The organism is Arthrobacter sp. 05T423, from assembly GCF_056396245.1.
Window position 1 is genome coordinate 115343 of sequence record NZ_JBFTLC010000002.1, and the last position, 54961, is coordinate 170303.

Annotated in this window: 58 protein-coding genes and 1 riboswitch (2 of these 59 cut by a window edge); of the genes, 37 read left to right on the forward strand and 21 right to left on the reverse strand. The window is 67.3% G+C overall.

Features of this window, described 5'->3' with window-relative positions; all coding sequences use genetic code 11:
• Together rplI and AC1DFE_RS03185 are read left to right on the forward strand one after the other, a co-directional pair.
• On the forward strand, positions 1-44 hold the end of the coding sequence (gene rplI, locus AC1DFE_RS03180; protein ID WP_377960305.1) for a 50S ribosomal protein L9. It extends 409 nt beyond the left edge of the window; the window shows 44 of its 453 coding nt (coding positions 410-453); its start codon lies off the left edge, out of view; the stop codon is at positions 42-44.
• A 182-nt stretch (positions 45-226) separates the two neighbouring features.
• Positions 227-853, forward strand: a complete 627-nt coding sequence (locus AC1DFE_RS03185) for an FMN reductase (RefSeq protein WP_476904459.1) — start codon at positions 227-229, stop codon at positions 851-853.
• 133 nt (positions 854-986) lie between these two features.
• On the opposite strand, the gene AC1DFE_RS03190 is transcribed toward AC1DFE_RS03185, so the two are convergent.
• Both AC1DFE_RS03190 and AC1DFE_RS03195 read right to left on the reverse strand, forming a co-directional pair.
• Positions 987-1553 carry a hypothetical protein gene (locus AC1DFE_RS03190; protein ID WP_476904460.1) on the reverse strand — a complete coding sequence of 189 codons (567 nt, stop codon included), beginning with the start codon at positions 1551-1553 and terminating at the stop codon, positions 987-989.
• A 2-nt stretch (positions 1554-1555) separates the two neighbouring features.
• Positions 1556-2023, reverse strand: a complete 468-nt coding sequence (locus AC1DFE_RS03195; protein ID WP_476904461.1) for a hypothetical protein — start codon at positions 2021-2023, stop codon at positions 1556-1558.
• 717 nt (positions 2024-2740) lie between these two features.
• Between AC1DFE_RS03195 and dnaB the strand changes: the two genes are divergently transcribed.
• Positions 2741-4126, forward strand: a complete 1386-nt coding sequence (gene dnaB, locus AC1DFE_RS03200; RefSeq protein ID WP_476904462.1) for a replicative DNA helicase — start codon at positions 2741-2743, stop codon at positions 4124-4126.
• Here dnaB and AC1DFE_RS03205 read toward each other — a convergent pair.
• Positions 4123-5097, reverse strand: coding sequence for an acyl-CoA thioesterase (locus AC1DFE_RS03205; RefSeq protein ID WP_476904463.1), 975 nt, complete (start codon positions 5095-5097; stop codon positions 4123-4125). The genes dnaB and AC1DFE_RS03205 overlap by 4 nt on opposite strands.
• A gap of 385 nt (positions 5098-5482) precedes the next feature.
• Here AC1DFE_RS03205 and aztD point away from each other — a divergent pair, with 385 nt between their 5' ends.
• Complete coding sequence (gene aztD, locus AC1DFE_RS03210) at positions 5483-6613, forward strand: zinc metallochaperone AztD (protein WP_476904464.1); 1131 nt, start codon at positions 5483-5485, stop codon at positions 6611-6613.
• 124 nt (positions 6614-6737) lie between these two features.
• Here the strand turns inward: aztD and AC1DFE_RS03215 are convergent, their stop codons facing one another.
• The gene (locus tag AC1DFE_RS03215; RefSeq protein WP_476904465.1) at positions 6738-7172 is read right to left on the reverse strand and encodes a DoxX family protein; all 435 of its coding nucleotides are present in this window, start codon (positions 7170-7172) and stop codon (positions 6738-6740) included.
• A 157-nt stretch (positions 7173-7329) separates the two neighbouring features.
• Between AC1DFE_RS03215 and AC1DFE_RS03220 the strand changes: the two genes are divergently transcribed.
• The 3 genes from AC1DFE_RS03220 (at position 7330) to AC1DFE_RS03230 (ending at position 9812) form a co-directional block, all read left to right on the forward strand.
• Positions 7330-8682 (forward strand): MATE family efflux transporter, encoded by a 1353-nt coding sequence (locus AC1DFE_RS03220; RefSeq protein WP_476904466.1) that lies wholly within the window; start codon positions 7330-7332, stop codon positions 8680-8682.
• Between the two features lie 48 nt (positions 8683-8730).
• A complete protein-coding gene (locus tag AC1DFE_RS03225; protein WP_476904467.1) occupies positions 8731-9324 on the forward strand; it encodes a hypothetical protein in 594 nt (197 codons plus the stop codon).
• A gap of 110 nt (positions 9325-9434) precedes the next feature.
• Positions 9435-9812, forward strand: coding sequence for a hypothetical protein (locus AC1DFE_RS03230; protein WP_476904468.1), 378 nt, complete (start codon positions 9435-9437; stop codon positions 9810-9812).
• 75 nt (positions 9813-9887) lie between these two features.
• Here AC1DFE_RS03230 and AC1DFE_RS03235 read toward each other — a convergent pair whose 3' ends face one another.
• Complete coding sequence (locus AC1DFE_RS03235; RefSeq protein WP_476904469.1) at positions 9888-10433, reverse strand: CGNR zinc finger domain-containing protein; 546 nt, start codon at positions 10431-10433, stop codon at positions 9888-9890.
• 131 nt (positions 10434-10564) lie between these two features.
• On the opposite strand from AC1DFE_RS03235, the gene AC1DFE_RS03240 reads away from it, so the two are divergent.
• Positions 10565-11563, forward strand: a complete 999-nt coding sequence (locus AC1DFE_RS03240; RefSeq protein WP_476904576.1) for an EamA family transporter — start codon at positions 10565-10567, stop codon at positions 11561-11563.
• A 91-nt stretch (positions 11564-11654) separates the two neighbouring features.
• Here AC1DFE_RS03240 and AC1DFE_RS03245 read toward each other — a convergent pair whose 3' ends face one another.
• Positions 11655-11918, reverse strand: coding sequence for a hypothetical protein (locus tag AC1DFE_RS03245; protein ID WP_476904470.1), 264 nt, complete (start codon positions 11916-11918; stop codon positions 11655-11657).
• Positions 11919-12131: 213 nt separating this feature from the next.
• On the opposite strand from AC1DFE_RS03245, the gene AC1DFE_RS03250 reads away from it, so the two are divergent.
• Complete coding sequence (locus AC1DFE_RS03250) at positions 12132-12404, forward strand: DUF2277 domain-containing protein (protein WP_476904471.1); 273 nt, start codon at positions 12132-12134, stop codon at positions 12402-12404.
• Between the two features lie 10 nt (positions 12405-12414).
• On the opposite strand, the gene AC1DFE_RS03255 is transcribed toward AC1DFE_RS03250, so the two are convergent.
• The 4 genes from AC1DFE_RS03255 to AC1DFE_RS03270 form a co-directional block, all read right to left on the reverse strand.
• A complete protein-coding gene (locus AC1DFE_RS03255; protein WP_476904472.1) occupies positions 12415-14793 on the reverse strand; it encodes a heavy metal translocating P-type ATPase in 2379 nt (792 codons plus the stop codon).
• 108 nt (positions 14794-14901) lie between these two features.
• Positions 14902-15132 carry a heavy-metal-associated domain-containing protein gene (locus AC1DFE_RS03260; protein ID WP_476904473.1) on the reverse strand — a complete coding sequence of 77 codons (231 nt, stop codon included), beginning with the start codon at positions 15130-15132 and terminating at the stop codon, positions 14902-14904.
• Positions 15133-15193: 61 nt separating this feature from the next.
• On the reverse strand, positions 15194-15550 hold the full coding sequence (locus AC1DFE_RS03265) for a metal-sensitive transcriptional regulator (protein ID WP_476904474.1): 357 nt from the start codon (positions 15548-15550) through the stop codon (positions 15194-15196).
• 295 nt (positions 15551-15845) lie between these two features.
• A complete protein-coding gene (locus AC1DFE_RS03270) occupies positions 15846-16352 on the reverse strand; it encodes a universal stress protein (RefSeq protein ID WP_476904577.1) in 507 nt (168 codons plus the stop codon).
• A gap of 177 nt (positions 16353-16529) precedes the next feature.
• Between AC1DFE_RS03270 and AC1DFE_RS03275 the strand changes: the two genes are divergently transcribed.
• Entirely contained in the window at positions 16530-16730 is a 201-nt protein-coding gene (locus AC1DFE_RS03275; protein WP_476904475.1) for a hypothetical protein, read from the forward strand.
• A 27-nt stretch (positions 16731-16757) separates the two neighbouring features.
• Here the strand turns inward: AC1DFE_RS03275 and AC1DFE_RS03280 are convergent, their stop codons facing one another.
• Both AC1DFE_RS03280 and AC1DFE_RS03285 read right to left on the reverse strand, forming a co-directional pair.
• Positions 16758-18041: a Y-family DNA polymerase gene (locus AC1DFE_RS03280; protein ID WP_476904476.1), complete on the reverse strand. Its 1284-nt coding sequence runs from the start codon at positions 18039-18041 to the stop codon at positions 16758-16760.
• Positions 18034-18465: a LexA family protein gene (locus AC1DFE_RS03285; protein WP_476904477.1), complete on the reverse strand. Its 432-nt coding sequence runs from the start codon at positions 18463-18465 to the stop codon at positions 18034-18036. Before AC1DFE_RS03285 ends, AC1DFE_RS03280 begins: the two co-directional genes overlap by 8 nt.
• Before the next feature lie 175 nt (positions 18466-18640).
• On the opposite strand from AC1DFE_RS03285, the gene AC1DFE_RS03290 reads away from it, so the two are divergent.
• The 3 genes from AC1DFE_RS03290 to AC1DFE_RS03300 all read left to right on the forward strand — a co-directional run bounded on the left by AC1DFE_RS03290 (position 18641) and on the right by AC1DFE_RS03300 (position 20460).
• Positions 18641-18943, forward strand: coding sequence for a hypothetical protein (locus AC1DFE_RS03290; RefSeq protein WP_476904478.1), 303 nt, complete (start codon positions 18641-18643; stop codon positions 18941-18943).
• Between the two features lie 89 nt (positions 18944-19032).
• A complete protein-coding gene (locus tag AC1DFE_RS03295) occupies positions 19033-20163 on the forward strand; it encodes a WD40/YVTN/BNR-like repeat-containing protein (protein ID WP_476904479.1) in 1131 nt (376 codons plus the stop codon).
• Positions 20164-20172: 9 nt separating this feature from the next.
• Positions 20173-20460, forward strand: a complete 288-nt coding sequence (locus tag AC1DFE_RS03300) for a MoaD/ThiS family protein (protein WP_476904480.1) — start codon at positions 20173-20175, stop codon at positions 20458-20460.
• A gap of 5 nt (positions 20461-20465) precedes the next feature.
• Here the strand turns inward: AC1DFE_RS03300 and AC1DFE_RS03305 are convergent, their stop codons facing one another.
• Entirely contained in the window at positions 20466-20702 is a 237-nt protein-coding gene (locus AC1DFE_RS03305; protein ID WP_476904481.1) for a hypothetical protein, read from the reverse strand.
• A 347-nt stretch (positions 20703-21049) separates the two neighbouring features.
• Here AC1DFE_RS03305 and AC1DFE_RS03310 point away from each other — a divergent pair, with 347 nt between their 5' ends.
• On the forward strand, positions 21050-22840 hold the full coding sequence (locus AC1DFE_RS03310; protein WP_476904482.1) for a glycoside hydrolase family 13 protein: 1791 nt from the start codon (positions 21050-21052) through the stop codon (positions 22838-22840).
• Positions 22841-23204: 364 nt separating this feature from the next.
• Positions 23205-24272, forward strand: coding sequence for an ATP-dependent DNA ligase (locus AC1DFE_RS03315; protein ID WP_476904483.1), 1068 nt, complete (start codon positions 23205-23207; stop codon positions 24270-24272).
• A gap of 159 nt (positions 24273-24431) precedes the next feature.
• Here the strand turns inward: AC1DFE_RS03315 and AC1DFE_RS03320 are convergent, their stop codons facing one another.
• On the reverse strand, positions 24432-25751 hold the full coding sequence (locus AC1DFE_RS03320; RefSeq protein ID WP_476904484.1) for an MFS transporter: 1320 nt from the start codon (positions 25749-25751) through the stop codon (positions 24432-24434).
• A gap of 225 nt (positions 25752-25976) precedes the next feature.
• Here AC1DFE_RS03320 and AC1DFE_RS03325 point away from each other — a divergent pair, with 225 nt between their 5' ends.
• The 18 genes from AC1DFE_RS03325 to AC1DFE_RS03410 all read left to right on the forward strand — a co-directional run bounded on the left by AC1DFE_RS03325 (position 25977) and on the right by AC1DFE_RS03410 (position 44391).
• Entirely contained in the window at positions 25977-26807 is an 831-nt protein-coding gene (locus tag AC1DFE_RS03325) for an IclR family transcriptional regulator (RefSeq protein WP_476904485.1), read from the forward strand.
• Between the two features lie 158 nt (positions 26808-26965).
• The gene (locus AC1DFE_RS03330; RefSeq protein ID WP_476904486.1) at positions 26966-27847 is read left to right on the forward strand and encodes a shikimate dehydrogenase; all 882 of its coding nucleotides are present in this window, start codon (positions 26966-26968) and stop codon (positions 27845-27847) included.
• On the forward strand, positions 27847-29742 hold the full coding sequence (locus tag AC1DFE_RS03335) for a bifunctional sugar phosphate isomerase/epimerase/4-hydroxyphenylpyruvate dioxygenase family protein (RefSeq protein ID WP_476904487.1): 1896 nt from the start codon (positions 27847-27849) through the stop codon (positions 29740-29742). Before AC1DFE_RS03330 ends, AC1DFE_RS03335 begins: the two co-directional genes overlap by 1 nt.
• A gap of 116 nt (positions 29743-29858) precedes the next feature.
• On the forward strand, positions 29859-30707 hold the full coding sequence (pcaH, locus tag AC1DFE_RS03340) for a protocatechuate 3,4-dioxygenase subunit beta (RefSeq protein ID WP_476904578.1): 849 nt from the start codon (positions 29859-29861) through the stop codon (positions 30705-30707).
• On the forward strand, positions 30700-31290 hold the full coding sequence (gene pcaG / locus AC1DFE_RS03345; RefSeq protein ID WP_476904488.1) for a protocatechuate 3,4-dioxygenase subunit alpha: 591 nt from the start codon (positions 30700-30702) through the stop codon (positions 31288-31290). Before pcaH ends, pcaG begins: the two co-directional genes overlap by 8 nt.
• Positions 31291-31337: 47 nt before the next feature.
• Positions 31338-32867, forward strand: a complete 1530-nt coding sequence (locus tag AC1DFE_RS03350) for a lyase family protein (protein ID WP_476904579.1) — start codon at positions 31338-31340, stop codon at positions 32865-32867.
• Positions 32860-33690, forward strand: coding sequence for an alpha/beta fold hydrolase (locus tag AC1DFE_RS03355; RefSeq protein ID WP_476904489.1), 831 nt, complete (start codon positions 32860-32862; stop codon positions 33688-33690). Before AC1DFE_RS03350 ends, AC1DFE_RS03355 begins: the two co-directional genes overlap by 8 nt.
• Positions 33687-34181: a 4-carboxymuconolactone decarboxylase gene (gene pcaC / locus AC1DFE_RS03360; RefSeq protein ID WP_476904490.1), complete on the forward strand. Its 495-nt coding sequence runs from the start codon at positions 33687-33689 to the stop codon at positions 34179-34181. The genes AC1DFE_RS03355 and pcaC overlap by 4 nt, the downstream gene beginning before the upstream one ends.
• 79 nt (positions 34182-34260) lie before the next feature.
• Positions 34261-35478 carry a thiolase family protein gene (locus AC1DFE_RS03365; RefSeq protein WP_476904491.1) on the forward strand — a complete coding sequence of 406 codons (1218 nt, stop codon included), beginning with the start codon at positions 34261-34263 and terminating at the stop codon, positions 35476-35478.
• A 3-nt stretch (positions 35479-35481) separates the two neighbouring features.
• On the forward strand, positions 35482-36183 hold the full coding sequence (locus tag AC1DFE_RS03370; protein WP_476904492.1) for a 3-oxoacid CoA-transferase subunit A: 702 nt from the start codon (positions 35482-35484) through the stop codon (positions 36181-36183).
• A gap of 1 nt (position 36184) precedes the next feature.
• On the forward strand, positions 36185-36901 hold the full coding sequence (locus tag AC1DFE_RS03375; RefSeq protein ID WP_476904493.1) for a 3-oxoacid CoA-transferase subunit B: 717 nt from the start codon (positions 36185-36187) through the stop codon (positions 36899-36901).
• Between the two features lie 11 nt (positions 36902-36912).
• Positions 36913-37752 carry an IclR family transcriptional regulator domain-containing protein gene (locus AC1DFE_RS03380; RefSeq protein WP_476904494.1) on the forward strand — a complete coding sequence of 280 codons (840 nt, stop codon included), beginning with the start codon at positions 36913-36915 and terminating at the stop codon, positions 37750-37752.
• Between the two features lie 179 nt (positions 37753-37931).
• Complete coding sequence (locus AC1DFE_RS03385) at positions 37932-39218, forward strand: Re/Si-specific NAD(P)(+) transhydrogenase subunit alpha (protein ID WP_476904495.1); 1287 nt, start codon at positions 37932-37934, stop codon at positions 39216-39218.
• On the forward strand, positions 39218-39556 hold the full coding sequence (locus AC1DFE_RS03390) for an NAD(P) transhydrogenase subunit alpha part 2 (protein WP_476904496.1): 339 nt from the start codon (positions 39218-39220) through the stop codon (positions 39554-39556). The genes AC1DFE_RS03385 and AC1DFE_RS03390 overlap by 1 nt, the downstream gene beginning before the upstream one ends.
• The gene (locus AC1DFE_RS03395; RefSeq protein ID WP_476904497.1) at positions 39553-40926 is read left to right on the forward strand and encodes an NAD(P)(+) transhydrogenase (Re/Si-specific) subunit beta; all 1374 of its coding nucleotides are present in this window, start codon (positions 39553-39555) and stop codon (positions 40924-40926) included. The genes AC1DFE_RS03390 and AC1DFE_RS03395 overlap by 4 nt, the downstream gene beginning before the upstream one ends.
• A 157-nt stretch (positions 40927-41083) precedes the next feature.
• Positions 41084-41249, forward strand: a riboswitch (cyclic di-AMP (ydaO/yuaA leader).
• A 4-nt stretch (positions 41250-41253) separates the two neighbouring features.
• Entirely contained in the window at positions 41254-42183 is a 930-nt protein-coding gene (locus AC1DFE_RS03400; protein WP_476904498.1) for a LysM peptidoglycan-binding domain-containing protein, read from the forward strand.
• Between the two features lie 250 nt (positions 42184-42433).
• Positions 42434-42847 carry a YybH family protein gene (locus tag AC1DFE_RS03405; protein WP_476904499.1) on the forward strand — a complete coding sequence of 138 codons (414 nt, stop codon included), beginning with the start codon at positions 42434-42436 and terminating at the stop codon, positions 42845-42847.
• Complete coding sequence (locus AC1DFE_RS03410; protein ID WP_476904500.1) at positions 42844-44391, forward strand: purine-cytosine permease family protein; 1548 nt, start codon at positions 42844-42846, stop codon at positions 44389-44391. Before AC1DFE_RS03405 ends, AC1DFE_RS03410 begins: the two co-directional genes overlap by 4 nt.
• Positions 44392-44402: 11 nt before the next feature.
• Here AC1DFE_RS03410 and AC1DFE_RS03415 read toward each other — a convergent pair whose 3' ends face one another.
• Entirely contained in the window at positions 44403-45317 is a 915-nt protein-coding gene (locus AC1DFE_RS03415; RefSeq protein ID WP_476904501.1) for an ArgP/LysG family DNA-binding transcriptional regulator, read from the reverse strand.
• Between the two features lie 69 nt (positions 45318-45386).
• Between AC1DFE_RS03415 and AC1DFE_RS03420 the strand changes: the two genes are divergently transcribed.
• Positions 45387-45992: a LysE/ArgO family amino acid transporter gene (locus AC1DFE_RS03420; protein WP_476904502.1), complete on the forward strand. Its 606-nt coding sequence runs from the start codon at positions 45387-45389 to the stop codon at positions 45990-45992.
• Between the two features lie 27 nt (positions 45993-46019).
• Here the strand turns inward: AC1DFE_RS03420 and pdxR are convergent, their stop codons facing one another.
• Positions 46020-47429 (reverse strand): MocR-like pyridoxine biosynthesis transcription factor PdxR, encoded by a 1410-nt coding sequence (gene pdxR / locus AC1DFE_RS03425; RefSeq protein WP_476904580.1) that lies wholly within the window; start codon positions 47427-47429, stop codon positions 46020-46022.
• A gap of 106 nt (positions 47430-47535) precedes the next feature.
• On the opposite strand from pdxR, the gene AC1DFE_RS03430 reads away from it, so the two are divergent.
• The 3 genes from AC1DFE_RS03430 to AC1DFE_RS03440 all read left to right on the forward strand — a co-directional run bounded on the left by AC1DFE_RS03430 (position 47536) and on the right by AC1DFE_RS03440 (position 50752).
• On the forward strand, positions 47536-48459 hold the full coding sequence (locus AC1DFE_RS03430; RefSeq protein WP_476904503.1) for a dihydrodipicolinate synthase family protein: 924 nt from the start codon (positions 47536-47538) through the stop codon (positions 48457-48459).
• An 11-nt stretch (positions 48460-48470) separates the two neighbouring features.
• A complete protein-coding gene (locus AC1DFE_RS03435; RefSeq protein ID WP_476904504.1) occupies positions 48471-49700 on the forward strand; it encodes an MFS transporter in 1230 nt (409 codons plus the stop codon).
• 134 nt (positions 49701-49834) lie between these two features.
• Complete coding sequence (locus AC1DFE_RS03440) at positions 49835-50752, forward strand: diacylglycerol/lipid kinase family protein (RefSeq protein WP_476904505.1); 918 nt, start codon at positions 49835-49837, stop codon at positions 50750-50752.
• A 22-nt stretch (positions 50753-50774) separates the two neighbouring features.
• Here AC1DFE_RS03440 and AC1DFE_RS03445 read toward each other — a convergent pair whose 3' ends face one another.
• From AC1DFE_RS03445 to AC1DFE_RS03465, 5 genes are all read right to left on the reverse strand, one after another.
• Entirely contained in the window at positions 50775-51521 is a 747-nt protein-coding gene (locus AC1DFE_RS03445; protein WP_476904506.1) for a maleate cis-trans isomerase family protein, read from the reverse strand.
• 8 nt (positions 51522-51529) lie between these two features.
• Positions 51530-52951 (reverse strand): amidohydrolase family protein, encoded by a 1422-nt coding sequence (locus AC1DFE_RS03450; RefSeq protein WP_476904507.1) that lies wholly within the window; start codon positions 52949-52951, stop codon positions 51530-51532.
• Positions 52952-52996: 45 nt separating this feature from the next.
• Entirely contained in the window at positions 52997-53812 is an 816-nt protein-coding gene (locus AC1DFE_RS03455; RefSeq protein WP_476904508.1) for an aspartate/glutamate racemase family protein, read from the reverse strand.
• Positions 53809-54492, reverse strand: coding sequence for a GntR family transcriptional regulator (locus AC1DFE_RS03460; RefSeq protein ID WP_214851996.1), 684 nt, complete (start codon positions 54490-54492; stop codon positions 53809-53811). Before AC1DFE_RS03460 ends, AC1DFE_RS03455 begins: the two co-directional genes overlap by 4 nt.
• 67 nt (positions 54493-54559) lie before the next feature.
• Positions 54560-54961, reverse strand: the final stretch of a protein-coding gene (locus AC1DFE_RS03465; protein WP_476904509.1) for an MFS transporter. 957 nt of this gene lie beyond the right edge of the window; the window shows 402 of its 1359 coding nt (coding positions 958-1359); its start codon lies beyond the right edge, outside the window; its stop codon occupies positions 54560-54562.

Genomic DNA, 54961 nt, shown 5'->3' on the forward strand with positions numbered 1-54961 from the left:
ACGTTGCCGCTGTGATCGAACTCGACGTAGTCGCAGGCAAGTAACAGATTCCGGCGTTTCGCCGGATCGCTCCGCAGTCCTGAACTGCTGACGGCCCCCGCCGTCGGGATTCCTCCGGGAAACCGACGGCGGGGGCTTCGTCGTTCCGGCGCGGAATAAAGACCGTGCCCGTCAGGTTGAGCGAATAGATGCAAATGCATATAGAACGCCAACAGAGGAGAGCGCCATGGAGACCCGCCGCATAACCGTACTGTCCGCCGGCCTGGGAGTGCCGTCGTCGAGCCGCCTACTTGCCGAGCAGCTTGCCGCCGCCACCACCCGGGAACTGACTGCCGCCGGGTACGAGGTCACCACCGACGTCGTGGAGCTCCGCGATCTGGCCGTGGACATCGCCAACAACTTCGTCACGGGATACGCCCCGCCCCGGCTGGCAGAGGTGATCGCCGGAGTGGAGGCCTCCGACGGCATCATTGCCGTCACTCCCGTCTTCAGCGCGTCCTACAGCGGGCTGTTCAAGTCCTTCATTGACGTCCTCGACCCCAAATCGCTGGACGGAAAAGCGGTCCTCCTGGGAGCCACCGGCGGAACGGACCGCCACCAGATGGTGCTGGACTACGCCATGCGGCCGCTGTTCAGTTACCTGCGCACGCGGACGGCCGCCACGGCCGTCTTCGCCGGCCCGCAGGACTGGGGAAACACCGACGACGGCGGAACTCCCCTGTCGCTGCGCATCGAACGGGCAACGGCAGAGTTCAGCAGCCTCCTGGACGGGGCACAGCCAAGCCGCATGCAGGCTCCGCTGGAGTCACTGCCCTTCGAGCAGCTGCTGGCCGGTATCTCGGGCGGACACTAGCGCGGGACACGAACATCGACCGGGTCAACGCCAGGGTGCCGGGCACCTCCGGCGCCTGTTCGCCCTGCTCCCGCGCCGCCCGCGCCCGGCATGCTCCCCCGCCGCTCTACCGAAGGTGGGGGCCCGTTGGTAGTCAGTCGTCCAGCAGGGCGATGAATTCGCGGGCCTGCTTCATGGTGATATCCGAGTGCCGGGTCAGCGCGGTGGCCGCTGCTTCGATGTTGCCGCTCTTGGCCAGTGTCCGGATACGGCCGTAGATCTCGTCGTTCAGCATATTGCTGCTGACCTCGCGGGTGACGTCGCCTTTGCTGGCAATGGCCCTGTACCGGTACGGGAACCGCTGCGGGGGCTCGTCATCGTCCTCGGGTTCGCTGGGCTCCGGCGCCCGTGAGCGGAAGGGCTGCGGGTGGGCTGCCAGCGCGGCCACCGCATCCTTCGCAGCGCGCAGGCCCTGCCCTGACACCTCGTAGTACAGCTTGATCGCCGCCATGGCCTGGCCCTGGGCGATGAGGGCATACAGGCGCCGGTGTTCCTCTTCGGACAGCTTGGCGGCGGCTTCCCTGGCCAACTCTGCGGACTCTGCCGGCGGCTTGGCCGGCTCCCCGACAGTGCGCCGGCGGCGGCTCCAAGCCCGTGCCGCGACGGCCACGGCGATGGCCACGGCCATGAGGATCAGGAGGGGGATCAGGAGCGATTCCATGGTTACAGCCGATCTACAAATTGCTTGGCGGTTCTAAGGTCGGAGTGGGTTGCCTGGCGCAGGAGCCTGATGGCCTGGAGCTTCTGCCCGTTGCGCACCAACGACTGCAGCTGCAGTGCCAGCTGCGGATTCAACGTTGCCACCGTCATGACTGCCGCCGGGTCTGAGCGGTGCGGATGAAGAGGATCGTGGCCGGGCTGGCCGACCGTCGGCGACCGGTAATGGTCAAGCTGTTGGATCTGCTGCTGCCGGTTCTGGCTCGGCAGGGAGGCCGCCTCCGTACGCGCCCGGGCCGCCATGGCCGCCTCGACCTGCGACGCGTAGTGGGCCTGGGAACGCCGCGCCAGATCTAGCTGATACCGGTCCGCGTCCGACATGCCGCCATCGCGCGGCTTCAGGGCCGTAGCGAAGGCCCAGAGAGCTGCCGCAAGGATAAGGGCAGGAACCAAGACTGTCAGAACGTCGCCCATACCTAGAGCTTAACGCCAGATGTGCGTTATCCACAGCATATGCACGGCAGCGCATGGTGCGGCCTGCCGGGAGCCATCAATGTCGCCGTTCGCCAAGAGATTCGACCAGATGGCATGCATGCCCGCACAGACGTGGACATATACCGGTGAGCCCCATCACAAATTGGGCATGTAGGTGCCGAAAAGGCGCGGTAACCGCGAAATTACTGGCCGGTATCCCCAGTGCAGCGTTGAGGCTGTGGATTAAGGTTGGTCCAAAAATTAAGCTTGTCCACAGCGTGATACCAGTGTTTTCGCAGGTCAGAGGCCATATATGCCGTAAAGAAAATTTCTATCCACAGCTTCGCCCACAGGCTGTGCACAAGCAGCAGTCGTTTGTGCACACGTTATCCACAGAGGTGCAGAATCCCCGGCTTTGTGAGTCGGCGGCAGGGCGCTAACGTAGCGGAGACACCCATTCGGGTGAGTTTTCCCTACCGGCATGATGGCCGGAGCCGGTGGACAGCCGCGCTCCGGTTGATTTGTGCTGCCTGTGGAAAACCTGTGGATGAGGCGTTCGCCGGGGTTGAATGGCCCGGACGGAAAAATGTCAGGGCCAGCTGGTCTAGTTGCATTAGCCCGGACAGCAGATTTTGCTCCCCGGCCCCACCCACGGCACACGGCACACGCGCCGCAGACCTCCTGCAAGGTCTGCGGACACTATGGAGGACGGCAGCTTTGTCAGTTACGCACCTGGACTCAATCGAAGGTACCCGCGAAACCGAAGGCAGCCGTAAGCCTCCCCAGGACATCCCCGCCGAACAGTCCGTCCTGGGCGGCATGATGCTCTCCAAGGACGCCATCGCAGACGTCGTGGAGATCCTGCGCGGGCAGGACTTCTACCGCCCCGCCCACGAGACCATTTATGAGGCCGTCATTGACCTCTACGGCCGCGGAGAACCCGCGGATGCCGTCACTGTCTCCGATGAGCTGACCAAGCGCGGCGAGATCAACCGGATCGGCGGTCCGGCCTACCTGCATGAGCTCATTCAGACCGTGCCCACTGCTGCCAACGCGGGCTACTACGCCGAGATCGTGGCCGAACGCGCCGTGCTCCGGCGGCTGGTCAACGCCGGCACCAAGATCGTGCAGCTGGGCTACGGCCAGGACGGCGAAGTGGAGGACCTGGTCAACCAAGCCCAGGCGGAGGTCTACGCCGTCGCCGAACGCCGCACGGCCGAGGACTACGTCGTCCTGAAAGACGTCATGGAATCCACGGTGGATGAGATCGAGGCCTCCGGTCACCGCGGCGAAGGCATGGTGGGCGTTCCCACCGGCTTCTACGAGCTGGACGAGCTGACTCACGGGCTGCACCCGGGCCAGATGATCGTCATCGCCGCCCGTCCTGCCGTCGGTAAGTCCACCTTCGCGCTGGACTTTGCCCGCTCCGCCGCCATCAAGAACAACCTCGCCACGGTGATGTTCTCCCTGGAAATGGGCCGGAACGAAATCGCCATGCGCCTCCTGTCCGCCGAGGCCACCATCGGCCTTCAGGACCTCCGCAAAGGCACCATCAAGGACGAGCAGTGGTCCAAAATCGCCACCACCATGGGCCGCATGAACGATGCCCCGCTGTTCATCGATGACAGCCCCAACATGTCGCTCATGGAAATCCGCGCCAAGTGCCGCCGCCTGAAGCAGCAGCATGACCTCAAACTGGTGATCCTCGACTACCTGCAGCTCATGAGCTCCGGCAAAAAGGTGGAGTCCCGCCAGCAGGAAGTCTCCGAGTTCTCGCGCGCGCTGAAGCTGCTGGCCAAGGAGCTCCAGGTGCCCGTGATCGCGCTGTCACAGCTGAACCGTGGCTCGGAGCAACGCCAGGACAAGCGGCCCATGGTCTCGGACCTCCGTGAATCAGGCTCCATCGAGCAGGATGCCGACATGGTCATCCTGCTCCACCGCGAAGACGTCTATGACAAGGAATCGCCGCGCGCCGGCGAGGCGGACATCCTCATCGCAAAGCACCGTAACGGCCCCACCAAGGACATCGTGGTGGCCTTCCAGGGCCATTACTCCCGCTTCGCAAACATGGCTGGAGATGCCGGCGGAGGCGGCGGGTTCTAGCTTGGCTGCGACTGCAGCAGGTGGTTGGGCAGCCTGTTTCCCGGGGCTGCTGCCCTGATTTCCAGCAGTTCCCGCGCGTGGGCGTGGAGCCGTTTGTCCTCCTCGGACACGGGGGTCCATGCCGGGATGGGAACAGAGGTGCCCTCGGCATCCCGGGCCACCATCACGGTAAGGCAGTAAGTCGTCAGGTTCAGTTCACGGCCCTTGGGGTCCCCGGAGCGGACATGTACGGCAATGTGCATGCCCTTCGTCCCCGTGTAGACCAGCCGCGCCTCTACCTCCACCACGTGGCCGATCAGCAGTGGCCGGTAGAAGCGCACGCCGCCGGAGAAGACCGCCACTGTGTCCCGGCCACAGTAGCGTGAGGCGCACACATATGCGGCCTCATCGATCCATTTCATGACGATTCCGCCATGGACCTTGCCGCCCCAGTTCACGTCCGTAGGTGCTGCCATGAACCGCAGAACCACGCGCTCCGCGGTGCCGGCGTCGGTATATTCCTGGGCGCTCATGGCTTCGACGATCTGCTCGCGGATCTTGATCCGCGCCAGGGCATGGTTCCTTTGTTCCAGTTCCTCCGGCGTTGCCGGCTCGAACTGCGGTACCGGGACGGGTCTGCCGTCCTCGCCGACGGCCACAAAGATCACCATGCACTGGCTGCGCATGGTGGCCGGCCCGCCTTTGGGGTCCCCTGAGGAAACCACCGTTCGGATATGCATGGAGGAGCGGCCTGTGTAGACGATGGTGGCCGTGACCTCCACCATGTCGCCGCTGTTCACCGGATCTGCGAAGTGGATGTTCCCCACGTACGCGGTGACGCAGTAGGACTTGGCCCAGCCGACGGCGGCGGCATAGGCGGCCTTGTCCACCCACTCCAGCACGGTGCCGGCGTCCACCGAGCCGCTGTGGCCCACGTCCATGGGGGCGGCAAGAAACCGGAGGGTCACTGAGTTAGCGGCAGTCTCGCTCATGCTCGCAGTTTACTGACCGGCGTCCCTCGGGCCGATCCGGGCCTTCACAAACGCGCACCCGGGCGCCATAAGGGCGGCCGCCTATGCAGCCGGAGTCATGAGAGGGGCAAAAGCGGATTCCGTACTAATACAAATGATTATCATTATTACCATGTTAGCGAGACGACACATTCTTCCTGCCCGAACTACGACCCGCTGGGGCGGCCACTCCGACGCGCTTTCCGCCAGGCCCTTCACGCAGCCCTTCAAAAGGCCGCACGCAGCCCCGGTGGTGGCGGCCTGCGGAGCTGCCCTCCTCCTCTGCGGCTGCGCCGGAAGCCCCGGGCAAGGGGCGGCCGCCCAAAGTTCTGCCAGCACTTCCCGGAACACCGAGACCACAGAACCCATGGAGCTTCGCGCTCCCAAACCGCGCCTCGCGTACAGCTACGCGGGTGGCATCGGAGTGCTGGACGCCGAGACCCTTGAGCCAGTGGCGGACATTAAACTGGACGGCTACAACCGCATCAGTGCTGCCGGGGATGGGCGCCACGTCCTGGTGGCAGCCGGTGACTCATTCCGCGTCCTCGACGCCGGCGTCTGGACCGAGCGCCACGGCGACCATGGCCATTCCTATGCCGGCCAACCCGCGCTGACAGATCACGCATTCGAGGCCAACAAGCCGGGCCACGTGGTGCGGCATGCCGGGAGGACGGTCCTGTTCAGCGACGGATCGGGCCGGGTGGAGTCCTTTAAGTCGGCCGACCTCGGAGCGCTGGCCGACGTTGGACTTCCGGAGACGAGGTCCTACACCGCACCCGCAGCCCACCATGGCGTGGCTGTGGAACTGCAGGACGGCAAGCTGCTGGTGACAGTGGGGGACGAGAATGCACGCAACGCTGTTGCGCTCCTGGCGCCGGCGGCGGGCCGGAGCCGCAAGGAGATCCTCCGGAGCCAGAATTGCCCCGGCGTCCACGGTGAGGCCGGGGCCGGCGAAAACACCGTGGTCTTCGGATGCGAGGACGGGATGCTGGTTTTCAAGGACGGCAGGTTCTCCAAGGTCTCCAGTCCTGATGCCTATGGCCGGATGGGCAACCAGGCCGGCTCGCCTGCGTCGCGCGTGGTGCTGGGGGACTACAAGGTGGACAAGGATGCGGTCCTGGAGCGGCCCACCCGGATTTCACTGGTGAACACTGACGCCAAAGCCTTGAAGCTGGTGGACATCGGGACCAGTTATTCGTTCCGGTCGCTGGGGCGCGGACCGGCCGGGGAGGCGCTGGTGCTCGGCACCGACGGCGCGCTGCACGTGCTCAACCCGCTGACAGGCGCCACCGAGTCCACGACGCCCGTGGTGCCGGCGTGGCAGGAGCCCGAGGCGTGGCAGGATCCCAGGCCAACCCTCTACGTTCAGGCCGCCACCGCCTATGTGTCCGAGCCGGCAGCGCGGAAACTCCACGCTGTCGACCTGAAGTCTGGGAAGATCACCCGCACGGCAGCCTTGGCCCACACGCCCGATGAACTGACCGGCGTCACCGGCTGAAAATAAAAAAAGACGGTGGCCGCCCACCGGACACTGAAGTGTTCCGGTGAGCAGCCGCCGTCGTTGTTCCCGAACAGCCACCGCTCCCAAGCGGTGCGGTTTTCGGTGCCGTAGCCGGGGGGACCTACGCGAGAACCTTGAGCTTGGAAGTGCTGCGGCCGAACAGTGCCGCGTCAGCCGAGAGGCGGCCGGCTCCGGCAAGGGCGATGGCCAGCGCCCCGGCTGCGAGCACCAGAACCAGTTCGTAGCCGCCGTCGGCGACGAAGACGCCGGCCGAGGCGTGGACCAGGAAGAGGGCGCCCAGCATGTCCAGAGCCAGCAGGGCGGCGAAAACGCGGGTGAGCACGCCGAGGATGAGGGCGATGCCGCCCGCCAGTTCCAGGGTGGCGATGATCGGGGCGGCGACCTCGGCGGCCGGAACCCCCATCTTGGCAAAGGATGCCTGGGTGCCGGCGATGGTGAATTCGCTGAACTTCTGCCAGCCGTGCGCGGCGAAGATGAATCCCGCGATCACTCGCAGAATCGTCAGGGCTGTGGTGGTCTGGGTGGACTGGTTCATGGAGGTTCTCACCGTTCGGATCGATTGGGGGTTGTCCCTTTTGAGCACGCGGTCCGGAGCGCGTCGGATGAAGCTTCTCTTCCACTGTCCCGTATTTTCGTTGAAGTGTCAACTAATGTGTCGTGGTTATCTTTTCCGCCCCGGCTAGGCTGGATTCGTGCCCCAATCGCCTTCCGCCGCCGTCACCACCCCAAAGCCCGAGAGCCATGGCCGTGAAATCCTCCGGCTTGCCGTGCCCGCCTTCGGCGCGCTGATCGCCGAACCGCTCTTTCTGCTGGCCGACTCGGCCATTGTGGGGCACCTCGGCGTGGCCCAGCTCGCCGGCGTCGGCCTGGCTTCGGCGGTGCTGCACACCGCGGTGGGGCTGATGGTTTTCCTGGCCTACTCCACCACCCCTGCCGTGGCGCGGGCAGTGGGGGACGGCCAGTTGGGCAGGGCGCTTGCCGCCGGGCGCAACGGCGTCTGGCTCGCCCTGCTGCTCGGGTCCGCGCTCGCGCTGATGGGGTTCGTCGCCGCGGAGCCGCTGATAGGGCTCCTGGGGCCCGGCCCCGAAGTCCGCATCTTCGCCGTGGACTACCTGCGCTGGTCGATGCCCGGCCTGGTCGCCATGCTGCTGATCTTCGCCGGCACGGGCGTGCTGAGGGGGCTGCAGGACACCCGGACGCCGCTGGTGGTGGCCACGGCGGGATTCTCGCTGAACATCGTGCTGAACCTGGTTCTGGTGTACGGGCTCGGGCTGTCTGTGGTCGGGTCTGCCGTGGGAACCAGCATCGCGCAGTGGGCCATGGCGGCGGTGTACCTGGTGATGGTGCAGCGCAACGCCCGCGAGCACGGCGTCAGCCTGCTCCCCGACTGGCACGGGATCCGGGCCATGACCAAGGTGGGCTCCTGGCTCATGCTGCGGACCCTCAGCCTACGCATCGCCATCATGGCCACCGTCGTCGTGGTCACGGCCCAGGGTGCCGTGAACCTCGCGGCCCACCAGCTGGCCATGACAGTCTTCACGTTCCTCGCCTTCGCGCTGGACGCGCTGGCCATCGCCGCGCAGGCACTGATCGGCAAGGAGTTGGGAGCCTCCAACCCCGGCAAGGCCCGGATCCTCACCCGGACCATGATCCGCTGGGGCACCGGCTTTGGCGTGGCCACTGGCGCGCTGCTTGCCTTGGTGGCCCCGTTCGCCGGGGCCCTATTCACGTCCGACGCCGGCGTCCAGTCAGCGCTGACTGCGGCGCTGTGGGCGCTGGCCGCCGGCCAGCCCCTCGCCGGCTACGTGTTCGTGCTTGACGGGGTGCTGATCGGCGCCGGCGACGCGAAGTACCTGGCGATTGCCGGCGTCGTCAATCTTGCGGTGTACCTTCCGCTCCTGCTGGTGGTGCCACTGGCCGGGGCCAGCGGTGCGGCGGCGCTGGTTTGGGTGTGGGCGGCCTTTTCGCTGGGCTACATGTGCGCCCGAGCCTTGACGCTGGGCCTGCGGGCCAGGACGGACCGCTGGATGGTGCTCGGCTCATAGCCCTGCGGCCGGATTCGCCGGCGCAGGCTGGCACACTAAACTGGAGCGGTGACTTCCCCCGTGAACCCCGCTGAAGCCGACGTGCCTTCCCCCTTGGCGGAACTGTGGAAACCCGCCCTGCTGCGGGCTGCCGCCGCGCTCGTGTTCGGTGCCGTGACCGTGTTCTGGGCCGCTCCGTCCGTGGCTGGAATGTCGCTGACCGGCGGCGCGTACCTACTGGCCACCGGCCTGATTCTGCTGTGGGGCATTCCGCTAACCGGGTTCCGCCGCGAAGCCGTGGGCGGCCGCATCATGTCGGCTGCGGGAGCCGCCCTGACCGGCGCCGGCGTGGCCCTGCTGTTCCTGCAGGGCAGCCTGGTGTTCGCCGTGATTGGTGCTTTGGGCCTCGCGGTGGCGTCGGCGGCCGAGCTGTATCTGGGCATCAGGTTCCGTGGGCGGCATGTCCTGGCCCGCGACTGGCTTGCCTCCGGAATCATCGGGCTGGGAACGGCCGGCACCCTGCCGTTCTTCGTGGATCTTGGCCCACACGCGCTGCTCGGAGTAGCTGGCGGCGGTGCCATCATTTCAGGCGTGCTCTGGATCCTTGCGGGCCTCTCGCTCCGGCACGATGCGCGGACGGACGCGCCAAAGGCCGTAAACTAGTAGCAAGGGTTCTACTCGTTGTAGAACAGCGCTCGACAACCAGCACCCCTTCAGGACCAGCACACAGCACAGCGGGCAGGCCGCATCGCGCCCGCATGGGAGGAATCACCTTGGCACACCAGAAACCAGGAGAACCGCGCAATCTGCGGACCTCGGTGAAGGGACCCCTGATGTTCTCCGCCTTCTGGGCCGTGGTGGCGTTCTTCGCAGTGCTGATTTTTGCCTCCGGTGGCAGCGCCCGGTCGCCGCGGTTCGACCTGGCCTTCACCGCGGCCGGCATCGCCTTCATCGTCACCCTCGTCATCGCCGCGATGCTGTCCATGAGCTACAAGGACAACGCCGCCCATCTGGGGAAAGGCTCCGGCGTGAACCTGAGCTCGGCCCGGAAGCCGTCCCCGGGCCACGGCGGCCACGGAACCCAGGGCCGCCCGGAGGCTTCAGGTCCGGCCGGAACCGGTGATTCCGGACCCGACGGCGGAGCTTCCTAACGCCCGACGCCGGTCGCCGCCGGCCGGTTCATGCCCCCCGGCGCATACTCGCTGTTTGTTCTCCGCTGGCGCTGTTTACTCTCCGCTGGCGCGGCGCGCCCGGTACGCCGCCACATGCGCCCGGTTGGCGCAGTTCCCTGTATCGCAGTATCTCTTGGACCGGTTGCGGCTGAGGTCGAGCACTGCCGCGTCGCAGTCATCGGCCGCACACACCAGCATGCGGTCCATCTCCTTGCTGCGGATCACGTCCACCAGGGCCATGGCGGCCTCGGTGCCCATTCTTTCCGCAAGTGGCGCGTCATGGGTGGTGGCGTGAAGGTGCCAGTCCCACTGGTCGTGTTTGAGGAGCTGGGGGAGCGCGTGGGCCTCGCGCAGGAGCCGGTTCACGCCTGCCACCGCCGTATCCTCGTCTGCTGTCCACAGGGCAGCCAACTCTGTCCGCAACGCGTGGACGCTGCCCAGCTCGGCGGCGTCGTGGGTTCGTGAACCGCTGTACCCCTCTCGCCGCAGGAACTCGTCCAGGTCCTCCGTCGTGGGCAGATTCTCCTCGCCGTTGGCGGCCGAGTTGATGAGATCCACCACGAAGCGCAGCGATAGCTCCGTGTCAGGGGCAAAGACCATCTTGACTCCTTACAGTGCCGGGGCGTAGTGTCAGGACCAATACCCCACTTTACTCCTGACGGGAGGCCTCTGTGTCCGCATCGAACCGCCGCGCCAGCATCACGCTCATTTCCGCGGGTCCGGTCCCTGCCGTGGCCAATGCCACGACCAAGGCCTCCGGCTTCCTTGCGTCAGGGCTGGGTATCGCGCTCTTTTCGTCGGCGATCTTCGGGCTCTCCGGCTCCTTCGCGAAGGCGCTGCTGGAAACAGGCTGGACGCCCGGCGGCGCCGTCACGGCCCGCCTGACAGGGGCCGCCCTTATCCTCGCAATCCCCGCTGTTCCGGCACTTCGGGGCCGGTGGCACCAGCTGGGGTCGAACTGGCTGACTATTGTCCTTTTCGGCGTTATCGGCGTGGCAGGCTGCCAGCTGTTCTACTTCAACGCCGTGGCCAGGCTGTCTGTTGGCGTGGCCCTGCTGCTCGAATACCTTGGCCCGGTATTGATTGTGCTGTGGATCTGGGCGGCCAGCCGGAAGCGGCCGCGCCCCCTCACCATCGCAGGGACGCTGCTGTCCCTGGGCGGGCTGGTCCTCGTCCTGGACTTCACCGGTGCAGTCAAGGTCGACCCCGTTGGAGTGCTCTGGGGCCTCGCTGCGGCCGTCTGCCTGGCCATCTATTTCTTCCTCACGGCCAAGGAGAATGACACCCTGCCGCCCATCGTCCTTGCATCGGGCGGGCTTCTGGTGGGCGCCGCCGTCATGTGGCTGACGGCGGCCACCGGTCTCCTGCCCATGGCCATGAGCACGGCCGACACCACACTCGGACCGTGGACCACGCCGTGGTGGGTGCCGCTGTGTGGCCTTGTGGTTCTTGCCACCGTCCTGGCCTATGTCTCCGGGATCGTGGCAGCCCGCGCACTCGGCACCAAGGTGGCCTCTTTCGTCTCGCTCACCGAGGTCCTCTTCGCCGTCATCTGGGCGTGGCTTCTGCTGGGCGAACTGCCCGGCGTTATCCAGCTCCTCGGCGGTCTGCTGATTGTCGGCGGGGTGCTGTTCGTCCGGCTGGACGAGCTCCGGGGCGCCAAAGCCGGGGACCAGACAGGGGTGACCGGACCGCTTGACCATGCGAACGACGTCGAGCCCGTCCCGTAAGTCTTCAGTGCCGGGGCCAGTCTTGGGTGACGGACCGTTTAAATGCCGGAGGGCCGGACGCATGCTGCGTCCGGCCCTCGTGCATTCCCGCTTAGCGGGAGGCTTCCTCCTGCTGGGAAGCGTTGCGCGTTGCCTGCTTGCCGGCCTCGTCCAGAGCCTGCGCCACCTTGGCCAGGGCTGCGGCGTGCTGGCCGTGCCACTCGCTGCGGAACTTGTCGGCGTCCGGGCCCTTCCAGTCGGTGCCCTCGAGCACCTTGGTCAGCAGGGACTTCTGCTTCTCGATTTCATTCGAGCCAGCCTGAAGCTTGGTGCCCAGGTTCTTCAGCTGGGCAATGTCTGCACCCCAAATAGCCATTAGATATCTCCTTTAATCAACGGACCCGATCCAGTCGGCATCCCCAGCGGCCTCCGGCTCGTCCGGAAGATCCATTGCCTAAAAACTATCCTTCAGCCCGAAACAGTGTCGATGGGCAGCGCTCCCCATGAACTCCTCCCCATGCGCACATGCCCCGCCCGAAGCGGGCTTGGAAGGGTCGATCCGCGGCGTTCCAGAGCCTAGCATGGGGGTATGTGCCGGAATATCCGTACCCTCCACAACTACGAACCCCACGCGACCTCCGAGGAGGTGCACGCCGCAGCGCTGCAGTACGTCCGCAAAATCAGCGGCAGTACCAAGCCCTCCAAGGCCAATGAGGAGGCGTTCGAGCACGCGGTGCACGAGATCGCGCATGTGACCCAGCACCTGCTCGACGCGCTTGTGACGCATGCGCCAGCCAAGGACCGCGACGAGGAAGCAGCCAAGGCGAAGGCCCGGTCGGCCGTCCGCTTCGGTACGGCTTAGGTTCCGGGAACTACCTGCCGAAGCGCCGCAGCCTGAGCGAATTGGCCACCACCAGCACCGAACTCGCCGCCATGGCCACGCCGGCGACCATCGGATTGAGCAGGCCCAGGGCCGCCACGGGTATGCCTACCGCGTTGTAGAAGAACGCCCAGAACAGGTTGGTCTTGATGGTGCCCAGCGTGCGGCGTGACAGCTCGATCGCGGTGGCCACCTGACCCAGGTCGTTACCCATCACGGTCAGGTCGGCCGCTTCGATCGCCACGTCCGTGCCGGAACCCATCGCGATGCCCAGATCGGCCTGCGCCAGGGCCGCGGCGTCGTTCACGCCGTCGCCCGCCATGGCCACCGTGGCACCGCCGGCCTGCAGCCGCCGGACGGCTTCCACCTTGCCTTCGGGCAGCACGCCGGCGAAAACATCTTCCGCGGCAATCCCGACGGCGGCGGCCACCTCGGCTGCGACGGCGGGGTTGTCGCCGGTGAGCAGCATGGGCCGCAGGCCCAGGCCCTTGAGCCGCGCGACGGCGGCTGCCGATCCAGCCTTGACCGTGTCTCTCAGCGCGATGATGCCGGCAGCCTCGCCGTCCACGGCCACCCAGATGGCGGTGGCACCGGTCGCCTCCGCGGCACGGAGCACCTGGTCCTGCGCCGGCGTGGGCTCGACGCCGTTGTCCCGCAGCCATCCGCTCCGGCCGGCAACCACGAGCCGGCCTTCAACGGTTCCCACCACCCCGCCGCCGGGTGCGGAACGGAAGCCGACGACGGCGGGCAGGCCGGCGCCGTCGTCCGCTGTACTGCCGCTCTGGCTGGTGTACGGCCGCCGGCCCGTGGCCGGCACCGCAGACCTCGCGGCGGCGGCGATCGCGGCGGCGATCGGATGCTCCGATGCTGACTCGACGGCGCCGGCCAGCCGCAGGGCCTCCGCCTCGCTGAACGGGGCAAATGCCACGGAGGCGTCGACGGACAGCTGGCCGCTGGTAACGGTCCCGGTCTTGTCCAGCAGGATGGTGTCCACTGTCCGGGTGTCCTCCAGGACCTGCGGGCCCCTGATGAGGATGCCCAGCTGCGCGCCGCGCCCCGTGCCCGTCAGGAGACCCACCGGGGTAGCCAGGCCAAGTGCGCAGGGGCATGCAATGACCAACACGGCCACCGCCGCCGTAAAGGCTGCGCGGAGCTCCGGCCCGGTGATGTCCGGACCGGCGGCAAGCATCCAGCCGGCGAATGTGAGGACGGCGATGGCGAGGACCACCGGCACGAACACGGCACTGATGCGGTCAGCAAGCCGCGCGATCGGCGCCTTTCCGGTCTGTGCCTGGGAAACGAGCCGCCCCATTTGGGCAAGGGTGGTTTCCGCCCCGACACGCGTGGCCCGGACCAGCAGGCGGCCGGACGTGTTGATGGTGGCACCGGTGACATTACTGCCCGGACCAACGTCCACCGGAACCGATTCGCCGGTGACCAGGGAGGCATCCACCGCCGAGACGCCGTCGGCTACTACGCCGTCGGTGGCGATCTTCTCGCCCGGGCGGACCACGATCAGGTCCCCGAGGGCCAGCCGGCCCGCCGGGATTTTCACTTCGGTGCCGTCTTGCAGGATGGTGGCGTCCTTCGCGCCCAGGTCCAGGAGAGCCCTGAGCGCGTCCCCCGCCTTCGTCTTGGCGTTCGCCTCCAAAAAACGGCCCAGCAGGAGGAACGTGGTGACAACGCTGGCCACCTCAAAATACAGGCCGCCGGAACCAGCGCCACCCATCTCATCCATGCCGGGGTGTTCGGTCAGGCGGGGGAAGGCGAGGAGCTGCCAGGCGGAGAACAGGTACGCCGCGATCACACCGAGGGAGACCAGGGTGTCCATGGTGGACGCGAAGTGGCGGGCATTGATCGCGGCCGCCCTGTGGAACGGCCACGCCGCCCAGCTGACCACCGGCAGGGCCAGGGCGCCCACCACCCAGCCCCAGTTCGGGAACTGGAAGGCGGGGAACATCGAGATGAGGAACACCGGCACCGCCAGAACCGCCGCGACGATGAGCCGGGGCTTCAGCTCCGAGGCTGCCCCGCCGTGCGCCATATGGTCTTCGTGGGCCGGCGCGTGCTCCGCGTGCTGGGTCGCTACGGCCTCGTGGCGGGCACTCTCTTCTTGATCGACGTGCGTAGGTCGTTTGATCCGGGCCTTGTAGCCGGCGGAGGCTACCTGGTCTGTGATTTGCTGGTCGGTGATGCCTGCCGGGGCTGTCACATGGGCGGTTTCCAGGGGGAGGTTGACCGTGGCCTGGACGCCGTCGAGCTTGGCAAGCTTCTTTTCCACCCGGTTCACGCACGAGGCGCAGGTCATGCCCTCGACGTCGAGTTCGATCACCCGGCGGCTGGTGCCTGTGGGTAGGGGTTCGGTGCCCATGGCTGGTCCTTCTGTGGTGGTGCTCGGTGCCTGTGGTGGTGCTTGGTGCCTGTGGTGGTGCTTGGTGCCTGTGGTGGTGCTTGGTGCTCGGTGCGAATGGAGGCGGGGTCAGGCCTCGTTGGCCACCACCAGGTAGCCCGCTTCGGCCACTGCCTCACCGATTTCGGAGGGGGAGAGCTTCTCCGTGGATGTGATGGTGACGGTGGAAATGCCACCGGCATTGAGGTCGATGTCGATTTCCTCGACGCCGGAGAGTGCCTCGAGTTCCTCGCTGACGGCCGAGATGCAGTGCCCGCAGGTCATGCCGGAGACGTGGACTTTGGTGGAGATGGTGCTCATTGCTGACTCCTTGTTGGTGCGCTGACCGGGTCGGCCAGCCGGGTGGGTGGTGGTCTCGCCGTTAGCGGAGCAGGCGCCCGATGGCACCCGCCGCCTCCTTGACCTTAAGGTCGATGGCTTCAGCCCGCAGGTCCGGATCGGGTTCGGAGGCCGCCCCGACAACGCAGTGGCCGATATGTTCTTCCACCAGGCCCAGGCTGACGGCGTGCAGGGCCTTGGTCACGGCGGCGACCTGGGTGAGGATGTCGATGCAGTACTTGTCTTCCTCGACCATCCGGGCGATTCCCCGGACCTGTCCCTCAATCCGCCGGAGCCGGCGCAGGTACGCGTCCTTGTCGGCCGTGTAGCCGTGCTGGGGGGATTCAGCTATCGGTTCTTCGTTGGACACGGTGGGCGTCCGTCCTTCGGAAGTCTCCATGCCCTCAAAGTATACCCCTAGGGGGTATAAGTCAAGGAGGGTGCGCGAAGCCGGTGCTCGTTGGGAAAATGGGGACGTTCTGCCTCTTAATCCGGGATGGGGCTTTTTTGGGTACAAAAAAGCTCCGGAGCGCGTTATTGGGGGATACGCACTCCGGAGCAGTCTTTGGGCGGGCTCTGGATCAGCCTGCCTGTTCAGCTTACTTGCCGGTAGCCAAGTTGGCCACCGCCTCGAATAACTACTTTCACTTTACTTTCCTACGCCTTTCCAGGTCGAGGACGAAGCCGCCACCCAGCTACTCCGCCCGGTCCTGGTGTGCGGCCATCCGGAACGGGACAACCAGTACGGGCCGGCTCTGGTGGTGGGTGAGCCAGGCGGCCACTGACCCGTTCAGGAGTTCGGTGATCCGGTGCCCGAAGCCGCGCTCCGGAGTGCCCACGATGATCATGGGTGCATTGACCTCCGATGCCAGCCTGCCGAGGGCCCGCGCGGGATCGCCGGCCAGGGTGCGCAGGGTCCACGCCGTGCCGCCGTCTTGGATGGCTGAGCCGATGGCCGACTTCAGTTCCGTCGTCACGGAACGGATATCGTCGTCGTCCCTGTCGGGATGCAGGGAGAGCCGGTGAGCGGAGCGCGCGGGATCCCATTCAACCAGGTAACTCGCCTCGTCCACGAAGGCGCAGAGCAACGGAGCGGAGAGCTTCTGCGCCAAGCCGACCGCGGTCTTGAGGACCTCCGGATGCTGGCCGGGAACCATGCCCACGAGGAGGGGAGGCGGGCCGCTGAAGTGCTCTGCATCCATAGTCAATTGTGTGCCCCCGGCGTCAGGAAAGACCAGAGCCATCGGTGCCTTGGCCCAGTTCAGGGGCCGTTTTGACCCCCACGCCACGGCTGCGGCTCCGGTTTGGAAGAGCGCCAATTTTCCCTTGAATCCCGCGCCCAGCGAGCCTAGCGTGGAGACGTAGAAAGGCGGCGTCCCATGCAGATTCACATGTGGTGGCTTGAGCTGGACCTGAAAAGCAAGGAATGGCTTCGCGAGAACCTGCGGGCCGGTGACGTTCCGGTGTTCGTGATGCAGGGGATTGCCGAGGCAGGCGGCCCGCACCCGGACAGCCCGCAGGCAGTCCTGACCGAAGCCGAGTGGGATTTCATCGAGACGCAGTCGGAGTTTGTGGACTGACCCGTCTGCTGTCGCGGACCGGAGCCCTCAGGCGGCGCGCACCACCGGCAGCTCATCCCAGTGTGTGGTGTATCGGGGTGACCGCATGCCGCGCTTCATGCTCCAATCCAGGCCGCTTCTCAAGCCTGCGAACCCGAGCCCGATGGTGCCCCGGCCGTACTTGCGGCTGATCTCCTCGACGAGTGGGCCGATGCCGCGCTCCTCGTGCGGGTTCGTGAAAGGCTCAAGGGGCTGCTGATTGCCGGAGGGCCGCAGGTCGGTGACCATGATGCCGGCCCGGGCGTATTTGACACCGTCCTGGATCGAGGGGAGCAGGGCGTGGGCCGCCTTGGTCAGCAGGACCGGGTCCGCGGTGGGCATGGGCAGCGGAACGCAGACCGACGGAAACGACTTGTCCCTCGGGTTGTAATGGGACGTGCCGGCGAACGCGGTGAGGACCTTCGCCTGAAGGCGGTGCCGGGCCAGCCGGGCACTGGCCTGCTGGGCGTAGACGCTCAGGACCTGACGGAATTCGGGGACCGAGGTCAGGGGGGTGGAAAACGAGCGGGAAAAGATCAGCTGGTCCCGTCCCACCCGTTCCTCCTCCAGCGGTATGCACGGCGTTCCCCGCAGTTCCAGCACGGTGCGCATCAGCACCACCGAAAAGTGGTCCCGTACCATCACAGGATCCGCCCGGCTGAGCTCCAGGATTGTGCAGATCCCCATGGCGTTCAGCCGCTTTTCCAACCGGGCCGCCACGCCCCACACCTCCGAGACCGGCAGCCGGGCCATGAGCAGTTCCCGCGCCTGAGGGTCCATCGACTCCCAGCGGCATACCCCGCCGAGCGCGGCGTTGTTCTTTGCCCACCGGTTGGCCAGCTTGGCGAGCGTCTTGGTGGCGGCGATGCCGACGCAGACGGGCACGCCGACGTTGCGCTGGACAGCGGCCTTGATGGTCCTGCCGAGATCGATGACCTGCTCGGGGCTGCCCTTGATGCCGAGGAAGGCCTCGTCGATGCTGTAGACCTCGAGCCAGGCCGAATAACGTCCGAGCAGTTCCATGACCCGCGCGCTGATGTCGCCATATAGTTCGTAGTTGCTGGACCGGGCAGTGAGACCCCATTCCTTGGCCCGAGGGGCGATCTTAAACCAAGGCTCGCCTGTGCTGATCCCCAGGGCCTTTGCCTCCGGGCTGCGGGTCACGGCGCAGCCATCGTTGTTGGAGAGCACGACGAGCGGTTTGCCCTCCAGGGAGGGATCGAAGGCCCGCTCTGCACTGGCGTAGAAGCAGTTCACGTCCACCAGAGCTATCTGTTGCCGCGCCCTAGACATGGTGCAGGCACCTCGTGGCAACGCCCCAGATGGTGAGATCGGCCAGGGCGGGGACCCGGATATCCGGATAGAGCGGGTTGGCCGCCTGGAGCACCACCCCTGCCGCGGAGATCTTCAGGCGCTTGATGGTGAGCTCGCCGTCCAGTACCGCCACCACCACGGAACCGTCCCGCGGTTCCAGCGCCCTGTTGACGATCAGTTCATCGCCGTCGCTGATGCCGGCCTGGTCCATCGAGTCACCCGATACGCGCACGATGTAGGTGCTGGTGATGTCCTGGATGAGGTGCTCGTTCAGGTCGATCCGGCCGTCAAAGTAGTCCTGGGCGGGGGACGGGTATCCCGCCGCCACCGGCACGGGGGAAATCAGCACCCGCCGCAGCGAAAGCCCCGCCTCTATCACGCGGGGACCAATGATTACTCCCACAACACACCTTTTTCGAATATATGTTCGATAGTTCAGTGTAGTCCCCTGGACCGACAGACTGCAGGTCCACCCCTCAGCGGTTGTCTTCATCACACGCCCGTCGCGCCGCCGCCGGTGCAACGGGTCCGCGACGCATACTGGACTCATGGGGAGGCAAGGCACAGGAGGATCAGTGGTGGAAACCGTAAAAAGGGTGGTGCGGAACGAGTACTTTCCGGCAGCGGCCGTGCTGACGCTGGTGGTGCTCTTTTGGACCGCGGGCCTGTTCGGCGGCCTGTCCCTGCTGAGCCGGAGCCAGCCTCCGATCGCCACGCTGACGTGGCTGCTCTTCGTCTACGCGGCTGCCGTCCTCACGCCCCTCGCGGGAATCCTGGCTGCTGCCGACCTGCTCCGCCGCTGGTGGAGAAACCGCCGAGTTGCGAAAGCCGGCACTTCGAAGGCCGGTACCGCCAAAGACGGTGCGAATACAGGGTCCTAGGTCCGGCCCGGGCATTTGGCGCTGGCAAACGGGCTTGGTGAAACGCAGGCTGGCCAAAACCATTGCAGCCCCTCGGCGGGAGTGGTTGCATGGGGTGCATGACTGCCACAGAGAGTTTCGTTTTAGCCATCGGGACCAAAAAGGGCCTCTGGCTGGCCACCAGCCAGGACCGGAAGCAGTGGTCCTTTTCCGGCCCGCACTTCCTCATGAGCGAGGTGCCCAGCATCGGAATCGACACCCGGGACGGCCGCACACGCATCATGGTGGGGGTGAGGTCCGAGCACTGGGGCCCCTACGTTGCCCACTCTGATGACCTCGGCGCCAGCTGGACCGAGCCGGAACAGGGCGCCATCAAGTTCCCCGAGGGCACAGACGCCGCCGTGGAACGCATCTGGCAGATCTATCCCGACGCCGAATCGCGTCCGGGGGTGGTCTGGGCCGGCGCGGAGCCGATTTCGGTGTGGAAATCGACCGACGGCGGCGAGCACTTTGAGCTGAACCGCGGACTGTGGGACCACCCGCACCGCAGCGAATGGGGAGCGGGGTATGGCGGCGCAGCCGCCCACTCGATCGTGGTCAACCCCTCCGGCGACAACGTGCACGTCGCCATGAGCACCGGAGGCGTGTACCGCTCGCTCGACGGCGGAACGTCCTGGGAGCCGCGGAACAAGGGCATCTCCGCCTACTTCATGCCTGACCCCAATCCCGAGTTCGGCCAGTGCGTGCACAAGATCGCGGCCGATGCCGAAGTCGACGGCCGCCTTTACGCGCAGAACCACCACGGCGTGTACCGCACGGATGACAATGCCGAGAACTGGGAATCGATAGCGGAGGGCCTGCCGGCCGATTTCGGGTTCGTCATGCTCACGCACCCCAGGCGGGCAGGCACCGCCTGGGTTGTTCCCTTGAAGGCCGACGGCGAACGCATCCCGCCGGACGGAAAGCTCGCCGTGCACCGCACCGACGACGCCGGCGCGACCTGGAAGCGCCTGGATTCCGGGCTGCCGCAATCAGAATTCAATGCTGTGCTCCGTGACGCGGCCGGCGTGGATTCCGCCGAACCGGCCGGGGTCTACTTCGGAACGCGCGGGGGCGCGGTGTATGCCAGCGCGGACGAAGGTGACACCTTTGCGGAGGTGGCGTCCCACCTTCCGGACGTGCTGTGCGTCCGCGCTGCCGTTGTGACCGGGGCCCCGGTTCCAGCTGGGACGCCCGCATGAGGGTCTGCAGTGGCTGACATCAGCGTGGTCCTTCCCAGCGTCCTCCAGCCGCTCGCCGGCGGGCAGTCCATACTGACTACACCCGCCGACGGGGCGGTGACTGTGGGATCGGTGCTGGATTCCGTGACCGGGACTTACCCGGTGCTCGCCAGACGGCTGCGGGACGAAACGGGTGCGCTCCGCCGTCACGTGAATATTTACGTGAACGGCGACGAGGTCCGGCGTCTCCGCGGCCTGGACACGGAAGTTTCTGCCGGTCAGGAAGTGCTGATCATTCAGTCCGTGGCCGGCGGTTAGCCGGCTCAGGCGACGCGCCAGACGCTGCACTCGTCCGTATTGATGGCCTTGCGCATGCCCGAGCGATAGTCCATGATCCACACCACGCCGATGCCCGGGGCCGTCTCCTGGACGCTGCCGCGGCGGATGATGACGTCGTCATAGCTGGGGCCCACCGACAGGCGGGCCTCGATCTCGTCGCCGCGGTGCAGCTGGTCCAGGGCACGGACCCGGGTGATGTGGGGTTTGGCTTCCTTCAACATGGCGTGGCCTCCTGAGCTGGAGCTGGTGCCTGCATTTGCCGGCACAACCAAGTGTGGCGCGGCATTGTTGCGCACGCGTTTCCTGCCCGTTAGCGCCCGGTTAGTTTCACGCGCCGAGGCGGTTTCCGCATCCCATCACGGGCCAAGAGGCCTGCGGCCGGTCCGGTGGGGCAGCCCAGGAGGACGTTTGCATCCGGTGGCGCATTTCGCCGACGCCGCGCATGTTGGTGACGAGTTCGTCGCCGGGGGCACCTGTTAGCCGTTGCAGCCATTGACCGCCGATTCTTCTGGAACAAGACTTTCAGTGGGCCAGCAGACCCGCCACCGTCGACCAGGAGGAGCCAGCGATGACCACCCAGGAAACCGAGGCAGAAGCGGCCTACCGGGCTGGCAGGGAGTGGTTCAAGAGCGCGGTGGTGTACCAGATCTATCCGCGCAGCTTCGCGGATTCAGACGGTGACGGCATCGGCGACCTCCGCGGGATCATCGGCAAGCTGGACTACCTGCAACAGCTGGGGGTCGACGTCGTCTGGCTGTCCCCGGTGTACCGCTCACCGCAGGATGACAACGGCTACGACATCAGTGACTACCGCGACATCGATCCGGTGTTCGGCAACCTGGAGACCCTCGACGAACTTTTGGACGGCCTGCACTCCCGGGGCATGAAGCTGGTGATGGACCTCGTGGTCAACCACACCTCGGACGAGCATCCGTGGTTCGTGGAATCCCGCTCCGGCAAGGACAACCCAAAGCGGGACTGGTACTGGTGGCGGCCGCCGCACGAAAGCACGGAACCTGGTGCTCCCGGCGCAGAACCCAACAACTGGGGCTCGGCCTTCTCCGGACCCGCCTGGGAGTACGACGCCGGCACGGGGGAGTACTACCTGCACCTGTTCTCCCGGAAGCAGCCGGACCTCAACTGGGAAAACCCGGAGGTGCGGGCCGCCGTCTACGACATGATGAACTGGTGGCTGGACCGCGGCGTGGACGGCTTCCGGATGGATGTCATCAACTTCATCTCCAAACAGCAGTCGCTGCCGGACGGACCGCAGGCCGAGGGAATGCTCTACGGCGACGGGGGTCCGCACTTCATCTGCGGACCGCGCATCCACGAGTTTCTGCAGGAGATGCACCAGGAGGTCTTCGCGGGGCGGGACAAGGACCTGCTGACCGTGGGCGAGATGCCGGGCGTCACCGTCGGGGACGCCGCCCTGTTCACGGACCCCGCGCGCCAGGAGGTGGACATGGTGTTCCAGTTCGAGCACGTGGCACTCGACCAGGAGGGCGGCAACAAGTGGCGGCCCAAGAAACTGCTGCTCACCGACCTCAAGAAGTCACTGGGCCGCTGGCAGGAAGGGCTCGCGGAGCGCGGCTGGAACAGTCTCTACTGGGGAAACCACGACCAGGCCCGCGCCGTCTCCCGGTTCGGCGACGACGGCCAGTACCGCGAGCTGTCGGCGAAAATGCTGGCCGCCGTCCTGCACCTGCACCGCGGCACGCCGTACGTGTACCAGGGCGAAGAGCTGGGCATGACCAACATGGCGTTCGGCGCCATCAGCGACTTCCGGGACATCGAGGTCCTCAACCACCACCGCGAGGCCACCACGCACCTGGGCCACACCGACGCGGAGGTCCTCGCTGCCCTGGCGCCGCTGAACCGGGACAACGCCCGGACACCCGTGCAGTGGGACGCCAGCCGGCACGGCGGCTTCACCACCGGGGCGCCCTGGATTGCCGTGAACCCCAACGCGAACACCATCAACGCCGCCGCCCAGACGGACGACCCCGACTCCGTCTTCAGCTTCTACCGCAGGGTGATCGCCCTGCGGCACGCGGATCCCGTGGTGGCATACGGGGATTTCAGCATGCTGCTGCCCGACGACGAACACGTCTATGCGTTCAAACGCTCGCTTCCGGACGCTGACCTAGGGGGTGCAGAACTGTTGGTGCTGGCCAACTTTTCGGGCACCGGCCGGACGGCCGGGGTCGACGAAGGTCCCTGGGTTGACGACGGCACTGGGTCCCGCGCTGAGCAAGTGTTGGGAAACTATCCGCCGGACGCCGGAGCCCTGCACGCGGCCGGGCAAGCGTTCGACCTGCGCCCGTGGGAGGTGAAGGTGTTCCGGCGGAATCTTTAGCGAGGGCGCCCGGGCAGCCGGCATCCACAGGGCAGCCGGCATTCTCAGGGCGACCGGCATCCTCTAAGGCGCCAGGCGATCGCCCGGCCGGTGGACGCGGAACCAGCGGTAGCCGTACCGTCCCAGCTCAACGGTGAACCCGCCTCCGGCGAACTGCAGCGGTGCGCGAGCACGGCCGGCTCCGGCTGTCCGAGCATGGCGAACTCGCCCCATCCCAGCTGCCATCGTTACTGTCTACCGGCAGGTGAGGGCGCAGGTGAGGGCAGGGATAGTCGAGGCTACGGGCCAGCGGCGGGTGGATCACGTCGAGGGTGGCGCGGGCAGGGGGTGGCGCCCGGACGGGTGCCGGGCAAGAATGGGGCCTATGCAGCTGCCGGTCATGCCCCCTGTCGCCCCCATGCTGGCCAAATCGGTCGGCGCCATCCCCGAAGGCCGCCTGAGCTACGAGCCGAAGTGGGACGGCTTCCGCTCCATCATCTTCCGCGACGGTGACGACGTGGAGATCGGCAGCCGCAACGAGAAGCCGATGACGCGCTACTTCCCCGAACTCGTGGAGGCGCTGAAGGCCAACCTGCCGCCCAAATGCGTGCTCGACGGCGAGATCGTCCTGGTGGGCTCCTCCGGGGACCGGCTGGATTTCGACGCCCTGCAGCAGCGGATCCACCCCGCGGCGAGCAGGGTCAAGATGCTGTCCGAGCAGACGCCGGCGAAGTTCGTGGCCTTCGATCTGCTGGCCCTCGGCGACGAGGACTTCAGCGGCCGTCCCTTCGCGGAACGGCGGGCGGCCCTGGAACAGGCCTTCTCCTCGGCCAGCGCTCCGGTCCACCTGACTGCCGCTACGCAGGACCCGGAGCTGGCCGGAAAATGGTTCCACCAGTTCGAGGGCGCCGGCCTGGACGGGATCATTGCCAAACCGCTGGACGGGCCCTATCAGCCGGACAAGCGCGTGATGTTCAAGATCAAGCACGAACGGACCGCCGACTGCGTCCTCGCCGGCTACCGCGTGCACAAGAGCGGTCCCGACGCGGTCGGCTCGCTGCTGCTGGGCCTGTACAGGCCCGACGGCGAACTCGTCAGCGTGGGCGTGGTGGGTGCCCTTCCGATGAAGCGCCGCAGGGAGCTTTTCGAGGAACTCCAGCCCCTGGTCACCAGCTTCGACGAGCACCCGTGGGCCTGGGCCAAGCAGGAGGACGGCACCCGGACACCCCGAAATGCAGAGGGCAGCCGGTGGAGCGCGGGCAAGGACCTGTCCTTCACGCCGCTGCGGCCCGAACGGGTGCTGGAGGTGAAATACGACCATATGGAAGGCGAGCGGTTCCGCCACACCGCGCAGTTCGTGCGCTGGCGGCCGGACCGGGACCCGGAGTCCTGCAACTATGAACAGCTCGAGGAACCGGTGAAGTTCGACCTCGCCGAAGTGCTTGCCACCTGATTGCCACTTATAACCCTGACGGTGGGCCGCCGTCGTGACCTTCTTTCAAACCAAAGTCCGCCCAAAACGCGGCGACCCGCCGGTCGTGACCCGGTTTGGGGAGCAAACGGGGTCACGACGGCGGGCCGCGCCTTGATCAGGCGGACTGCTTGAGTTGGGCTACTTGAGCCCGAGCTCCTTGGTGGGGACCCGGAAGGTCTCCTTGGCCGTCAGGGCCGAGACGGCGGCAACGCCGCAGATGACCGCGGTGAAGATGCTGATCTGCACCCAGCCGCCGGGCTTGATGCCGCCCATGGCTGCGACGATGGCCGGAGCGAAACCGGCCATCAGGAAGCCGAGCTGCGTGCCGATGGCCAGGCCGGAGAAGCGGACCTTGGTGCTGAACATCTCGGCATAGAAGGACGGCCAGACGGCGTTCGCGGCCGCGTAGCCGCAGGAGAAGAAGGCGATGGCGGCCAGGAACATCAGCGGTACGCTGCCGGACTCGAGGCTCAGCAGGAACAGTGGGGCCAGGGCCGCGCTGGACAGGGCGCCGTAGATGTAGACGGGCTTCCGGCCGATCCGGTCGGCCAGCTTGCCAAACAGTGGCTGGGTGCCCAGGGCCACGAGGTTGGCGCCCACCACGAGCCACAGGGTGGTGGTGCCGTCGACGCCGGCTACGGTCTTGGCGTAGCTGATGGCGAGGGTGCCGAACACCGTGGAGACGGCGGAGATGATGGCGCAGCAGATTACACGGAGGACGTCGCGCCAGTGGGCCTTGAGCAGGTCTGCCACCGGCAGCTTGGCGATCTGGGCCGACTTCTGGGCGGCTTCGAAGGCAGGCGGCTCGTGCAGGGTGCGGCGGATGAAGAACGCAATCATTACAACCACGGCGCTGAGCCAGAAGGGGATCCGCCAGCCGATGCCGTACTTGATCTCGTCGGGCAGGGCCAGGACCGGAATGAAGACGAGGGCCGCCAGGATCTGCCCGCCCTGCGTGCCGGTGAGGGTCCACGAGGTGAAGAAGGAGCGCTGGTTGTCCGGAGCGTGCTCCAGGGTCATGGAGGATGCGCCGGCCTGTTCGCCGGCCGCGGAGAGGCCCTGGCAGAGGCGCGCCAGCACCAGCAGCGCCGGAGCCCACCAGCCCACGGTGTTGAAGTCCGGCAGGCAGCCGATCAGGAAGGTGGAGGCACCCATGAGAACCAGGGTGAACATGAGGACCTTGCGCCGGCCCACCCGGTCACCGTAGTGGCCTAGGATGACGGCGCCGACGGGCCGTGCGATGTAGGCGAAGCCAAACGTCGCAAAGGACATGATGGCGGCATTGGCGTCCGCATCCGGGAAAAACACGTGCGGGAAGATCAGCGCGGCTGCCGAGCCGAAGATAAAGAAGTCATAGTACTCGACGGCGCTGCCGAGGAAGCTGGCAAGGGCTGCCTTCTTCGGTGTCCCGGCCGGGGCAACAGTGCCCGGCGAGGCGGACGGGATGGTCTGGCTCATGGTGTTCCTTCACGGGGACGACGTTGTCGCGGGATAGATCAGGGGTCGCGGCCGCCGTCCTTGTTGCGGGAGGGAGGCTGGAGGTTCTTGGAAAGACCCGGACTAAGTAGCCACATGGTGAGAGCTGCTTGTGCGACACAGCAATGATGCGTGTGAGGGCAGTCACCTGTCAAGAATTCTGCCCACGATCTAGAAATAGCTCTCACATTGTGGCAACATCGAGCTATGAGCGTGAAGAAAGCCGCAGGCGAGGAAGCCTCCGCAGAAGCCCCCGTTGAAGAAGTAAATCCAGCCAAGGGGGAAGCCCGCACCGACATGGTGGGCAAGGCCCTGGGCCTGCTGGTCCTGCTGGGGGATGAGCCCCGCGGCGCCAGTGCGGCGGAAATTTCCCGCCGCGCGGACCTTCCCTTCAGCACCACCTACCGGCTCCTCGGCTCGCTCACCCGCGACGGATTCGTGGACTACGAGCCGGACGGCCGCCGGTACCACCTCGGCCTGCGCATCTTCCAGCTGGGCCAGGCGGTCTCCAACCACCACGGCTTCGCCGGCACGGCACTGCCCATCCTGCGCCGCGTCACCGCGGAGACGGGCGAGGCCACCATCCTGTCCGTGCGGGACGGCATCCACCACCTCACCGTGAACAAGGTGGACGGCCCGCAGACATTCCGGGTGACCAGTGACCCCGGATTTCTGGGGGCGCTGCACACCACCTCCGTTGGCAAGGCGCTCGTCGCGTTCGCGGAGGACGAGGACCGTGAACAGCTGCTCGAGGAGCTCCCGCTGGAGCCGCTGACCGCCCTGTCCATCACCGACCGGGACGCCTTCCGCGCCGAAATCGAGAAGGTCAGGCGGCAGGGGTACGCAGTGATGGACGAGGAGAACGAACTGGGAATGCGTGCCATAGCCGTTCCGGTCTTCAACTCGCAGGGCATTGCTTTTGCGTCCCTGGCCACCGCTGCTCCGGTGTTCCGGCTCAGCATGGAGGCGATGGTGGCGCTGGTTCCCCTCCTGCAGGCGGCCGCCGTCGAGCTTTCCGCCCGGCTGCCCCAGCGCTAAACCGCACCAGAAGCACGCCGCAAATAGCCCGTTGTTCGTATGTAGAACAGCAGTGCATCATATGAACTTTTCCTGTACTGTTATCCGTATCACCGGCCAGCATGGGGCGCAGCAGGCGCCCACCCCGGCTGAGTGCCGTTGTCAAAGGAGCCGCACGCATGAGCAATCGAACCGAGTCCTACCTCATAGGACTTGTCGGGGATGGCGTGATGCCGTCGCTCTCGCCCTCCATGCACGAGCGCGAAGGCGACGTCCAGGGCGTCCGTTACCTGTACCGGCCCATCGACCTGCGTGAGCTCGACCTGCCGGCCACCGCCGTCGGCGACCTGCTGCAAAGTGCCTACCGGATGGGCTTTAACGGGCTCAACATCACGCACCCGTGCAAGCAGCGGGTCCTCGAGCACCTCCACGAGATCGCCCCCGACGCCGGACGGCTTGGCGCCGTTAACACCGTGGTGATCCAGGACGGCCGGTTCATCGGCCACAACACAGACTTCTCCGGCTTTGCCGCCGCCCTGGCCTCCGGGCTTCCGGATGCCAAGCTGGACCGCGTGGTGCAGCTGGGAGCTGGAGGCGCCGGATCCGCCGTCGCCTATGCCCTGCTCACCGCCGGCGTGCAGACGCTGGAGCTCGTGGACATGGATCCGGCGCGCTGCGCCGAACGGGCCGCCGAACTGGCAGGGTTCTTCCCGGACCGCACGGTCACCGCACGCACGACGGCGGAGCTGCCGCAGCTGATGCCCGCCGCTGACGGTCTGGCGCACTGCACCCCCGTGGGCATGGCCGCCCACCCCGGCACACCGCTGGACATGGCGCTCGTGGAGTCCCGGCACTGGGTGGCGGACATCGTCTACCGCCCCATCGAAACCGAGCTGGTCCGCGAGTCGCGGGCCAGGGGCTGCCGGGTGCTGGACGGCGGACGCATGGCCGTAGGCCAGGCCGCCGATGCGTTCCGGATCTTCACCGGACTGGAGCCGGACGCCGACAGGATGCGCGCGCACTTCCTGGAGCTCATCGCCGCGGAAGAAGTGGCCGTCTGATGCGCACCGGAATCGCCACCGTCTGCCTCTCCGGGACGCTGAAGGAAAAGATGCAAGCCTGCGCCATCGCGGGCTTCGACGGTATCGAAATTTTCGAGCAGGACCTGGTCACCTCCCCGCTGAGCCCGGAAGACGTCCGCAAGACGGCGGCTGACCTGGGCCTCACACTGGATCTGTACCAGCCGTTCCGCGACTTCGACAGCGTGACCGAAGACCTGCTTGCGGCCAACCTGCGCCGGGCCGAGGCCAAGTTCCGGCTCATGTCCCGGCTGGGCATGGACACCATCCTGGTCTGCTCCAACGTCGCCACCGCCACGATCGACGACGACGACCTCCGCGTCGGCCAGCTCTCCGCCCTTGCGGACCTCGCGGGCGAGCACGGCGTCAAGGTGGCCTACGAGGCCCTCGCCTGGGGCAAGTACGTCAATGACTACGAGCACGCCCACCGCCTCGTTGAAATGGTGGACCATCCCCACCTCGGCACCTGCCTGGACTCCTTCCACATCCTTTCCCGGGACTGGGACACCGCGCCCATCGAGAACATCAACCCGGACAAGATCTTTTTCGTGCAGGTGGCCGACGCGCCGAAGCTTTCCATGGACGTGCTGTCTTGGAGCCGGCACTACCGCGTCTTCCCGGGCGAGGGCCAGTTCGAGCTCGCCAAGTTCATGGGCCACGTGGTCCGCGCCGGCTACACCGGGCCAGTGTCACTCGAGGTATTCAACGACGTCTTCCGCCAGTCCGACGTCGACCGCACTGCCGTCGACGCCATGCGCTCGCTCATCTGGCTGGAGGAACAGAGCGCGAAGTGGCTGGACACGAACCCTCCCGCCTCCTTTGGGGCCGGCACCGCCGGTGCCGCGGGTACCGCCCGCCGTCGTTATCCGATGGAACTGGCCACGCTCCCGCAGGTGGCAGAGCCCGCCGGGTTCAACTTCGCCGAGGTCAAAGCCGCGGATACCGGGGTGCTGGAAAAGGTGCTGGGCCAGCTCGGCTTCGAGTTCAACGGACGCCACCGCACCAAGGACGTCCAGCTGTGGACCATGGGCCACGCCCGGGTGATCATCAACGAACAGGCCCCCGAGGCCGCCGAGCCGGCCATCGCCGCCCTGGGTTTCGACGTCGACTCGCCTGTGATCGCCTCCGCCCGCGCCCAGCAGCTCAAGGCCCCCGTGGTTCCCCGGAAGAGCCAGGCAAACGAGGAAGTCTTTCAGGGCTTCGCGGCCCCCGACTCCACCGAGATCTTCCTGTGCCAGGGCAACCCGGACGGCACCGCTGCCTGGACGCGCGAATTTGGGCAGGGTTTGGAGGTTCCGTCCGGTGCCCGGACCGCGGTGATCGACCACGTGAACCTGGCCCAGCCGTGGCAGCACTTTGATGAGGCTGTCCTCTTCTACACGAGCGCCCTGGCGCTGGAGCCGCTGCCGTATGCCGAGGTGGCCAGCCCCAGCGGGCTGGTCCGGTCGCAGGTCATGCAGACCTCGGACCGGAACGTGCGCCTGGTGCTGAACCTGGCCCCGGTCATCCAGCAGGACGGCGCGGCCCCGCGGAAGACCTACCAGGAGCACATCGCGTTCGCCGTCGATGACCTCGTGGCCACCGCCCGTGCCGCCCGTGGCCGGGGGCTGGCCTTCCTGCAGATCCCGGAGAACTACTACGAGGACCTCGACGCCCGCTTCGACCTCGACCCCGGCTTCCTGGACACCCTCCGGGACCTCAACCTGCTGTATGACCGCGACGCCGACGGCGAGTTCCTGCACTTCTACACCGCCACGGTGGGCAGCGTGTTCTTCGAAATGGTGGAACGCCGCGGCAACTACGACGGCTACGGGGCGCCCAACGCGCCGGTGCGCCACGCCGTCCAGTACGACCACCTGCACCACCTGGCCAAGTAACCAACCACTCACCGCCAATCGACGAAACGATTTGCCCAACCACAGATTGAAAGGAGGCTGCTGTGCCTGAAGACGTGAATCTCGCAACGTACAACGCTGACGCGCTGACCGAGGACCTGTCGGACGCAGTACCCGCAACCCCGGCCGCCCCGACGGCCGTCCCCGCTGAAGCGCAGCGCGTGGAAACACAGCAGGATCTCAGCACGGAGATCAAGGCCCTCGGAGACGCCTACGCCCGGGCGCTGAAGGACGGTGCGGCACCGGAAACCCAGCCGCGCCTCGACTTCCCGCCCTACCGCAGCAGCCTCCTGCGCCACCCCACCAAGAGCCTGCACCACGCGGACCCGGAAACCATCGAGCTGTACTCCCCGGCGTTCGGCCACCAGGACGTCCACGCCCTGGAATCGGACCTCACCATCCAGCACAACGGCGAACCGCAGGGTGAACGCATCATCGTCGCCGGCCGCGTTCTCGACGGCGACGGCCGCCCCGTCGCCGGACAGCTGGTGGAAATCTGGCAGGCCAACTCCTCCGGCCGCTACATCCACAAGCGCGACCAGCACCCCGCGCCCCTGGACCCCAACTTCACCGGCGTCGGCCGCTGCATCACCGGCCCGGACGGCTCCTACCGCTTCACCACCATCAAGCCGGGCGCCTACCCGTGGAAGAACCACCTCAACGCCTGGCGTCCCGCGCACATCCACTTCTCGCTGTTCGGCCAGGAGTTCACGCAGCGGATCGTCACCCAGATGTACTTCCCGGGCGACCAGCTCTTCCCGCTGGACCCGATCTACCAGTCGATCGTGGACCAGGATGCCCGCGACCGCCTGGTGGCCACCTACGACCACGACCTGACCCAACCGGAATGGGCGCTGGGCTATAACTGGGACATCATCCTGACGGGCTCCAAGCGGACCTGGACCGAAAACGAGGCGCTGGGCGCGGAAGGCGACGACCATGAGTAACTCCACTAAGCTTGTTCCCACCCCGGGCCAGACCGTAGGCCCGTTCTACGGCTACGCCCTGCCCTACGACAAGGACCGCGAGCTGCTGCCCCCCGGATCCCCGGGCTCCGTCCGCCTCCAGGGCACGGTCTACGACGGTGCCGGGCACCCGATTCCGGACGCCATCCTCGAAATCTGGCAGCCGGACGCTGAGGGGAACATCGTCCACCGGACCGGTTCGCTGGTGCGGGACGGCTACACCTTCACCGGCTTCGGCCGGAGCGCCGTCGGTAACTCCGGTGTCTACACCTTCACCACCGTGAACCCGGGTCCCACCGAACGCGGCGCCGCTGCCTTCATCTCCGTCGCGGTCTTTGCCCGCGGCCTGATGAACCGCCTCTTCACCCGCGTTTACCTGCCGGAGAACGAGGAAGCACTGGGGAAGGACCCTCTGCTGTCCTCGCTGGACCCCGAGCGCCGGACGACGCTGATCGCACGCCGCGACGCCGATGGCGGGCTCACCTGGGACATCCGCCTGCAGGGCGAGGGCGAAACCGTCTTCCTCGACTTCGAGGGAACCGGAACCGGGGGCGCCGCAAAGTGACCGGCTTCCAGGCAGCGGGCGCCGGCGGTCCTCACGGCGACGCCGGGCTGCACGGCGGTGCGGGATTCGGCGACGTCGGACTGCTCAGCCCCGTGTCGGCGTCGCCCCTCGTGGCGGCGCTGACCGGTGACCGGGCCGTCCTGGCGGCGATTCTTGCCGTTGAGGCCGGCTGGGCCGCCGTGCTGGAGCAGCACGATCTTGCTCCCGCCGGCTCCGCTGCCGCGGTGGCCCACGCTGCCGACGCCTCCCGGTACGATCTTGCCGATATCTCCCGCCGCGCCCAGGGCGGAGGGAACCCGGTGATCCCGCTGCTGGCTGACCTCCGGGCCCAGATCAAGGCGCTGGACACCGGGGGTTTGGGCGCTGTTGGTGCAGCGAAAGCCGTACACATCTCGCTGACCAGCCAGGATGTGCTGGACACGGCCCTGATGCTGGTGGCCCGCAACACTGTTGCGGCGCTGCTCGCCGACGTGAAAGGCACGACGGCGGCGCTCGGCCGGCTTGCGGAGCGGCATGCGGACACGTTGTGCGTCGGCAGGAGCCTGACCCAGCATTCGCTGCCGTTCACGTTCGGGCTTCGGGCGGCGCAGTGGTTCCACGGTCTGGCGGCTGCGGCACGCCGGCTCGAGGCGCTGGAGCTGCCGGTGCAGTTCGGGGGCGCTGCGGGCACGCTCGCCGCCGGCACGGTGCTGACTTCCGGTTCTGCGACCTCAGGCTCAGCTACGGACCCCTTCCAACTTTCAGACGCGCTGGCCGCTCAGCTGGGCCTCGCCGCCGCGCCGGCACCGTGGCACACTAACCGGCTGGCCGTGACGTCGCTGGGTGACGCCGTCGCCTCCGTGGTGGATGCGCTCGGCAAAGTCGCGGCGGATGTCCTGTTCCTGAGCCGTCCCGAGGTGGCCGAAGTGGCCGAACCGCGCGCCCCGGGCCGCGGAGTTTCCTCGGCGATGCCGCAGAAGCAGAACCCTGTGCTGTCCGTGCTGGTCCGCAGCGCCGCCCTTCAGGCCCCGGCCCTGGCTGCGCAGCTGCACCTCGCCGCGGCCACCTTCAACGATGAACGCCCTGACGGTGCGTGGCACACCGAATGGCCGGCCCTGCGCCAGCTGCTCGCCCTGGCCCTCGGCGCCGCCGGCCACGTGCGGGAACTCGCGGAGGGGCTGCAGGTCTTCCCCGAGGGCATGCGGCGGAACCTGGACCTGTCCGGCCCGCTGCTGCTCAGCGAGGGCGTCTCCGCCGCCGTGGCACCGCTCCTTGCTGTTGACGCACCTGGCGCTGACGGATCTGGCGCCGGCGGTTCTGGCGTCCCCGGAGCTGCCCTGGACGGGAAGCAGCAGCTGCAGGCGGTCGTCGACACGACGCTGCAGGCACCCGCAGCCGAACAGGCCGCCACGTACCGCCGGCTACTCCGCGAGGCCGTCCCCGCGGAGAGGCTTTCCGACGCCCAACTCGAGCAGCTGCTGGACCCCGCCAGCTATCTCGGCCAGGCGGCCGAGATCTCGCGGCGGATCCTGGCGGCCTTCCCGGATTTTGCGCTTACTTCAACCGAACCCGACGGAAACGGAGATTCCCGTGGCTAAACCAGAAGTGAAGGCCGTGCTGCTTTCCCCCCAGCGTGCGCTGGGGGACAAACCGCTCCTGATCGTCGGGCCGTCGCTCGGCACCTCCTCGGTGCTGTGGGCCCGGGTCGGCCCGCTCCTGGGCAACGATTTCGACGTCGTCGCCTGGGACCTGCCCGGCCACGGCGTCTCTGCCGCCGCCGCCGAAACCTTCAGCGTCGCCGACCTGGCGGACGCCGTCGTCGAACTTGTCGATTCGATTGCCCCCGGCGAGAAATTCCACTACGCCGGGGTGTCCCTGGGCGGGGCCACCGGCTTGCAGCTGGGCATCAAGCACGCCGACCGGCTCAAGAGCCTCTCCGTGCAGTGCTCCGGCGCCAAGCTCGGCACCCCCGAGGGCTGGCTGGAACGCGCCGAGACCGTTCGCAGCCAGGGCACTCCCGTGATGCTCCAGGGCTCGGCCGAACGCTGGTTCGCGCCCGGGTTCATGGACCGCGAACCGGAACTCAGCAGCCGGCTCCTGCACTCCCTGCGCGACGCCGACCGGCTCAGCTACGCCTTCTGCTGCGAAGCGCTGGCCGGCTTCGATGTGCGCGACCAGCTCGGCAGCATCACCGTACCGACGCAGGTTGTGGCGGGCGCGCTGGATGAGGTGGCCCCGCCGTCGTTCGCCGACGAGGTGGCTGCCGGCATCACCGCCGGCGGCGGCACCGCGTCCGCAGCCACGCTCGAGGGCGTGGCGCACCTGGCACCCGCCGAGGCGCCGGCCCACGTGGCCGAGCTGATGCGGAGCCTCATGTCCTGGGCCGAAACCCGGGCCGAAACCGGCGGAGGAGCGCAATGAGCGGCACAGCTACCGGGGCCGAGCGCAACGGTGTGGTCCAGCCGGACGCCACCAGCCAGGAGATTTACGACGGCGGCATGGTGGTCCGGCGCGAAGTGCTCGGCGACGCGCACGTGGACCGGGCCAACGCCAAAATGGACGGCTTCACCGAGGACTTCCAGGACATGATCACCCGCATCGCGTGGGGCGGCATCTGGACCCGTCCGGGACTGCCGCGCCAGATGCGCTCCGCCGTCACCATCACCGCCATGGTGGCGCACGGGCACTGGGAAGAACTGGCCATGCACATCCGCGCGGCCATCACCAACGGACTGAGCAGGGACGAGATCAAGGAGATCCTGCTGCAGACCGCCATCTACTGCGGAGTCCCTTCCGCCAACACCGCCTTCAAGACAGCCCAGCGGGTCTTCCATGAAATGGACAACGCCGGGCCCAACAACACCGGGCTCGACAACACCGGGCTCGACAACACCCCCACCCCACCCAACTAGGTCGCAGCAGATGGCGTTCCGAGCCCTCAGAACGCCCTGAAGTGCTACCTGGTTGGGACCCAGAGAATTCGAGGAATTCATGAACCAGGCTTTTGTTTACGACGCCGTGCGCACGCCGTTCGGGAAGTTCGGCTCCGGCCTTGCCGGGGTCCGTCCGGATGATCTTGCCGCGCATGTGATCGGCGAGTCGGTGAAGCGCGCTCCCGGTTTGGACGTTGAACGGATTGACGAGGTGGTCTTTGGCAACGCCAACGGCGCCGGCGAGGAGAACCGGAACATCGCCCGCATGGGCACGCTGCTGGCCGGTTTGCCGGTGTCGATTCCCGGCACCACGGTGAACCGTTTGTGCGGTTCGTCGCTGGACGCGGCGATCATCGCGTCCCGGCAGATCAACGCCGGCGACGCGGATCTGGTGCTGGTGGGCGGTGCCGAGTCGATGAGCCGGGCCCCGTGGGTGCTGCCCAAGACGGAGAAGCCCTACCCGGCCGGGGACATGACCCTGGCGTCCACCACGCTGGGCTGGCGCCTGGTGAACAAGGCCATGCCCAAGGAGTGGACCGTCTCCCTCGGCGAGGCCACCGAGCGTTTGCGTGAGAAGTACGGCTTGACCCGCCAGCAGCAGGACGAGTTCGCCGCCGCTTCGCACAACCTGTCCGCCGCGGCGTGGGACGAGGGGTTCTACGACAACCTCGTGACCCCGGTTCCGGGCACGGACCTGGTCCGCGATGAAAGCATCCGCCCGGGATCGTCCGCGGAGAAGCTCGCCGGGCTGAAGACGGTGTTCCGTGCCGAGAGTGCTGGGCCGGAAGGCGGCACGGTCACGGCCGGGAACGCGTCCCCGCTGTCCGACGGCGCGTCCGCGGCGTGGATCGGGTCCGAGAACGCGTCCTCGATCCTGGGCCTGGAGCCGCTGGCCCGGATCGCGGGCCGCGGTGCGCACGGCAACGATCCCCAGTTCTTTGGCTTCGCCCCGGTGGAGGCGGCGAACAAGGCCCTCGCGAAGGCGGGCATCGGCTGGGACCAGGTGGGCGCCGTCGAACTTAACGAGGCGTTCGCCGCCCAGTCCCTGGCGTGCATCACCGCCTGGGGCATCGACCCGTCAATCGTGAACCGCCACGGCGGCGCGATCGCGATGGGCCACCCGCTCGGCGCCTCCGGCACCCGAATCCTGGGCACCCTCGCCCGGTCCCTGCAGGCCTCCGGGCAGCGCTGGGGTGTGGCCGCGATCTGCATCGGCGTCGGCCAGGGCCTCGCCGTTGTCCTCGAAAACGTGACTGCAACTCATGGGAAGGCATAGGCGATGCTGAATTTCGTTGACACGGTCGGCGAGGCCGTCGCGGCCGTCAAGGACGGCTCCACGGTGATGATCGGCGGGTTCGGCAACGCCGGCCAGCCGTTCGAACTGATCGACGCGCTGCTGGAGTCCGGCGCCACGGACCTGACCGTGGTGAACAACAACGCCGGCCAGGGCGACCAGGGCCTGGCTTTGCTCATCAAGGAAGGCCGGGTCCGCAAGATGATCTGCTCCTTCCCGCGGCAGTCCGATTCCTGGCACTTCGACGCCAAATACAAGGCCGGGCAGATCGAGCTGGAACTGGTGCCGCAGGGCAACCTGGCCGAACGGATCCGCGCCGCCGGCGCCGGGATCGGCGGGTTCTTCACGCCCACCGGGTACGGCACCATGCTGGCCGAGGGCAAGGAAACCCGCATCATCGACGGCCGCGGCCAGGTGTTCGAGACGCCCATCCACGCCGACGTCGCGCTGATCAAGGCGCTGAAGGCCGACGGCGTCGGGAACCTGATCTACCGCAAGACGGCCCGGAACTTCGGTCCGATCATGGCCGCCGCAGCCAAGCACACGATCGTCCAGGTCTCCGAGATCGTGCCGACCGGCGCGCTGGACCCGGAGAACATCGTGACCCCCGGCATTTACGTCAACAGCATCGTCCGTATTGATTCCAGCGGTGCTGCCGCCGCCGGCAGCGCAGAACAGGTGGCCTGAGATGAGCCTTGTAGTAACGTCCATCCAGACGTCCGAAACACCGCTGGGCCGCGACGACCTCGCCCGGCTCGTGGCCCGCGACATCGCACCCGGTTCCTTCGTGAACCTCGGGATCGGCCAGCCCACCCTGGTGTCGAACTACCTCAAGCCGGACCAGAACATCACGCTCCACACCGAGAACGGCATGCTGGGCATGGGCCCGGTGGCCACCGGGGACCAGATCGACGGGGACCTCATCAACGCCGGCAAGATCCCCGTCACCGAGCTCCCGGGCGCGTCCTACTTCCACCATGCCGACTCGTTCGCGATCATGCGCGGCGGGCACCTGGACATCTGCGTCCTCGGCGCGTTCCAGGTCTCCGCGACCGGCGACCTCGCCAACTGGCACACCGGCGCACCCGACGCCATCCCCGCCGTCGGCGGTGCGATGGACCTCGCCACCGGAGCCAAGGACGTCTTCGTGATGATGACCCTCCTCACCCGCGAAGGTGCCTCCAAAATCGTCGACGCCTGCACCTACCCGCTGACCGGGGTGGGCTGCGTGACCCGCGTCTACACCGACAAGGCTGTGTTCCTCACCGGCCCCGACGGCGTCCGCGTCCGTGAAACCTTCGGCTGCACCCTCGAAGAACTCCAGGCCCTGGTGCCCGTCCCCCTCACAGCTGCCCCCGCCGTCGCGGTTGGGGCGGGGCCGGAAGTGTCCGTTCCCGCCAATTAGGATTGGTAACCATGACCGACGCAGCTGCAGTGACCACGCCCCGGGCGGGCCGCCCGCCGAAGGACCGGGCGACGCCGGCGGCGAGCGATCAGTACGTTCAGTCGCTCGCGCGGGGCCTCGCGGTCATCCGCGCCTTCGACACTGAGCATGCGGACATGACGCTCACCGAGGTGGCGGCCCGCACGGATCTCACGCGCGCCACTGCACGGCGTTTCCTGCACACGCTGGTGGAGCTCGGCTACGTCCGGACCGACGGCAAGACCTTTGCGCTCACGGCCCAGGTGCTGCAGCTCGGCTACGCCTACCTTTCCGGGCTTTCCCTCCCGCAGCTGGCCCAGCCGCACCTTGAGGAGCTGTCCCTGAAGCTGGGGGAGTCGACGTCGGCGGCGGTGCTGGACGGGACCGACATCGCCTACATCGCCAGGGTAACTACGCGCCGGATCATGACAATCGGCATCACCGTGGGCACCAGGTTTCCTGCCTACGCGACGTCGATGGGCAGGGTGCTGCTCGCCGGGCTCCCCCCCGACCAGCTGAAGGAATACCTGGCCGCGGCGGAGATCAAGCCGCTCACCCCGCGCGGGGTCGGAACAGCGAAGGACCTTTTGGCCGTCCTTGATAAAGTCCGCGCTCAGGGCTGGTGCCTTTTGGACCAGGAGCTGGAGCTTGGATTGATGTCCGTTGCCGCGCCTGTTTACCACGGCCCCAAGGTGGTGGCCGCTGTTAACGTCTCGCTGCAGGCACAGTCCGTGGCGGCCAAGCCGGACCGCGAGGCCTACCTCGAATCCGTGCGGAAGGAAATCGTGGCCACGGCAGAGCGAATTTCGTCGGACTTCTCCAGCGGGCGGTAGGTCCGGCAACCAGCGCGGACTTTTCCGCGATACTTCTAAGCATCCCGTCACCCTCCCGCCGCGCGCCCTTGGGCCATAGACTCTAGCCAACTACGTGCAGCACTGCCGCTCCGTTGGTCCCGCCCCGGCGGGACCCCCCAGAGCAGGAGCCGCTGCACCCGTTGGAAGGGAAGTGGCGGGTGAAGCTGGGCATTGCGCGGGAGCGCCGGGAAGGCGAACGGCGGGTAGCTGCGACGCCGGAAACCGTAAAGCAGCTGGCCGGACTGGGCCTGGAGGTGCTGGTCGAATCCCGGGCAGGTGTTTCCGCCGGGCATGCTGACGACGAATACCGCCAGGCAGGGGCCCACATCGTGCCCGATCTCGATCCCGCCGGGCTGGACATCCTCGCCCATGTCCGTCCGTTGGAACTTCCGATGGCGACAGCCCTGAAGCGGGGCGCCGTCACAGTGGGTCTGGCCTCGCCGTCGTCCGAACTCGCCACGGTCAGGGCCCTCGCCGACGGCGGGGTCACGTCCTTCGCGCTGGAACTCGTGCCGCGCATTTCCCGTGCCCAGTCCATGGATGCCCTATCCTCGCAGGCCCTCGTGGCCGGCTACCGCTGCGTCCTCGAAGCCGCCATCCGCCTTCCCCGTTTCTTCCCGCTGTACATGACCGCTGCCGGAACCGTCCCGCCCGCACGGGTGCTGGTGCTCGGCGTCGGCGTGGCTGGCCTGCAGGCGATCGGGACGGCCAAACGGCTCGGCGCCCGCGTCTCCGCCAACGACATCCGTCCGTCCTCCGCGGAAGAGGTCACGTCCATGGGCGGCACTTTTATCAAACTGGACCTGGAGACTGCGGAGGCGGCTGGCGGGTACGCCCGCGAGCTCAGCGACGACCGCGGCGCCCTGCAGCGGCAGTTGCTGGCACCGCACGTCGCCGATGCCGATGTACTGATCACGACGGCGGCCGTCCCCGGGCGGCATGCCCCGCTCCTGGTGACCCGTGAAATGGTGCAGGGCATGCGCCCCGGATCAGTCGTCGTAGACCTCGCAGCGGAGTCCGGCGGCAACGTCGAGGGGTCCGTTCCCGGCCGGGACGTCCACATCCCCACTGCCGACGGAAAGGGGACGGTCACCGTCGTCGGCCTTAAGGACGCGCCGTCGGCCATGTCCACAGATGCCTCCCGGCTGTACGCGAAGAACGTCGCCAACCTGCTGGCCCTGATGACCAGGGACGGGACGGTGGCCCCGGACTTCGACGACGACGTGGTAGCAGGTGCCTGCCTGACGCACGACGGCGTGGTGCGGCACCCGCCGACGGCGGAGGCTCTTGCGTCGCTCGCCGGAGCGGACGCGCCGGGAGACGCATCTGCCGGCGCTTCAGCCGGCACATCAGGGGACCAACTCGGCGACGAGGCGGAGAACGAACTCGCCGACGAATTGGAGAACGGGCCGGAGAAAGCGTCGGAAAACGAAGGGGTGGTCTGATGGACGGTATCAGCGTGCTGACCATCACCGTGCTTGCGGTGTTTGTCGGCTTCGAAGTGGTGTCGAAGGTTTCCAGCACGCTGCACACGCCGCTGATGTCCGGCGCGAACGCCATTCACGGGATCATCCTGGTGGGCGCCATCATCGTTGCCGGCCAGGCCACGCACCCCTGGGTACTTGCGGTGGCGCTGCTGGCGGTTGTTCTTGCCACCGCGAACCTGGTGGGCGGCTTTGTGGTGACGGACCGCATGCTGGAGATGTTCCGCGGCCGCAAGCCGGATAGGCCGGCACACGAGACCGAGACCAAGCCGGCCGGCAGCAAGGAGACAGCACGGTGACTCTCCTCGACCCCAACGTCACCGCGCTCCTCTACCTGGCGGCCGCCGTCTTCTTCATCCTCGCGCTGAAGGGCCTCAACTCCCCGCGGACCGCCCGCCGCGGCAACCTGATCGGCGCCTTCGGAGCGCTGGTCGCCGTCGTCACCGTCTTTTTCTCCACCCGGCTGGACAACGTCCCCCTGATCCTCGGCGCCATTGTCGTCGGCTCCGGCGTGGCAGCCCCGGTGGCCAGGCGCGTCAAGATGACCCAGATGCCGCAGCTCGTGGCGCTGTTCAACGGTGTGGGCGGCGGCGCCGCCGCCCTCGTGGCTCTGCTGGAACTGCCGCACGCCGAGGACGCCTGGGTGCGTGTCGCCGTCGTCTTTACCCTGCTTGTCGGGGCGGTGTCCTTTGCCGGCTCCGCCGTGACATTCGCGAAACTGCAGGAGCTCATGACCACGCGCCCGGTGGTGTTCCCCGGGCTGCCGGTACTCATGGGGGCGGTGCTGCTCGCCGCCGTCGGTGCCGCGGCCGCCGTCGTGCTGGGCGGGTCGCTGATTTTGGCGCTGCTGCTCCTGCTGCTGGGCCTGGTGGCAGGCGTGCTGCTGGTGCTGCCGGTGGGCGGCGCCGATGTGCCGATCGTCATCTCGCTGCTCAACGCGTTCACCGGCCTGGCGGTTGCGGCGTCCGGCCTGGTGCTGGGGAACGTGCTCCTGGTGGTGGCGGGCACGCTGGTGGGGGCATCGGGCACCATCCTCACGCGGGCGATGGCGGCGGCCATGGGCCGCAGCGTGGCCGGCATCCTGTTCGGCGCGTTCCGGGGAGGCTCGACGGCGGGATCCACCGCCGTGAGCGACCGTCCGGTCCGCTCGTCCAGTCCGGAGGACGTGGCGGTGCTGCTGGGCTACGCGCAGCGCGTGATCATCGTTCCCGGCTACGGCCTGGCTGTGGCGCAAGGACAGCACACGGCGGCAGAGCTGGCGCAGGCCCTGGAATCCCGGGGCACCCGCGTGGATTTCGCCATTCATCCCGTGGCAGGCCGCATGCCCGGGCACATGAACGTGCTGCTCGCCGAGGCCAATGTGCCCTACGAATCGCTCAAGGAAATGGGCGAGATCAATTCCGAGTTCCGCACCGCCGACGTCGCGCTGGTGGTGGGCGCGAACGACGTCGTGAATCCCGCCGCGAAGACCACCTCCGGTTCCCCGATTTACGGAATGCCGATCCTTGAGGTGGCCGACGCGCGCCAGGTGGTGTTCCTCAAGCGGTCCATGCGTCCCGGGTTCGCCGGGATCGAGAACGACCTCATGTTCGAGCCGCAGACCACCCTGCTGTTCGGCGATGCGAAGGAGTCCCTGACGAAGGTGCTCGGGGCGGTGAAGGCCCTGTAAGGTGGGGCATTCCGCACCCCTTTCCTGACCGCACCCTAAGCGCCGGCCGTTACCGAAATGTGACTTTTGGTGCATGAGTGCGATAGCCTCGGCCGGTGCCCTGGTTCCGCTCAGGGCATTCCCGGGCAGAATGCCGAGCCCTGCCGCTGACCGGGATCCGTTCGCAATGACCAACAGGCAGGGACGGGGGAACCACTTTTCTACCGGCCTTGCACGCCAAGACCTTGGGGTTAAGTCCAGACGCTCCGCTCACGGGCGGGCAGGACCGGGTGACTCCCATCCGAACCCGACAGCTCACCCCGCAGGCATGGGAGAGGCACATCAACCATGTCACGTAAGTCCACCGCCGCGCGCCATCGCGCTACCCCCACGACGTCCATCGCCCTGCAGGGGCTGTCGTATTCCTTCAAGTCCAACGCCGCCTCGGTTGCCAAGCCGGCGGCCGCCGCCGCCGTTGCTTCCGGACTCCTCTTCGGCGCGGGGGCACCGGCCCACGCAGGCGCGTATGCGCCCGAGACGCCGGACAGCGCCGCTGCCCAGGCCGCTACTGCCCCGGCGGCTACTGCCCAGTCCGTCGCTGGCCAGGCGCTGGCCGCCCCGGCAAGCGGAGGATCTGCTGTTGCCGGCGCGTCGCACACCGTAGTGCCCGGCGACACCCTTGGTGCCATCGCAGCACGCCATGGCGTCAGCCTCGATGCACTACTCGCAGAGAACGGCCTGTCCCTGGCCTCGGTCATTTACCCCGGCGACCAGATCTTCATCCCGGGGCCGGGCGCAGCTGCAGTTCCCGCGGTACCGGCAACTCCCGCAGTCCCTGCGGCTCCTGCTGCGCCCGCAGCCCCGGCCGTCCAGGAGCCCACCGGCATGGGAATATACAACGCCTCCGCGTCGATAACGCCCGCAGCAGCAACCACTCCGGTAGCGGCTGCCACCCAGTCGGCCAGCGGCGTCGGCGGCGCCATTGTGGCCTCCGCCCGGGCGCAGCTCGGCGCCACCCAGGATTGCACCGTCCTGGTGGAACAGGCACTGCGCTCCGTCGGCAAGTCCGTCGGTGATCTCGCGCCCGCGCAGTTCTACCAGTACGGAACACCCGTCTCCGCCCCGCAACCCGGCGACCTGATGATCAGCGCCGGGCACGTCGGCGTTTACATCGGCGGCGGGCAGGCCATCAGCAGCGGTATGAACGGCGTCAACGAAACCATCGTGCACCCGGCCTCCTGGCTCACCGGCTCCACGTATGTGCGGGTGAACGCCTAACTGCGGGTAGGTGCCTAACGGCGAATGCCGAACCGGCGAAACGGAATAACGCAACAGCGGCGGGTGCATCGGCACCTGCCGCTGCTGCGTTAGGTGGCTATGTGCAGCTGAATGTCCGCAACAAAAGTAACTTGCAAGCAACAATTGTTGACTGGAGGATACTCTGTCGGGTTAACTGGCAACCTGACCGGATGTGAGCTGGGACACGTCACGGCTGACAATTTGCACGCAACGCCGAGAGTGAGTTCCCGTGGACCTAATCACCACCGCCGAGGTTGAGGCAGCAGCGAAGAGGCTGATGACCGCCTTCGCGGCAACCGACACAGACGAGTACTTCGACTGTTTCGCACCTGACGCGACCTTCGTCTTCTATACCGAACCGAACCGCCTTACTTCGCGCGGGGAGTACCGCGCCCTGTGGCAGAACTGGCTTGAGGATGGCTGGCGGGTCTCAGACTGCGCAAGTTCGAACGCGCAGATCCAGGTCGCCGGCCCTTGCGCCGTTTTCAGCCACGATGTCGAGACCGTCATCGACGTTGCCGGCACCAAAGAGACCCTTCACGAGAGGGAGACCATCATTTTCACCAGGACCGAGTCTGGCGGCGTGCTGGCCGTTCACGAGCATCTTTCTCCGACGCCCGTTAGCCCGAAGGCGATCTCATGACAAATGATTTCAAAGCCCCTGCCGTGACCGAAGTCGAAAAGCACGGCATCGAACCGATTCCCGCTGTCGACAGGACCGCGAAACCGCTGGACCTGTTCCGTCTGGTGTTCGGCGGCGCAAATACGTTTGCAACGGTGGTCCTGGGATCGTTTCCCATCCTCTTTGGGCTGTCCTTCAAGGACGCACTGTTGGCCACGGTCCTGGGTGTCGTGGTTGGCGGCCTGATACTTTGCCCGATGGCCGTTTTTGGCCCGACCAACGGAATGAACAATGCCGTTTCGTCGTCCGGGCATCTGGGCGTGCACGGCCGCGTAGTGGGGTCCTTCTTGTCGCTCCTGACGGCGTTCGCTTTCTTCTCCATTTCCGTGTGGAGTTCAGGGGACGCGCTGGTAGGGGGTGCGAATCGCCTGGTCGGCCTGCCCCAAAACGCCGTCACGCTAAGCCTCGCCTACGGCGTCTTTGCTGTCCTGATCCTGACCGTGTGCATCTATGGGTTCCGTTTCATGCTTTGGGTCAACAAGATCGCGGTGGTCGCCGCGTCCCTGCTCTTCCTCCTCGGCATCTTTGCCTTCGCGGGTTCGTTCGACCCGTCCTACGCCGGGACGTTCGGGCAGGCGGCGGATGGTGCTACTAACGCACTGTTCTGGCCGTCCTTCATAGGATCGGCACTGATCGTCATGTCCAACCCGATCTCCTTCGGCGCGTTTTTGGGCGACTGGTCCCGGTATATCCCGGCTGAGACGCCAAAGCGAAAGGTCATGGCTGCTGCCTTTCTGGCCCAAGTGGCTACCCTTGTGCCGTTTGGCTTTGGGCTGGTCACGGCCACCATCATTGCCACGGAGGCGCCGGCGTTCTTTGAAAACTCTGACTATGTGGGCGGTCTCCTGGCCGTTTCCCCTGCCTGGTACTTCCTGCCGGTGTGCCTCATAGCCCTGGTGGGCGGAATGTCCACCGGCACCACCGCGCTTTACGGAACAGGCCTCGACTTTTCCAGCGTCTTTCCCAGGTTCTCCCGCGTGCAGGCGACGTTGTTCATCGGGTCCATCGCCATCGTCTTCATCTTTGTGGGCCGCTTTGCCTTCAACATTGTGCAGAGCATCTCCACATTCGCGGTGCTCATCATCACCTGTACCGCGCCCTGGATGATCATGATGATGATCGGGTACGTGACGCGGCGGGGCTGGTACGACGCCGACTCCCTCCAGGTTTTCAACCGCCGCCAGGTTGGTGGCCGGTACTGGTTCAACCGCGGGTGGAACTGGCGGGCGATGGGCGTCTGGATCTTCTCTGCAGTCATGGGAGTCATGTTCGTGAACGTTCCGAACCAGTTCGTCGGTGCCCTAGGCAATCTCGCCGCGGGAGTGGACCTGAGTATCCCTGTTTCCATTGGCCTGGCTGCAGTTCTCTACCCCGCGGTGCTGTGGCTCTTCCCGGAACCCGCAGACGCCTTTGGCCCGGCCGGACCAAGGTTCGTCAGGGCAGCAGCCCCGAAGAACGTCGCGATCGTTGATGAGAAGAAGGATCTCGAGTCCGTGCTGTCCTAAACCCTCCCGCCTCACCGGAGTTGGTTTCGGTGCGGCGGCAGCGTTTGGGCGGCACGGACGACGGCGTTCGTCACCTCCGTGAGGCCCGGCGAGTCCAGCGTCCACACCTGCCAGTAGAGCCGCAGGTCCTCGCTCCACGCCGGATCGAGCTCAAGGAGCGAGTTATCGGGGTCCTGCTGGTCCGGCACCATGCCCCAGCCGAGACCGGCGTGGACCGATTCGACGTACTGCACTGAATCAGGAATGAAGTGCTGCGGGGGAGTGGCGTCCGGCGCGACGCGCGCGAGGACCGCGAGCTGGTGCGTGTCCTTCCGGTCATACTGCATGACCGGGGCGACGGCGAGGGCCTCCTGGGTGGGGCCGTCGGGGAACCAGCGGGCCACGAACTCGTGCGACGCCTTGGCCCGGTACACCATGGTGCCGAGCGTACGGATGGTGCACCCCTGCACCGGCCGGGGGTCCGCGGTGATCGCCCCGACCGCGTCGCCGGACCGCAGGAGGTCGGCCGTGGCGTGCTCGTCGTCGCGCAGCAGCTCGAGCGCCACCCGGCCGCCCAGTGCGATCTCCCGGTAGGCCGCCGGCAGCCACGTCGCGATCGAATCCGCGTTGGCCACGATCGGTACCCGCAGCCGCTCGGCACTGGGCAGCCCGCCGTCGTCCCCCTCCGCAGGCCCGGGACCGCGGAGGGCAAGGACCGCCTCGTCCGCGAGGAGCAGGAGCTGGCGCGCGGAGCGGAGAAGCTGTTCGCCCGCCGGCGTCGGGCGAACTGGCTTGAGGCGGCGCACCAGCACACTGCCCACGGACCGTTCGAGCGCCTTGATGCGCTGGCTCACGGCTGAGGGCGTGAGGCGCAGTTCACCGGCCGCTGCGTCGAAGGTCTCGTGGTCGACGACGGCGGCAAGGGCCCTGAGCTGGTCGAGTTCCATGAAGATATTCTAATGTAAGTACAGAAAAAGTGAATTGCCTTTCAGATTTTGTGACCGTACCTTCGAAGGATGCTTCCCTTTCTCACCGGGCTCGGAGCGGGCCTTAGCCTTATCGTTGCCATCGGGGCCCAGAACGCTTTTGTTCTACGCCAAGGGCTCAAGCGCGAGGGCGTCCTTCCCGTCGTCCTGGTGTGCCTCCTCAGCGACGCGGTCCTGATCCTCGCCGGCGTGGCGGGGATCGGCGCCCTCATCCACGGCGCTCCCGTACTGCTCGCCGTAGTGCGGTGGTTCGGGGTCGCATTCCTTCTTGCATACGGGATTTTCGCCGCGCGCCGCGCGCTGCGGCCCGGGGCGCTCAAGGCAGCAGATGCCCCAGGCAGGGGGACCGTCTGGTCTGCCGTGCTCACCGCCGTCGCCATCACGTGGCTAAACCCCCACGTCTACCTCGACACGCTGGTGCTGCTGGGGTCGCTGGCCAACACCCATGGTGATTCGGGCAAGTGGCTCTTCGGGGCTGGGGCCGCTGCGGGCAGCGCTCTCTGGTTTCCCCTCCTCGGCTACGGGGCACGCGGACTCAGCGGCTTTTTCGCGCGGCCGGCGTCGTGGCGCATCCTCGACGGCGGAGTCGCCCTGCTCATGCTCACCCTTGCCATGGTTCTCGCGGCCGGACACTAAGGGACAGCCGGCGGTCCCGCCACGCTGCTACGGCGGCCCGCCGGCCATTCCGTCGAGTATCCCGGCGATGGTATCCAGCGCGCGGGCAAGCTGAAGATCGGTCGGGGCGCCGTACCCGATGACCAGGCCGTTTTCCGGCGTCCGCTCTGCAAAGTAGCTTGCCAGCGTCACCACCCGCACCCCGAGCTCCAGTGATTCCTCGGCCAGGCGCCCGGCGGGAACATTCGGCTGAAGCCGGATGACGGCGTGCAGGCCGCCGTCCAGGGCTGACAATTCGACGTCGGCCCGTCCGCCGAGCCGGTCGATCAGCAGTTCCCGGCGATGCGCATACTGGCGCCGCGCCCGGGCGATGTGCCGTGCGAGGCCGCCGCCCGCAATGTAGCTGGCCAAGGCGGACTGCATCACGCCGGGAACGGGTGTGCCGAGGTCAAGCCGGGCGTCCTTCAGACGCTGCCCTGAGGTGCCGCGGACCACTAGATAGCCGCAACGCAGCCACGGGCTCAGGGACTTTGAGAAGGTGCCCACCAGAACAACGTCGGCAGTGGAGGGCAGCGACGCGAGGGCGGGCAGGGGCATCCGCCGGTGCCGGAACTCGCTGTCATAGTCGTCCTCGAGGATGATCACCCGGTTGGCCTCGGCCCAGGCCAGCAGGGCAAGCCTTTCCTTCACCGGCATGCGGCCGCCCAGGGGGTACTGGTGGCTGGGAGTCACCAGGACGGCGTCGGGGTGGGAACCAAGGGCCGCAAGCTGAGCTGTTTCCAGCCCGTCATCGGCAACCGGAAGGGTTTCCACCGCGGCTCCCGCCGCGGAAAGCACCCGCCTGGCGGTGGGATAGCCGGGGTCCTCCATCAGGATGCGGGGCCGGTCCGTTTCGCCGCGGAGTGCCGTGACGATCAGTTGCAGAGCGTCGCTGGTACCGGCCGTGATGACGACGTCGTCAGCGCTGACCGTTAGCCCGCGGGACGCGGCGAGGTGATCAGCCACGGCAGCACGAAGGACGGGAGTGCCCAGGGCGGCCGGAAGCTCAACCTCCACCGGCTCGGCCACTGCCTTCCGCCACGCGGCCCGCCAGTCGCGGTCACGGAACGGGGTGCCGGACGGCCGTCCCGGGGTCAGGTCGATCGTCGCGCTTTGGTCCTGGCCGGACGCGGCCCGGGTGCCTCCGGACGCCATGCCCCGGCCGTCGGAGCGGACCGCCACGCGGGTGCCGGCCGAGCCCCGGCTTTCCAAATATCCCTCACCCGTGAGCTGCTCGTAAGCGCGGACAACCACTCCGCGGGAGACGCCCAGTCCGGCGGCAAGGCGCCGCGATGCAGGCAGGCTGTGTTCCGGCCCCAGGGCTCCGTCCAGGATCGCTTCCCGGAGACGGCCGACCAGCTGGGCGGCCAGCGGAACGCGGCTCTGGTGGTCCAGGACCAGCGGCAGTTCGGCTTCGATCTTGGTCCTCCTGAATCCTTGATTCTTGGATCTATGCTAGGACCAATCGGGCTGTGAGCATGAAGGGAAGCAAACCGAAGCTGAACTGAAGAGAGGACACGCCCCCGTGTTTAACGGCCTGTGCGCATTTCCCCTGACTCCGCTCGCCGGGGACAACGTCGACGAAGCCGCGTTTGTGCGGCTGGTCTCGCGGTGCGTTGATGCCGGGGTGGACTCCATCGGTGTGCTCGGTTCGACAGGCATCTACACTTATCTGCTCCGCGAGGAACGCCGCAAGGTGGTGGAGGCAGGCGTCGAAGCTGCTCAGGGAACGCCCGTCGTGGCAGGCGTCGGTGCCATGCGCACCCGTGACGTGCTGGACTGCGTTGAAGATGCCCAAATCGCGGGTGCCTCGGGCCTGCTGCTGGCGCCGGTGTCGTATCAGCGGCTGACTGAAGAAGAGGTCTATGGCCTCTACCGCCAGGTCTCGTCGGCGTCCGATCTGCCGATAGCCGTCTACGACAACCCGGCCACCACCGGGTTCACCTTCACCGACGAACTCCACGGCCGCATCGCCGAACTTCCCGGCATCGCATCGATCAAGTTCCCGCCCCCGGCACCGGGTCAAGCCGCCAGCCGCATCGCCAGGCTCCGGGCAGCAGTTCCGGAGGGTGTTTCCCTGGGCATCAGCGGTGACTGGGCCGCGGCGGAAGCCCTGCTCTCCGGGTGCGACGTTTGGTACTCAGTCCTCGCTGGTCTGTTTCCCAAGACCGGCAGGACCGTCGTTGACCTCGCCCGGGCCAGCCATCAAACCGGCCAACTCGCCGGCCAACTCGCCGGTCAGGGCGACCAGGCACTGGAAGCCTCTGCCGCGCTGGAGCCCGTGTGGGCGCTCTTCCGCAGTTTCGGAAGCCTGCGGGTCGTTGCCACCATGGCTGAAGTCCTTGGCTTCGTGGAGGCACCGTGCCTGCCCCGCCCACTGCAAAGCCTGGACGTTGAGGGTCGCGCCAAGGTCCAGGAGGCACTGCGCCTCAGCGGATTAGGCTCCTGAGCAGGTGCGGCATGGACGGCCTGAAGCGCGGAACTGCCGAGCAAATAGCGCCGGACCCGGCCCGGGCCCGCGGGGGATTGGGCCGCTACGTGGCGGCCGCGACGCTGGCGCGCACCGCGGACGGCGGAGCCGTTGTGGCGATTGTCCTCATGGTCAGCACCAGCGGGGCGCCGGGCTGGCTTGCCGGCCTGCTCGGCGCCTGCATCACCGCGCCGCACCTCCTGGGGCCGGTCGTGGCGCGGAGCCTGGACTCCTGCCGTGACGGACGGGTCCTGATCGCATGGGCGTGCGTCGTCCATGGCGCCACCCTCGCAGCCGCCGTGCTGCTGTACCCGCTGGTCTGGCCGGCGGTCACGGGCGTTTTGCTGGTGGTTTCGGGGATGGTGGGGCCCCTGCTGACCGGCGGCATCAGCAGCCGCCTTCCCGCTATCGCCGGCCCGGACCAGGTCAGCCAGCGCCGTGCCCAGGGCTGGGACGTGGCCACCTACGGAATCGGCGGGACCATCGGGCCGAGCGTCGTGGCCGCTGTCTTTGCCTGGGTGGGACCCACAGCAGCCGCGCTCATCCTGGCGGCGGGCACGTTCGTGGCTGCCGGCGTCGTGCGGTTGCTGCCCTTCGTTCCCCCCGCTGCTGGCGCAGCCGATGTTCCGAGGCCGGTCCAGACGCTGCGGCTCATGACTGCTACGGGCAGACTTCGGCGGACGCTGTACCTGACCGTCACCGTGGCATTCTCCGTTGCGGCGCTTCCCATCGCCGCCGTCGCCTCCACCGCCATGTTCCAGGTCCCGCCGGCCGCCGCCGGCGTTCTGACAGCGGCGTACGGTTTGGGCGGCCTGGCCGGGTCGGCCGGCGTGATGTGCCGTCCGCTGCGGGGCGATGCGGACCGGCTGGTCACCCGGCTTGCCGGCTTCGTGGCCGCGGCGCTCGCCGTAGCCGCGTTGTCGGCGTCCTTTGCGCCTGCCGTCGCTGCATACGCAGCCGCGGGGGTCATGAACTCGTACTTTTTCGCGGCAACGCTGGCCGCGCGCAGCGAGTTTGCCCCGCCGCACGTCCGGGGGCAGGTGTTTGTTTGGGTTGGTGCCCTCAAAATCGCCGCCGGGTCAGCGGGAACAGCCGCCGCCGGCGCTGCGATGACTGGGGAGCCGCAGCTTCCCCTGTTCCTGGCTTCCGCATTGATCCTCGCGGCTGCCGGGGCATCGGTGATGGACCGTAGCTCCCGCCGCGCCCGGCCCGCGGGGTGAGGGCCGCCGGTTGAGGGCCGGTTGCCCTTCGCAAGTATCAGCCGGATCGATAGGTTCGTGCCCATATCGCGGGATCGCGGTTACGATTTGAGTTCCGGGGCTTTCGGGCCCGCCCGCCCCAGCCGAAGGACACCATGACAGCGCAAAATGCTTCCTCGCCGCCACGGGCCGCCGTGGTGGTCAACCCCGCCAAGGCTGTTGGTGCCGGCCTCCGCGCCTCGCTGATCCGGCTGTGCGACACGCAGGGCTGGGCCGAGCCGCTGTGGCTGGAAACCACCGTCGAAGACCCGGGAGTAGGCCAGGCCCGGGAGGCGCTGGAGGCGGGGGTCGACGTCGTCATTGCCGCCGGCGGCGACGGAACCGTGCGGTGCGTGGCGGAGGCGCTGGCCGGCACCGATACCCCGATGGGGATGGTGCCGCTGGGCACCGGCAACCTGCTGGCCCGCAACATGGGTGTGGACATCTCCGATCCCGTTTCCGCGGCGTACGACGTGCTGAACGGCACGGACCGCACGGTGGACGTCGCCAGGGCCACCTTTGACGGGTCCGACGGCGAGCACGTCTTCCTGGTGATGGCAGGCGTGGGCTACGACGCCGCGATCATGGCGGACACGGTGGACGCGCTCAAGGACCGCATGGGCTGGCTCGCGTACGTCGAAGCCGGCATCCGGAAGCTGCCGGGCAAGCCGGTCAGGGCCACCGTCAAGGTGGACGACAAGCACCCGGTCAAGCGGCGGATCCGCAGTGTCATGGCCGGCAACTGCGGCCGGATCATGGGCGGCATCGAGATTTTCCCCGAGGCGAAGATCGACGACGGCGTCCTGGACCTGCTGATCCTGGCCCCCCGCGGCCGCCTCGGCTGGCTCGGCGTCGCGGCGGGCATCTTCGGCCGCAGGACGAACGAAAAGGAATCGGCGGAGTACTTCCAGGGCAAGAAGATCGAGGTCACGCTGGAGCACGAGGAGGAGTTCCAGCTCGACGGCGACCACGTGGGCACGGTGAACCACGTGTCCATCCGGGTGGACCCCGGGGCGCTCAAAGTCCGGATGTAGATGCCAGTCCGGATGGAGGCACTCAGTCGCCGAGCAGCGTGCCCCACCTTGGTGCCAGCAAGGGGGATCCGGCGAGCTTCAGGCAGTGCCACAGCGTGACGGCAACCGAGTCCAGCACCGGGACGCCCGTGCCCGCCTCGATTTCGGCCGCCATGTTGGCGCCGTAGAGGTTGGTGCAGAGGTAGATCAGCGCATCGGGCGCGTCCGCCGCGAGCTCCCGGGAGCCTGGACGCATTTCATCATCGGTGACCCGGCCGAAGGACTCGTTGTCGCTCAGTCCCAGGCAGCGGTGGCTGACGGTCTTGATGCCCTCGCGCTCATAGGACTTGATGATGGCCTCGTTGACGTCCGCCGTGTACGGCGTGAACAGCCCGATCCGCTCGGTGCGGAAGGACCGGAACGCCTCCAGGTACGCGAGGGTGGACGTCGTGGCGGGAATGCCGGTGGCGTCGGTGATTTCAAGGACGAGGTCGCGGTCGTGCCCGGACCCCAGCCACGACCCCGACGTGCCGTTCCAAGCGATCACGTCCACGTCCGCGGTCGCCAGCAGCCTGGCGGCCTCGCGCATGACGGCGGGGTCGAACTGCCTGTCGGATGAATCGTCCAGCGCAATCCGGGTGACCGGAATCCGGGTGAAGTGGATGGTGACGTCCGTGCGGTCGCCCAGGATGCGGTAGCTCTGCGGTTCCAGGCAGGTGTTCGAGGACGGCACGATCATGCCGATCCGGGTCGGGCGGGCTGGTGGGGTAACGCGGTTTGGAGAAGCCATGAGTGTTCCTAGAGGGTAGCGGGCGACAGATCGGCAGCGGCGGCAAGGTGTTCCCGGAACCCGTTCCGGGCCACGAATCGGCCCACGGCCCCGGGATCGTGGAAGCCCTCCCGGTCCAGCACCACACGGCCTGCGGACACCACGACGGCGGGCCAGCCGGCCAGCGTGCGGCCGTCGAACGGCGAGAAGTCGGTTCCCATGTGCAGGGCGCCGCCGTCCACGGCCCGCTTCTCCACGGGATCGAACAGCACCAAGTCGGCGTCGAAGCCCTCGGCGATGGTGCCCTTCCCGGGCAGGGCATTGATGCGCGCCGGGCCGGCGGAGAAAACCTCCACGAAGTCCTCCACGGTGCAGCCGGCTTCGGCCATGGCGGTGAACGTGACGGGCATGCGCGTCTCCACGCCGGGGAGGCCGTGCGGCATGGCCCGGATATCGTCGGTCCGTTCGCGCTTCTGGGTCAGGTCGTAACAGGAATGGTCCGAGGCCACGGTGTGGATGGCGCCGTCGGCCAGCCGCTCCTTGAGCGCCGCAACCGTCTCCGGGCTGCGCATCGGCGGGCAGCAGGCGTACCACTCCGGGAAGGCCGAGCCGTACACCGTGTCATCGAGCGTGAGGTAGTGCGGGCACGTTTCGGAGTACGCTTCCTGGCCGCGGGCCCGGGCCTCGGTGACCAGGTCGACCGCGCCGGGCGTGGACTGGTGCACGAAGTACACGGGGGCCTTTGCGTACCGGGCCATGGCGAGGGTTTCCCGGACCGAGATTTCCTCGGCCAGCTCGGGGCGGGTGCGGTGCAGGTGCTCGATGCCGATCCTGCCGTCGTCGGCGTGCTGCGCCGTGCAGTCCGCGATGATGGGATCGTGCTCGGCGTGGATGTAGGTGAGTCCATCCAGCCTGACCATTTCGCGCATCACCTTCAGGATGGTGTTCCCGTCGGCCATCGTGGTGCCGCGGTTGGTGGTGTACATCTTCACGGAGCGGACGCCCTCGGCTGCGAGCTGTTCGAGCTGCCACGGCACGGTCTCGTCCCAGCTGACCACGGACCCGTGGAGGGCCACGTCGCAGCGGGACTCCTGCGCCAGTTCCTTCTTGTTGAGCACGGCGGCCAGCGGGGTTTCGCGGGCGTCGCGGGGGATGCCGAAGTCGATGATGGTGGTGGTGCCGCCCCACAGGGCCGCGGTGGACGTGGTCCGGTAATCGTCCCGGGTGCGGAACCGGCCGGTCACCTGGGCCACGTGGCAGTGCCCGTCCACGCCGCCGGGGATGACCAGCTGGCCGGTGGCGTCGATGGTGCGGCGGGCGTCGGGTGCGGGTTCCGTGGCGTCAAGCAACTGGTTGATTTTGCCGTCCACCACCACGACGTGGGCGTGCCGGCGGCCAAAACTGTTGACCACGGTGCCGTTGGCGATGACGAGTTCGGGGATGCGGGACATCGTTGTCCTCCTGACTGGGAAGCTGATGGGGGAAGTTTGCTGGGATTAGTTTGCTGACGCCGCCGCGGCGTTCGACGCCGTCTGGGCGGTGGTCAGGGCGGCGTCGAGATTTTGGGACAGGCCCTGCCGGGCCTTAACCGGCGGCGGGGCGAACGCGCCGGCGCGGTGCAGGCCGGACTGGAGCCCCACCACGGCCTCGGCCATCCGGATCCCGGCCGAAATGCCGTCCACCACGGGCACGGGGATCTGCCCCCGGAGTTCCCTGGCCAAGCCCGCCAGGGGCGCTCCGGCGAGGATGACGACGTCGGCCCCGTCCTCCGCGACGGCCTGCCGGCCGAGTGCCAGGAGGGTTTCCTTGAAGTCCTGCTGCACCGAGCCGATGGCGTTCAGGGACTCATTGATGGAGCGGATGGAGGCCAGCCGGCCGCCGAGGCCGAACCGCTCCACGCAGTCCAGGTACCACGGCCGGATCCGGTCCGAGATGGCGATGATGGAGAAGCGGTGGCCCTGCAGCGCCGCGGCGCAGAGGGCGGCCTCGGTAATGCCGATGACGGGTACGTCGGCCAGCTCCTTCAGGGCCGGCATCCCCGGGTCCCCGAAAGCCGCAACCACGACGCCGTCCATCGGGCCGGCGTCGGGATCAGCGTTAGGGGACCCGGCGCCGGCGGTGTGTTCGGCGATCATCTCGGCGACGGCGCCCGCGGCGATGAGCGACTCAAAGCGGGTTTCGATGTACTCCACACCGTGGCCGGCCGTGCGGACCACCAGGCTGGTGCCGGGGGAGGCCGAACGCCGGGCCTCGGACTCGATCAGCGCGGTGACGTCGTCGCTGATGTTTGGGTTGATGACAAGAAGCTTCATTTTTTCTTCCGGTGCAGGGCTGGTTCCGTTTTCTGGAAGTCCTCGGGGAACTGTTCGCGGTACTTCCCGATGTGCGACGCCGATTGGGCGGCGGCGCGGTCAGGGTCGCCGCTGGCGATGGCCCCGTACAGGTCCCGGTGTTCCTGGATCAGTTCCGGCAGGTCGCTGACGTGGCGGAACAGCCAGTGCATGCGCCCCTGCAGGGGTTCCAGCGCGGATTTGAGAAAGTTGTTGTCGGCGATGCCGGTGATGGCGTCGTGGAATTCGCTGTTGGCCCGGTGCGCCTCGATCACGGCACCCTTGGCGAGGCAGCGGTCGGCCTCGTCCAGCAGCCCCAACAGGTGGCCGAGGTCCTCAGCCGTGGCGCGGGTGGCGGCGAGCCGGCAGGCCAGCACCTCCAGTGACTGCCGGACGTCGAAGAGGTCCTCGACGTCCTTGGCGCTGAGCGTGCTGACTTCCGCGCCCCGGGCCCCGCGGTCGCTGATGAGCCCTTCCTGGCGGAGCATCCTGAGGGCCTCCCGGACGGGAAGGCGGGAGACGTTGAACTCGGTGGCCAGGTCGCGTTCCACGAGCCGGGTGCCGGGAGCGTAATGCCCCTCAAAGATCCTGGTGCGGAGGGTGTCCCGGACGGCCTCGCGGAGGGGGCGTTCCTTATCCTGGGTCTCTTCTGCGGTAAGCATGGTGCTCCATTCGGATTTTTGGTGGCTTTGCGCTCCCGGCGGCGGGAGCTGGGGTTTGCTGCCCAGCTTAGACAGGCAGGCGCTTGTTGTAATTCAGGGTGAGCACGGAGACCCCCATGATGATGGCGGATCCCACGAAGTAGAGCAGCGCCCAGGTGTAGGAGCCGGTGGCTCCCACGATCAGGCCGACGGCGATCGGTGTGACGAAGCCGGAGATGTTGCCGCTGAAGTTCATGGCCCCGCCGAGGACGCCGGCGTTGGTGCGGCCGCCCAGGATGGACGGGATGCTCCAGAACAGGCCCACCCAGCGGAGGAAGAACATCACCACGGAGAGAAGGACGACGGCGGTGGTCGGGTCCGCGACGACGGTCACCCCGACGAGGCCGCCCACCACCACGACGCTGGATATGCCCAGCAGAGTCCGCATGACGCGGTTGGCGGAGGCGCCGGACGCCCGCCACTTGTCGGC

What these genes read in the sequence shown, in the direction of transcription:
- AC1DFE_RS03185 (WP_476904459.1), top strand. Translation starts at nt 227, where the DNA reads ATGGAGACCCGCCGCATAACCGTACTGTCCGCCGGCCTGGGAGTGCCG.
- AC1DFE_RS03190 (WP_476904460.1), bottom strand. Translation starts at nt 1,553, where the DNA reads ATGGAATCGCTCCTGATCCCCCTCCTGATCCTCATGGCCGTGGCCATC.
- AC1DFE_RS03195 (WP_476904461.1), bottom strand. Translation starts at nt 2,023, where the DNA reads ATGGGCGACGTTCTGACAGTCTTGGTTCCTGCCCTTATCCTTGCGGCA.
- AC1DFE_RS03205 (WP_476904463.1), bottom strand. Translation starts at nt 5,097, where the DNA reads ATGAGCGAGACTGCCGCTAACTCAGTGACCCTCCGGTTTCTTGCCGCC.
- aztD (WP_476904464.1), top strand. Translation starts at nt 5,483, where the DNA reads ATGGAGCTTCGCGCTCCCAAACCGCGCCTCGCGTACAGCTACGCGGGT.
- AC1DFE_RS03215 (WP_476904465.1), bottom strand. Translation starts at nt 7,172, where the DNA reads ATGAACCAGTCCACCCAGACCACCACAGCCCTGACGATTCTGCGAGTG.
- AC1DFE_RS03235 (WP_476904469.1), bottom strand. Translation starts at nt 10,433, where the DNA reads ATGGTCTTTGCCCCTGACACGGAGCTATCGCTGCGCTTCGTGGTGGAT.
- AC1DFE_RS03245 (WP_476904470.1), bottom strand. Translation starts at nt 11,918, where the DNA reads ATGGCTATTTGGGGTGCAGACATTGCCCAGCTGAAGAACCTGGGCACC.
- AC1DFE_RS03250 (WP_476904471.1), top strand. Translation starts at nt 12,132, where the DNA reads ATGTGCCGGAATATCCGTACCCTCCACAACTACGAACCCCACGCGACC.
- AC1DFE_RS03255 (WP_476904472.1), bottom strand. Translation starts at nt 14,793, where the DNA reads ATGGGCACCGAACCCCTACCCACAGGCACCAGCCGCCGGGTGATCGAA.
- AC1DFE_RS03260 (WP_476904473.1), bottom strand. Translation starts at nt 15,132, where the DNA reads ATGAGCACCATCTCCACCAAAGTCCACGTCTCCGGCATGACCTGCGGG.
- AC1DFE_RS03265 (WP_476904474.1), bottom strand. Translation starts at nt 15,550, where the DNA reads ATGGAGACTTCCGAAGGACGGACGCCCACCGTGTCCAACGAAGAACCG.
- AC1DFE_RS03270 (WP_476904577.1), bottom strand. Translation starts at nt 16,352, where the DNA reads ATGGATGCAGAGCACTTCAGCGGCCCGCCTCCCCTCCTCGTGGGCATG.
- AC1DFE_RS03275 (WP_476904475.1), top strand. Translation starts at nt 16,530, where the DNA reads ATGCAGATTCACATGTGGTGGCTTGAGCTGGACCTGAAAAGCAAGGAA.
- AC1DFE_RS03280 (WP_476904476.1), bottom strand. Translation starts at nt 18,041, where the DNA reads ATGTCTAGGGCGCGGCAACAGATAGCTCTGGTGGACGTGAACTGCTTC.
- AC1DFE_RS03295 (WP_476904479.1), top strand. Translation starts at nt 19,033, where the DNA reads ATGGGGTGCATGACTGCCACAGAGAGTTTCGTTTTAGCCATCGGGACC.
- AC1DFE_RS03305 (WP_476904481.1), bottom strand. Translation starts at nt 20,702, where the DNA reads ATGTTGAAGGAAGCCAAACCCCACATCACCCGGGTCCGTGCCCTGGAC.
- AC1DFE_RS03310 (WP_476904482.1), top strand. Translation starts at nt 21,050, where the DNA reads ATGACCACCCAGGAAACCGAGGCAGAAGCGGCCTACCGGGCTGGCAGG.
- AC1DFE_RS03315 (WP_476904483.1), top strand. Translation starts at nt 23,205, where the DNA reads ATGCAGCTGCCGGTCATGCCCCCTGTCGCCCCCATGCTGGCCAAATCG.
- AC1DFE_RS03320 (WP_476904484.1), bottom strand. Translation starts at nt 25,751, where the DNA reads ATGAGCCAGACCATCCCGTCCGCCTCGCCGGGCACTGTTGCCCCGGCC.
- AC1DFE_RS03325 (WP_476904485.1), top strand. Translation starts at nt 25,977, where the DNA reads ATGAGCGTGAAGAAAGCCGCAGGCGAGGAAGCCTCCGCAGAAGCCCCC.
- AC1DFE_RS03330 (WP_476904486.1), top strand. Translation starts at nt 26,966, where the DNA reads ATGAGCAATCGAACCGAGTCCTACCTCATAGGACTTGTCGGGGATGGC.
- AC1DFE_RS03335 (WP_476904487.1), top strand. Translation starts at nt 27,847, where the DNA reads ATGCGCACCGGAATCGCCACCGTCTGCCTCTCCGGGACGCTGAAGGAA.
- pcaG (WP_476904488.1), top strand. Translation starts at nt 30,700, where the DNA reads ATGAGTAACTCCACTAAGCTTGTTCCCACCCCGGGCCAGACCGTAGGC.
- pcaC (WP_476904490.1), top strand. Translation starts at nt 33,687, where the DNA reads ATGAGCGGCACAGCTACCGGGGCCGAGCGCAACGGTGTGGTCCAGCCG.
- AC1DFE_RS03365 (WP_476904491.1), top strand. Translation starts at nt 34,261, where the DNA reads ATGAACCAGGCTTTTGTTTACGACGCCGTGCGCACGCCGTTCGGGAAG.
- AC1DFE_RS03370 (WP_476904492.1), top strand. Translation starts at nt 35,482, where the DNA reads ATGCTGAATTTCGTTGACACGGTCGGCGAGGCCGTCGCGGCCGTCAAG.
- AC1DFE_RS03375 (WP_476904493.1), top strand. Translation starts at nt 36,185, where the DNA reads ATGAGCCTTGTAGTAACGTCCATCCAGACGTCCGAAACACCGCTGGGC.
- AC1DFE_RS03380 (WP_476904494.1), top strand. Translation starts at nt 36,913, where the DNA reads ATGACCGACGCAGCTGCAGTGACCACGCCCCGGGCGGGCCGCCCGCCG.
- AC1DFE_RS03390 (WP_476904496.1), top strand. Translation starts at nt 39,218, where the DNA reads ATGGACGGTATCAGCGTGCTGACCATCACCGTGCTTGCGGTGTTTGTC.
- AC1DFE_RS03400 (WP_476904498.1), top strand. Translation starts at nt 41,254, where the DNA reads ATGTCACGTAAGTCCACCGCCGCGCGCCATCGCGCTACCCCCACGACG.
- AC1DFE_RS03410 (WP_476904500.1), top strand. Translation starts at nt 42,844, where the DNA reads ATGACAAATGATTTCAAAGCCCCTGCCGTGACCGAAGTCGAAAAGCAC.
- AC1DFE_RS03415 (WP_476904501.1), bottom strand. Translation starts at nt 45,317, where the DNA reads ATGGAACTCGACCAGCTCAGGGCCCTTGCCGCCGTCGTCGACCACGAG.
- AC1DFE_RS03420 (WP_476904502.1), top strand. Translation starts at nt 45,387, where the DNA reads ATGCTTCCCTTTCTCACCGGGCTCGGAGCGGGCCTTAGCCTTATCGTT.
- AC1DFE_RS03435 (WP_476904504.1), top strand. Translation starts at nt 48,471, where the DNA reads ATGGACGGCCTGAAGCGCGGAACTGCCGAGCAAATAGCGCCGGACCCG.
- AC1DFE_RS03440 (WP_476904505.1), top strand. Translation starts at nt 49,835, where the DNA reads ATGACAGCGCAAAATGCTTCCTCGCCGCCACGGGCCGCCGTGGTGGTC.
- AC1DFE_RS03445 (WP_476904506.1), bottom strand. Translation starts at nt 51,521, where the DNA reads ATGGCTTCTCCAAACCGCGTTACCCCACCAGCCCGCCCGACCCGGATC.
- AC1DFE_RS03450 (WP_476904507.1), bottom strand. Translation starts at nt 52,951, where the DNA reads ATGTCCCGCATCCCCGAACTCGTCATCGCCAACGGCACCGTGGTCAAC.
- AC1DFE_RS03455 (WP_476904508.1), bottom strand. Translation starts at nt 53,812, where the DNA reads ATGAAGCTTCTTGTCATCAACCCAAACATCAGCGACGACGTCACCGCG.
- AC1DFE_RS03460 (WP_214851996.1), bottom strand. Translation starts at nt 54,492, where the DNA reads ATGCTTACCGCAGAAGAGACCCAGGATAAGGAACGCCCCCTCCGCGAG.